Source organism: Clostridium sp. JN-9 (assembly GCF_004103695.1).
GTDB lineage: Bacteria > Bacillota > Clostridia > Clostridiales > Clostridiaceae > JN-9.
Window position 1 is genome coordinate 1,384,111 of record NZ_CP035280.1, and the last position, 57,671, is coordinate 1,441,781.

64 protein-coding genes (2 of these 64 only partly in view) are annotated in these 57,671 nt (G+C 32.6%); 59 read left to right on the plus strand and 5 right to left on the minus strand.

The genetic code is table 11. The features are described from left to right. The 3 genes from EQM05_RS06595 to galU form a co-directional block, all read right to left on the minus strand. Window positions 1-157, minus strand: partial view of a spore coat protein gene (locus EQM05_RS06595; protein ID WP_128749291.1) — the 5' portion only. Its footprint begins 104 nt before the window's first position; 157 of the gene's 261 nt are visible here — the first part of the coding sequence; its start codon is at window positions 155-157; its stop codon lies off the left edge, out of view. 27 nt (window positions 158-184) lie between these two features. Further along, complete coding sequence (locus EQM05_RS06600) at window positions 185-391, minus strand: hypothetical protein (protein ID WP_128749292.1); 207 nt, start codon at window positions 389-391, stop codon at window positions 185-187. 92 nt (window positions 392-483) lie between these two features. Continuing rightward, window positions 484-1,407 carry a UTP--glucose-1-phosphate uridylyltransferase GalU gene (gene galU, locus EQM05_RS06605; protein WP_128749293.1) on the minus strand — a complete coding sequence of 308 codons (924 nt, stop codon included), beginning with the start codon at window positions 1,405-1,407 and terminating at the stop codon, window positions 484-486. Window positions 1,408-1,648: 241 nt separating this feature from the next. Between galU and EQM05_RS06610 the strand changes: the two genes are divergently transcribed. From EQM05_RS06610 to EQM05_RS06770, 33 genes are all read left to right on the plus strand, one after another. Continuing rightward, the gene (locus EQM05_RS06610; protein WP_128749294.1) at window positions 1,649-2,536 is read left to right on the plus strand and encodes a flagellin; all 888 of its coding nucleotides are present in this window, start codon (window positions 1,649-1,651) and stop codon (window positions 2,534-2,536) included. Window positions 2,537-2,859: 323 nt separating this feature from the next. Then, window positions 2,860-3,261, plus strand: coding sequence for a flagellar basal body rod protein FlgB (flgB, locus tag EQM05_RS06615; protein ID WP_128749295.1), 402 nt, complete (start codon window positions 2,860-2,862; stop codon window positions 3,259-3,261). 21 nt (window positions 3,262-3,282) lie between these two features. After that, the gene (flgC, locus tag EQM05_RS06620; protein ID WP_128751054.1) at window positions 3,283-3,717 is read left to right on the plus strand and encodes a flagellar basal body rod protein FlgC; all 435 of its coding nucleotides are present in this window, start codon (window positions 3,283-3,285) and stop codon (window positions 3,715-3,717) included. Window positions 3,718-3,755: 38 nt separating this feature from the next. Then, entirely contained in the window at window positions 3,756-4,088 is a 333-nt protein-coding gene (gene fliE / locus EQM05_RS06625; protein ID WP_128751055.1) for a flagellar hook-basal body complex protein FliE, read from the plus strand. Window positions 4,089-4,102: 14 nt separating this feature from the next. After that, window positions 4,103-5,695, plus strand: a complete 1,593-nt coding sequence (gene fliF / locus EQM05_RS06630; protein WP_128749296.1) for a flagellar basal-body MS-ring/collar protein FliF — start codon at window positions 4,103-4,105, stop codon at window positions 5,693-5,695. A 5-nt stretch (window positions 5,696-5,700) separates the two neighbouring features. Further along, window positions 5,701-6,717, plus strand: coding sequence for a flagellar motor switch protein FliG (gene fliG, locus EQM05_RS06635; RefSeq protein ID WP_128749297.1), 1,017 nt, complete (start codon window positions 5,701-5,703; stop codon window positions 6,715-6,717). Further along, window positions 6,692-7,465 (plus strand): flagellar assembly protein FliH, encoded by a 774-nt coding sequence (locus EQM05_RS06640; protein ID WP_205694181.1) that lies wholly within the window; start codon window positions 6,692-6,694, stop codon window positions 7,463-7,465. The genes fliG and EQM05_RS06640 overlap by 26 nt, the downstream gene beginning before the upstream one ends. Window positions 7,466-7,469: 4 nt before the next feature. Next, a complete protein-coding gene (fliI, locus tag EQM05_RS06645) occupies window positions 7,470-8,780 on the plus strand; it encodes a flagellar protein export ATPase FliI (RefSeq protein WP_128749299.1) in 1,311 nt (436 codons plus the stop codon). 14 nt (window positions 8,781-8,794) lie between these two features. Next, on the plus strand, window positions 8,795-9,232 hold the full coding sequence (gene fliJ, locus EQM05_RS06650) for a flagellar export protein FliJ (RefSeq protein WP_128749300.1): 438 nt from the start codon (window positions 8,795-8,797) through the stop codon (window positions 9,230-9,232). A gap of 4 nt (window positions 9,233-9,236) precedes the next feature. Then, the gene (locus tag EQM05_RS06655) at window positions 9,237-10,742 is read left to right on the plus strand and encodes a flagellar hook-length control protein FliK (RefSeq protein WP_164917226.1); all 1,506 of its coding nucleotides are present in this window, start codon (window positions 9,237-9,239) and stop codon (window positions 10,740-10,742) included. Between the two features lie 15 nt (window positions 10,743-10,757). After that, on the plus strand, window positions 10,758-11,678 hold the full coding sequence (locus EQM05_RS06660) for a flagellar hook capping FlgD N-terminal domain-containing protein (protein ID WP_243108141.1): 921 nt from the start codon (window positions 10,758-10,760) through the stop codon (window positions 11,676-11,678). 11 nt (window positions 11,679-11,689) lie between these two features. Then, the gene (locus EQM05_RS06665) at window positions 11,690-12,082 is read left to right on the plus strand and encodes a TIGR02530 family flagellar biosynthesis protein (protein ID WP_128749302.1); all 393 of its coding nucleotides are present in this window, start codon (window positions 11,690-11,692) and stop codon (window positions 12,080-12,082) included. An 83-nt stretch (window positions 12,083-12,165) separates the two neighbouring features. Further along, window positions 12,166-13,185 carry a flagellar hook-basal body complex protein gene (locus EQM05_RS06670; RefSeq protein ID WP_128749303.1) on the plus strand — a complete coding sequence of 340 codons (1,020 nt, stop codon included), beginning with the start codon at window positions 12,166-12,168 and terminating at the stop codon, window positions 13,183-13,185. A gap of 746 nt (window positions 13,186-13,931) precedes the next feature. Continuing rightward, window positions 13,932-14,141: a flagellar FlbD family protein gene (locus EQM05_RS06680; RefSeq protein ID WP_128749304.1), complete on the plus strand. Its 210-nt coding sequence runs from the start codon at window positions 13,932-13,934 to the stop codon at window positions 14,139-14,141. Beyond that, window positions 14,138-14,947 carry a MotA/TolQ/ExbB proton channel family protein gene (locus tag EQM05_RS06685; protein WP_128749305.1) on the plus strand — a complete coding sequence of 270 codons (810 nt, stop codon included), beginning with the start codon at window positions 14,138-14,140 and terminating at the stop codon, window positions 14,945-14,947. The genes EQM05_RS06680 and EQM05_RS06685 overlap by 4 nt, the downstream gene beginning before the upstream one ends. Beyond that, window positions 14,940-15,695 (plus strand): OmpA family protein, encoded by a 756-nt coding sequence (locus tag EQM05_RS06690; RefSeq protein ID WP_128749306.1) that lies wholly within the window; start codon window positions 14,940-14,942, stop codon window positions 15,693-15,695. Before EQM05_RS06685 ends, EQM05_RS06690 begins: the two co-directional genes overlap by 8 nt. Next, on the plus strand, window positions 15,692-16,192 hold the full coding sequence (locus EQM05_RS06695) for a flagellar basal body-associated FliL family protein (protein WP_128749307.1): 501 nt from the start codon (window positions 15,692-15,694) through the stop codon (window positions 16,190-16,192). Before EQM05_RS06690 ends, EQM05_RS06695 begins: the two co-directional genes overlap by 4 nt. A 31-nt stretch (window positions 16,193-16,223) precedes the next feature. Next, the gene (fliO, locus tag EQM05_RS06700; protein WP_128749308.1) at window positions 16,224-16,598 is read left to right on the plus strand and encodes a flagellar biosynthetic protein FliO; all 375 of its coding nucleotides are present in this window, start codon (window positions 16,224-16,226) and stop codon (window positions 16,596-16,598) included. A 57-nt stretch (window positions 16,599-16,655) separates the two neighbouring features. Continuing rightward, window positions 16,656-17,393, plus strand: coding sequence for a flagellar type III secretion system pore protein FliP (gene fliP / locus EQM05_RS06705; protein WP_279222134.1), 738 nt, complete (start codon window positions 16,656-16,658; stop codon window positions 17,391-17,393). A gap of 9 nt (window positions 17,394-17,402) precedes the next feature. Next, window positions 17,403-17,672, plus strand: coding sequence for a flagellar biosynthesis protein FliQ (gene fliQ, locus EQM05_RS06710; protein ID WP_128749310.1), 270 nt, complete (start codon window positions 17,403-17,405; stop codon window positions 17,670-17,672). A gap of 32 nt (window positions 17,673-17,704) precedes the next feature. Beyond that, window positions 17,705-19,531: a fused FliR family export protein/FlhB family type III secretion system protein gene (locus tag EQM05_RS06715; protein ID WP_128749311.1), complete on the plus strand. Its 1,827-nt coding sequence runs from the start codon at window positions 17,705-17,707 to the stop codon at window positions 19,529-19,531. A gap of 36 nt (window positions 19,532-19,567) precedes the next feature. After that, complete coding sequence (flhA, locus tag EQM05_RS06720; RefSeq protein ID WP_128749312.1) at window positions 19,568-21,634, plus strand: flagellar biosynthesis protein FlhA; 2,067 nt, start codon at window positions 19,568-19,570, stop codon at window positions 21,632-21,634. Beyond that, window positions 21,634-22,785 (plus strand): flagellar biosynthesis protein FlhF, encoded by a 1,152-nt coding sequence (flhF, locus tag EQM05_RS06725; protein ID WP_128749313.1) that lies wholly within the window; start codon window positions 21,634-21,636, stop codon window positions 22,783-22,785. Before flhA ends, flhF begins: the two co-directional genes overlap by 1 nt. Beyond that, window positions 22,779-23,651 carry a MinD/ParA family protein gene (locus EQM05_RS06730; RefSeq protein ID WP_128749314.1) on the plus strand — a complete coding sequence of 291 codons (873 nt, stop codon included), beginning with the start codon at window positions 22,779-22,781 and terminating at the stop codon, window positions 23,649-23,651. Before flhF ends, EQM05_RS06730 begins: the two co-directional genes overlap by 7 nt. A gap of 19 nt (window positions 23,652-23,670) precedes the next feature. Beyond that, window positions 23,671-24,309, plus strand: coding sequence for a flagellar brake domain-containing protein (locus tag EQM05_RS06735; RefSeq protein ID WP_164917227.1), 639 nt, complete (start codon window positions 23,671-23,673; stop codon window positions 24,307-24,309). Between the two features lie 100 nt (window positions 24,310-24,409). Then, on the plus strand, window positions 24,410-25,147 hold the full coding sequence (locus tag EQM05_RS06740; protein ID WP_128749316.1) for a FliA/WhiG family RNA polymerase sigma factor: 738 nt from the start codon (window positions 24,410-24,412) through the stop codon (window positions 25,145-25,147). A 14-nt stretch (window positions 25,148-25,161) separates the two neighbouring features. Further along, window positions 25,162-25,626 carry a hypothetical protein gene (locus tag EQM05_RS06745; RefSeq protein ID WP_128749317.1) on the plus strand — a complete coding sequence of 155 codons (465 nt, stop codon included), beginning with the start codon at window positions 25,162-25,164 and terminating at the stop codon, window positions 25,624-25,626. A gap of 32 nt (window positions 25,627-25,658) precedes the next feature. Continuing rightward, window positions 25,659-25,826 (plus strand): hypothetical protein, encoded by a 168-nt coding sequence (locus EQM05_RS15725; protein ID WP_164917228.1) that lies wholly within the window; start codon window positions 25,659-25,661, stop codon window positions 25,824-25,826. After that, window positions 25,823-26,602, plus strand: a complete 780-nt coding sequence (locus tag EQM05_RS06750; RefSeq protein WP_128749318.1) for a flagellar hook-basal body complex protein — start codon at window positions 25,823-25,825, stop codon at window positions 26,600-26,602. The genes EQM05_RS15725 and EQM05_RS06750 overlap by 4 nt, the downstream gene beginning before the upstream one ends. 17 nt (window positions 26,603-26,619) lie before the next feature. After that, complete coding sequence (locus EQM05_RS06755) at window positions 26,620-27,420, plus strand: flagellar hook-basal body complex protein (RefSeq protein ID WP_128749319.1); 801 nt, start codon at window positions 26,620-26,622, stop codon at window positions 27,418-27,420. A 127-nt stretch (window positions 27,421-27,547) separates the two neighbouring features. Beyond that, window positions 27,548-27,877, plus strand: coding sequence for a hypothetical protein (locus EQM05_RS06760; protein WP_128749320.1), 330 nt, complete (start codon window positions 27,548-27,550; stop codon window positions 27,875-27,877). 299 nt (window positions 27,878-28,176) lie between these two features. Next, window positions 28,177-28,776 carry a hypothetical protein gene (locus tag EQM05_RS06765; RefSeq protein ID WP_164917229.1) on the plus strand — a complete coding sequence of 200 codons (600 nt, stop codon included), beginning with the start codon at window positions 28,177-28,179 and terminating at the stop codon, window positions 28,774-28,776. Between the two features lie 40 nt (window positions 28,777-28,816). Beyond that, window positions 28,817-29,626, plus strand: a complete 810-nt coding sequence (locus tag EQM05_RS06770; protein WP_128749322.1) for a CPBP family intramembrane glutamic endopeptidase — start codon at window positions 28,817-28,819, stop codon at window positions 29,624-29,626. A 142-nt stretch (window positions 29,627-29,768) separates the two neighbouring features. Here EQM05_RS06770 and EQM05_RS06775 read toward each other — a convergent pair whose 3' ends face one another. Beyond that, window positions 29,769-31,406: a putative manganese-dependent inorganic diphosphatase gene (locus EQM05_RS06775; RefSeq protein WP_128749323.1), complete on the minus strand. Its 1,638-nt coding sequence runs from the start codon at window positions 31,404-31,406 to the stop codon at window positions 29,769-29,771. A 240-nt stretch (window positions 31,407-31,646) separates the two neighbouring features. Between EQM05_RS06775 and EQM05_RS06780 the strand changes: the two genes are divergently transcribed. From EQM05_RS06780 to EQM05_RS06805, 6 genes are all read left to right on the plus strand, one after another. Further along, entirely contained in the window at window positions 31,647-34,187 is a 2,541-nt protein-coding gene (locus EQM05_RS06780) for a calcium-translocating P-type ATPase, SERCA-type (protein WP_128749324.1), read from the plus strand. A gap of 111 nt (window positions 34,188-34,298) precedes the next feature. Continuing rightward, window positions 34,299-35,306 (plus strand): Wadjet anti-phage system protein JetD domain-containing protein, encoded by a 1,008-nt coding sequence (locus EQM05_RS06785; RefSeq protein WP_128749325.1) that lies wholly within the window; start codon window positions 34,299-34,301, stop codon window positions 35,304-35,306. Between the two features lie 12 nt (window positions 35,307-35,318). Further along, window positions 35,319-36,944, plus strand: a complete 1,626-nt coding sequence (locus tag EQM05_RS06790; protein WP_128749326.1) for a hypothetical protein — start codon at window positions 35,319-35,321, stop codon at window positions 36,942-36,944. 38 nt (window positions 36,945-36,982) lie between these two features. Continuing rightward, window positions 36,983-37,651: a DUF6063 family protein gene (locus EQM05_RS06795; RefSeq protein WP_347560232.1), complete on the plus strand. Its 669-nt coding sequence runs from the start codon at window positions 36,983-36,985 to the stop codon at window positions 37,649-37,651. Then, window positions 37,644-42,029, plus strand: coding sequence for a hypothetical protein (locus EQM05_RS06800; protein WP_128749328.1), 4,386 nt, complete (start codon window positions 37,644-37,646; stop codon window positions 42,027-42,029). Before EQM05_RS06795 ends, EQM05_RS06800 begins: the two co-directional genes overlap by 8 nt. 25 nt (window positions 42,030-42,054) lie before the next feature. After that, window positions 42,055-42,768 carry a histidine phosphatase family protein gene (locus EQM05_RS06805; protein ID WP_128749329.1) on the plus strand — a complete coding sequence of 238 codons (714 nt, stop codon included), beginning with the start codon at window positions 42,055-42,057 and terminating at the stop codon, window positions 42,766-42,768. Window positions 42,769-42,803: 35 nt separating this feature from the next. Here the strand turns inward: EQM05_RS06805 and EQM05_RS06810 are convergent, their stop codons facing one another. Next, window positions 42,804-43,226, minus strand: coding sequence for a hypothetical protein (locus EQM05_RS06810; protein ID WP_128749330.1), 423 nt, complete (start codon window positions 43,224-43,226; stop codon window positions 42,804-42,806). 450 nt (window positions 43,227-43,676) lie between these two features. On the opposite strand from EQM05_RS06810, the gene EQM05_RS06815 reads away from it, so the two are divergent. The 20 genes from EQM05_RS06815 to deoC form a co-directional block, all read left to right on the plus strand. Further along, the gene (locus EQM05_RS06815) at window positions 43,677-45,536 is read left to right on the plus strand and encodes an IS1634 family transposase (protein ID WP_128748972.1); all 1,860 of its coding nucleotides are present in this window, start codon (window positions 43,677-43,679) and stop codon (window positions 45,534-45,536) included. Window positions 45,537-45,892: 356 nt separating this feature from the next. Further along, window positions 45,893-46,120 carry a HypC/HybG/HupF family hydrogenase formation chaperone gene (locus tag EQM05_RS06820; protein ID WP_128749331.1) on the plus strand — a complete coding sequence of 76 codons (228 nt, stop codon included), beginning with the start codon at window positions 45,893-45,895 and terminating at the stop codon, window positions 46,118-46,120. After that, entirely contained in the window at window positions 46,110-47,153 is a 1,044-nt protein-coding gene (gene hypD, locus EQM05_RS06825; RefSeq protein WP_128749332.1) for a hydrogenase formation protein HypD, read from the plus strand. Before EQM05_RS06820 ends, hypD begins: the two co-directional genes overlap by 11 nt. A 17-nt stretch (window positions 47,154-47,170) precedes the next feature. Further along, on the plus strand, window positions 47,171-48,172 hold the full coding sequence (gene hypE / locus EQM05_RS06830; protein WP_128749333.1) for a hydrogenase expression/formation protein HypE: 1,002 nt from the start codon (window positions 47,171-47,173) through the stop codon (window positions 48,170-48,172). Window positions 48,173-48,195: 23 nt separating this feature from the next. After that, window positions 48,196-48,618, plus strand: a complete 423-nt coding sequence (locus EQM05_RS06835; protein ID WP_128749334.1) for an NADH-quinone oxidoreductase subunit C — start codon at window positions 48,196-48,198, stop codon at window positions 48,616-48,618. 1 nt (window position 48,619) lies between these two features. Continuing rightward, window positions 48,620-49,702, plus strand: coding sequence for a nickel-dependent hydrogenase large subunit (locus EQM05_RS06840; protein ID WP_128749335.1), 1,083 nt, complete (start codon window positions 48,620-48,622; stop codon window positions 49,700-49,702). Continuing rightward, window positions 49,702-50,043 carry a hydrogenase maturation nickel metallochaperone HypA gene (gene hypA, locus EQM05_RS06845; protein ID WP_164917230.1) on the plus strand — a complete coding sequence of 114 codons (342 nt, stop codon included), beginning with the start codon at window positions 49,702-49,704 and terminating at the stop codon, window positions 50,041-50,043. The genes EQM05_RS06840 and hypA overlap by 1 nt, the downstream gene beginning before the upstream one ends. 1 nt (window position 50,044) lies before the next feature. After that, window positions 50,045-50,719 carry a hydrogenase nickel incorporation protein HypB gene (gene hypB / locus EQM05_RS06850; protein WP_128749337.1) on the plus strand — a complete coding sequence of 225 codons (675 nt, stop codon included), beginning with the start codon at window positions 50,045-50,047 and terminating at the stop codon, window positions 50,717-50,719. After that, entirely contained in the window at window positions 50,706-51,233 is a 528-nt protein-coding gene (locus EQM05_RS06855) for a Na+/H+ antiporter subunit E (RefSeq protein WP_128749338.1), read from the plus strand. The genes hypB and EQM05_RS06855 overlap by 14 nt, the downstream gene beginning before the upstream one ends. Further along, window positions 51,223-51,480, plus strand: a complete 258-nt coding sequence (locus EQM05_RS06860; protein ID WP_243108142.1) for a monovalent cation/H+ antiporter complex subunit F — start codon at window positions 51,223-51,225, stop codon at window positions 51,478-51,480. The genes EQM05_RS06855 and EQM05_RS06860 overlap by 11 nt, the downstream gene beginning before the upstream one ends. Then, window positions 51,477-51,821, plus strand: a complete 345-nt coding sequence (mnhG, locus tag EQM05_RS06865; RefSeq protein WP_128749340.1) for a monovalent cation/H(+) antiporter subunit G — start codon at window positions 51,477-51,479, stop codon at window positions 51,819-51,821. Before EQM05_RS06860 ends, mnhG begins: the two co-directional genes overlap by 4 nt. Beyond that, a complete protein-coding gene (locus EQM05_RS06870) occupies window positions 51,814-52,092 on the plus strand; it encodes a hydrogenase subunit MbhD domain-containing protein (protein WP_243108143.1) in 279 nt (92 codons plus the stop codon). Before mnhG ends, EQM05_RS06870 begins: the two co-directional genes overlap by 8 nt. A 1-nt stretch (window position 52,093) precedes the next feature. Continuing rightward, the gene (gene mbhE / locus EQM05_RS06875; protein ID WP_128749341.1) at window positions 52,094-52,378 is read left to right on the plus strand and encodes a hydrogen gas-evolving membrane-bound hydrogenase subunit E; all 285 of its coding nucleotides are present in this window, start codon (window positions 52,094-52,096) and stop codon (window positions 52,376-52,378) included. Continuing rightward, window positions 52,375-52,827 carry an MnhB domain-containing protein gene (locus tag EQM05_RS06880; protein ID WP_128749342.1) on the plus strand — a complete coding sequence of 151 codons (453 nt, stop codon included), beginning with the start codon at window positions 52,375-52,377 and terminating at the stop codon, window positions 52,825-52,827. The genes mbhE and EQM05_RS06880 overlap by 4 nt, the downstream gene beginning before the upstream one ends. 18 nt (window positions 52,828-52,845) lie before the next feature. Continuing rightward, a complete protein-coding gene (locus EQM05_RS06885; RefSeq protein ID WP_128749343.1) occupies window positions 52,846-53,190 on the plus strand; it encodes a sodium:proton antiporter in 345 nt (114 codons plus the stop codon). After that, window positions 53,187-55,121 (plus strand): proton-conducting transporter membrane subunit, encoded by a 1,935-nt coding sequence (locus EQM05_RS06890; RefSeq protein ID WP_128749344.1) that lies wholly within the window; start codon window positions 53,187-53,189, stop codon window positions 55,119-55,121. Before EQM05_RS06885 ends, EQM05_RS06890 begins: the two co-directional genes overlap by 4 nt. An 11-nt stretch (window positions 55,122-55,132) precedes the next feature. Then, complete coding sequence (locus tag EQM05_RS06895) at window positions 55,133-56,092, plus strand: complex I subunit 1 family protein (RefSeq protein ID WP_128749345.1); 960 nt, start codon at window positions 55,133-55,135, stop codon at window positions 56,090-56,092. Between the two features lie 34 nt (window positions 56,093-56,126). Next, on the plus strand, window positions 56,127-56,576 hold the full coding sequence (nuoB, locus tag EQM05_RS06900; RefSeq protein ID WP_128751058.1) for an NADH-quinone oxidoreductase subunit NuoB: 450 nt from the start codon (window positions 56,127-56,129) through the stop codon (window positions 56,574-56,576). Then, window positions 56,566-56,973: a 4Fe-4S dicluster domain-containing protein gene (locus tag EQM05_RS06905; protein WP_128749346.1), complete on the plus strand. Its 408-nt coding sequence runs from the start codon at window positions 56,566-56,568 to the stop codon at window positions 56,971-56,973. Before nuoB ends, EQM05_RS06905 begins: the two co-directional genes overlap by 11 nt. A gap of 86 nt (window positions 56,974-57,059) precedes the next feature. After that, a protein-coding gene (gene deoC, locus EQM05_RS06910) for a deoxyribose-phosphate aldolase (RefSeq protein WP_128749347.1) crosses the window boundary here: on the plus strand, window positions 57,060-57,671 show its 5' portion. The gene runs 51 nt beyond the window's last position; the window shows 612 of its 663 coding nt (coding positions 1-612); its start codon is at window positions 57,060-57,062; its stop codon lies beyond the right edge, outside the window.

The following is a 57,671-nucleotide window of genomic DNA, read 5'->3' on the forward strand; positions in this document are numbered from 1 at the left end:
CAAAAACTTTGTATTGTATATTTTGAGCATTTGTAAAATTAGTAACCAGTGTATTTCTTAAATTTACACAGGATGATTCTGTTATTCCAGTGCTGTAGGCTGATATTACCTGCTTTTCTGTAGCCAGTAAATCCTGCATTAACTCTTTTTCGTTCATAATAATACCTCCTCTTTTAATTAAATTTTATTCATGAGAATCCAAATATGATTTTAAACTGGAAAAGTTCTGTTTGTGAATCTGACAAGCTTCATTGCATAAATCCTTTAACTGCTGATCAGTGCATTTACCGGAACACTCACTATACTTTTTATTTAGCAGAGCTTCATAATTCATCTGATCCTTAATTACTTTTAAATTGCTGCTTTCTAACTGCTTATCTGATGTAGCCATAATTAAATACCTCCTCAAATTAGTAAAGTTTTTTGAAAAAAATTAGCTGCAAATATATTATTAGCTTAATATATAATAAATATTTATGAGGATTATTTATTTTTATTTTCTTTGCTGGCTGTGATTTCGTTACAAAGATTTATGTAAACTTCTTTGTTTTTTAGAGTTTGAAGATAATTCAAAAATGGAATCTTTAAATCATCCTTTTTAAGTGCAAATTCAATGTTGGCCTGTAAAAAACCAAGTTTATCGCCAACATCATAACGTCTGCCCTCAAAATTATATGCATACATAGCTTCATTTTTTATTAAAGTTTTTAAAGCATCAGTAAGCTGTATTTCACCGCCTTTTCCAGGTTGTGTATTCTCTAATATATTAAAAATCTGTGGAGTTATTATATATCTTCCTAAAATTGCAATATCTGATGGAGCCTCGTCTATTGAAGGCTTTTCTATTAAATCCTTAACTTTATATACTCTGTTTTCTATGTGCATACCTTTTACAATTCCATATTTATTTACGTCTTCATGGGGCACATTCTGTACTCCCAATATGGATGTTTTGTATTCCTCATAGCAGTCCATAAGCTGCTTTAAGCAGGGAACTTTGCTGTCTACAATATCATCACCAAGCATTACTGCAAAAGGCTCATTGCCCACAAATGTTTTAGCACAATATATTGCATGTCCAAGTCCTTTAGGTTCCTTCTGCCTGATATAATATATGTTTGCCATATTGGATATATCTTTAACAAGTTTTAATAAATCTTCTTTATGATGACTTTCTAATTCGTTCTCCAATTCTACGGATTTATCAAAATGATCTTCAATAGCTCTTTTATTTCTGCCTGTGATTATAAGAATTTCCTCTATACCAGAGGCAACTGCTTCTTCTATTATGTATTGAATTGTTGGTTTATCAACTATAGGGAGCATTTCCTTAGGCTGAGCTTTTGTTGCGGGAAGAAATCTTGTTCCTAATCCAGCTGCGGGAATTATTGCTTTTTTTACTTTCATATGATTACATCCTTTCCTTTTTTAATTATATAATTCTACGTTCCCCACTTAAATCCTTTTTTATTACAATACTTAAGTATTATATAAAAATCTTTTTATACTATAAAGTTATTAATTTAATTGCCGATAAAATATTTAATGAATATCAACTAATAGTGGTGTGTATTATCCATTTTTAATTAATATTCATCATTATGGTGTGTGTATCCGTAATGATTATGCTTTAAAGGTGGTTTTGAATTTGAGATTATGTCATAATTTAGCTTCTTTAAATATATATACAAGATATACAAAGACTTTAAAAGATCAGAACATTTCCCTGCAGAGAATATCCTCTGGAGTAAAACTTAATAGTGCAAAGGACGATCCCAACGCATTAGCTGCCAGCGAAAGATTAAATATGCAGATAAGAGGAATGCAGATGGCAGGAAGAAATGCTCAGGACAGTGCAAGCATGCTTCAGACTGCTGAAGGCGGACTGGATGGTATGACAAGTATGCTTCAAAGGGCAAGGGAATTGGTTGTCCAGGGAGCTAATGGAACAAATACTGATTTAGATAAAGGAATAATCAAGAATGAAATTAATAGTATGATAAAAGGTGTAACTGACCTGGCTAATTTTACGGAATTTAACGGCGTTAAAATACTTGCATCAGAAGATTCTGTTGATTTAAATAAGCCAGGTTATATAGATACTGTAATTGGAGCTAATTCAGGAGATACATTAAAAATACCTACATATAACCTAACTGCAGATAAAATAGGGGATCCATCAATATTAAAAGATTTGCAGCAAGTGGGAGATTTAATGAAGGGCACTGCTGATAAAGCTCCTCAGCCTGATAAAGCCCTTCAGACAATAGATTATGCTTTAGATGCTATTATAGCTGTAAGAAGCAAATATGGTGCTTTGGAAAACAGATTAACTGACAGTTATGATAATTTAAATGAAATGAGCGACAAAGTGACAGGAGCTGAAAGCTCCCTGGCAGATGCAGATATATCTGAAGAAATACTGAATTTTTCTAAAGACAGCATATTATCTCAAGCTGCAAATGCCCTTATGGCTCAGACAAACAAAATGCCTCAGGATATATTAAAAGTGCTTGAAAATTTAAGAATCAGATAAAATTAAAATTTGTAAAATACAGCAATATGCTGTATTTTTTTGCTTTAAAAAATAAAATGACTAAAAAAAGTAGTATTTTTTGTAGTACTAATATAGTAAATGTTGTATAATATAAGAATATTAACTATAACGCTAATTATTTAACAATTATTATCCATTTATCATTTATAATTCTTTTATATTTTGATTGAATTAAATTGAGTGCTTAAAGCTACCAATATAGCTAAGTTTAATATAAAGTAAAATTTAATTAAATTTTTTTTCCTCTAGGCAGGAATTTTGGAAAATATGTCTAATAATATATTAGTATGGGGGATGATGCTGTGGGAATAAGTAATGTGTCAAAAAATGAATATACATACAATATCTTGAAAAGGGGATTGGATGCAGCTTCTGAAAGAGGCACAGTTATTGGTAATAACATTGCCAATATAAATACAAAGGACTATAAAAGAAAATATGTAACATTTGAAGAAACTTTGAAAAACTCATCTGATAACCTTGAAATGAAAACCACTGATGAAAAGCATATGAAAATAAATGGTGATGCAGGGGACATTCAGGTTAAGCAGGATAACAGCAATCTTAAGGAAGATGGGAATAATGTTGATATAGATAATGAAATGGTAAATCTGGCAGCTAATAATTTAATGTATAATGCCATGATTTCTCAGATAAATAGCAGATTTTCCATGACAAAGGATGTAATTAATGGAGGAAAGTAATTTAAAGAAAGGATGAAAATAATGATTAATGCTTTTGACACCCTTAGAATAAGTGCGTCAGGATTGTCCGCAGAAAGGCTGAGGATGGACACAGTAGCATCTAATATAGCTAATGTGAACACTACCAGAGGAGAAAATGGACAGCCTTATAGAAGAAAAATAGCTGTTTTTCAGGAAAACCTTGCAAATGCAATGAACCCTGAAACATCAAAATATGATAATAAGATGATGGGAGTAAAGGCTGTTGGTATAGCAGAGGACCAATCTCCATTCAGGAGAGTATATGATCCATCAAATCCAGATGCTGGCAGGGATGGATATGTAAATATGCCAAATGTGAATATATTAAATGAAATGGCAGATATGATGGTGGCAACAAGATCTTATGAAGCTAATGTAAATGCAGTGAATTCAGAAAAAAGTATGTTTTCTAAAGCACTGGAGATAGGAAGATAGAAAGTAAATATCTATAGATAGGAGGAAAAGCAGTGAATATAAGTGCAAATCAGTTTATTCCGCAGGGCGGAATTTTTTCTGCAATAAATAATATTTCGGATCAATCTGTTACTGATAAAAATAGTACTTCAGATATTAAAAATGAAAGTACATCCAGTTTTTTTGATACATTAAAGGCAAAGCTAAATGAGGTAAATGATGCACAAGTGGCTGCAGAAGATAAAACAGCAGCATTTGTGTCAGGAGATGACACAAATATACACGACGTTATGATTGCAACTGAAGAAGCAAAAATGTCCCTGGATCTTGCTATTCAGGTAAGAAATAAATTAGTAGATGCATATCAAGAGATTAATAGAATGCAGTTATAGTAAGGAGAACTAAAATGAGCAAGCTATCAGCAAAGGTGAAGAACTTAATTGAAAAATTTAAAAGTAAAAGCAGTAAGTTTAAGATAGCTGTCAGTGCAGTTGCAGTACTAACTTTAGCTGGATTAATCGTTTTAGGGGTATCTTTAAGCAAGCCTAAATATGATGTTCTCTTTTCCAATATGGATCCAAAGGACTCCGGAGCAGTTATTCAAAGCTTAAAAGATAATAAGGTAAACTACAAAGTAAGCGGTAATTCTATTTTAGTACCAAAAGACCAGGTTGATTCACTGAGAATGCAGTTATTATCTTCTGTGCCTATGACAAATGGAAGCCAGGGATTTGAATTAATGGATAAAAGCCAGTTTGGACAAACAGATGCTCAAATGCAGATAAATTATCAAAGAGCTCTGCAGGGAGAACTGGAAAGAACCATTAAAGGATTTGATGCTGTAGAAAGCGCCAGAGTACATTTAGTAATGCCTCAGGATTCAGCATTTGTAAAGGATAATAAACCTGGGTCAGCATCTGTAACAGTTAAATTAAAACCTGGAAATAAACTTACAAGTGAACAGGTAAAAGCAATTATGGCTTTGGTATCGGGCAGTGTAAAAAATATTCCAATGGCAAATGTACAGGTTATTGATGATAATTTAACATTGCTTTCCAAGGATGTGGAGGTAGATTCTAAAAAAGATGAAGCAGCATCAGTGGAAAAACAGCAGGATTTAAAAGATGATTATGAAAAAAAGCTTGAAAAAAAGGTAACGGACATGCTTGAAGCCGTATATGGCAAAGATAAAGTAAAGGTAAAAATTAATGCAGACTTAAATTTTGATGCACAGCAGACAGATACAACTACATATGATCCGAAAACTGTAATAGTGAGCCAGCATACTGTTAAAGATTCCGGCAATGGAGGCAGTACAGCAAATACTGCAAGCCCAGTGGATAATAATATGGTTAACAATACAACCACTACTACAAATAATAATGGATCAGTAAATACCCATGATGAAACTACTACAAATTATGATGTTTCCAAGGTGGAAGACAAGACAATAAAAGCTCCAGGCCAGGTTAAAAGACTTACAACATCAGTTGTTCTGGATGGAAACCTGGATGCTCAGACAAAAAATGCAGTTAATAATCTGGTGGTTTCAGCTGTAGGATTTGATACCAACAGAGGGGATTCCATATCAGTTGAAGGACTTCCTTTCGATACAACATTAAAGGATAATGCTAAAAAGGATCTGGATGCAATGAATAAAGCAATTGATCAGGCAAATAAAATGAAGCTTTATACTGGAATTGGTGCGGGTATATTAGCATTAGCATTGATAATTGGCGGAATTGTATTATTCCTAAGAAAGAAGAAGAAAGAAACAGAAGCAGAGGAAGAGGAAGATTTGATTCAGCCTAAGGGCATTGATGCATTAATTGATGATAATACTAAGGAAGAGCCTAAGCAGCCGCAGTTTAAACCAATAGATTTTGAAGCTGATAATGAAAAGGTTCATGTGGAAAATGAAATAAGAAAATATGCTAAGGAAAAACCAGATCAGGTTGCAGAAGTTATTAAATCTTGGATAGCTGAAGATGAGAGGTGATAAATGTGGCTAAGGAAACGGAAAAACTTACTGGTGTGCAAAAGGCTGCAATTTTATTTATTACTTTAGGTCCTGAGGCTTCGGCTAATGTAATTAAAAAATTACCTGAAAATGAAATACAGAAAATTACCTATGAAATTGCAAATATTACATCAGTAAAGTCAGATGAGAAGGAAAGTATACTTCAGGAATTTATGCAGATGAATAAGGCAAAGGACTATATTATTGAAGGCGGGATGGAATATGCCAGGAATATTTTGTCTAAGGCTTTAGGAAGCCAGAGAGCCATGGAGATACTTGAAAAGGTATCAGAAGCAACTCAGCAGTTCAGGCCCTTTGCCATAGCAAGAAAGGCAGATGCTCATCAGCTTTTAAATATTATTCAGGATGAGCACCCACAGACAATAGCTCTTATATTGTGTTATCTTCAGCCAGACAAAGCTGCTCAGATAATGTCAGCCTTACCTGAGGAGGTTCAGACTGAGGTTGCGTATAGAATTGCCTCTATGAGCACAACCTCTCCTGTAGTTGTAAAGGAAATTGAAAAGGTACTGGACAGTAAACTTTCAACAGTAGTGAGATCTGACATGAAGGTAATAGGCGGAGTTCCAACTCTTGTAAATATCTTAAACCAGGTTGACAGAACCACAGAGAAAAATATTACAGAGGGATTGGAAAAGGAAGATGCAGATATGGCAGAAAAAATCAAAGAGTCCATGTTTGTATTCGAGGATATTATTACTCTTGACGATGTATCTATTCAAAGAGTACTTAGAGAAGTTGAAAATAAAGAACTGGCACTGGCACTTAAGGGCTGCAGTGAAGAAGTGGCAGATTGTATTTACAGGAATCAGTCCAAGAGAGCTGCTGCTGCATTAAAAGAAGATATGGAATTCTTAGGACCTGTAAGACTTATGGATGTAGAAAAGGCTCAGCAGAAAATCGTAGGAATTATAAGAAGATTAGACGAAGCAGGAGAGATTGTAATATCAAGAGGTGGAGAAGATGCAATCATCATCTAGTGTAATTAAGGACAGCAATGTACTTCATCATGGAGAAAGAAAAATAAATACAAAATATGAAGCTAAAAATGATAATTCCTATATTGAAAATCTGGATGAGGATGTTAAACAGTCCATGGATAGCTATGAAAGCATAGCTAAAGGTTTAATTGATAATGGAAGAAAAAAAGCAGATGTTGTTATACAAAATGCCTTTCAGCAGGCTGAGGAAATCAAAAAGGATGCATATCAGAAAGCATATTATGAAGGAAAAGAAAAAGGTTTTAATGAAGCATATGAGGAAGGCTATAAAAAAAATATAGAAAAAGCACGAATTCAGGCTGAAACTATAATTAATAAGGCCAAAGAAAACAGCAATAGTATGATTACCAGTGCAAAAGAAGAATATTTAAAATATATAAAGGACAAAGAACTTGAAATAAAAAATTTAATCATTACTGTTGTAGAAAGTGTTTTAAAGAGAGAAGCCAAGGATCCAAAAGCACTGGATGAAGCTGTTTTTCAGGCTTTAGGTGTAATAAAAAATACAAGTACCTATATAATTAAGACTAATTCTACTTATTATGAAAGTTTAAAAGATAAAATCCAGTTCTGGAAGGAACAGCTTCCCTTTAAGGGAGATATATTTGTTGTACTTGATAATACTATAAAGGAAGGTACTGCTGAAATACAAAGGGATAATGGGAAAATAACAGTAAGTATTGATTATTCCTTAGAGAAAGTAAAAGAGGCAATCTTTAACAGGTGATAATATGTTTTCTTTAGATTTTGAAAAAATGGCTGCTAGAATTAAAAGTACAAATTTTAATTATATTGAAGGCTCTGTTAAAAAAGTTATAGGATTAACCATTGAAGTTGAGGGTATTAAATCCTTTGTAGGGGAAGTATGCACCATATATAATGAAAAGGGCACTCCTATTTATTGTGAAGTTGTAGGCTTTAAAGAAAACAATGTAATACTTATGCCCCTTGGAGAATTAAGTGGTATCTCTCCAGGCTGCAGAGTTGTGCCAAGCGGCAGTCTTTTAAGTGTAAAATGCTCCGATGAATTATTTGGAAAGGTACTTGATGGACTTGGAAGACCTTTGGAAAGTGAAGAAGTAAAACATGGCACTATGTATCCCTTAGAAGCAGAGCCACCTAATCCTTTAAAAAGACGAAGAATTAAAAATGTAATTCCAACAGGTATAAGAGCAATTGATGGCTTTTTAACCTGCGGGGAAGGGCAGAGAATTGGCATATTTGCAGGAAGCGGCGTTGGTAAAAGTACAACTCTTGGCATGATTGCAAGATATGCAGAGGCAGATGTAAATGTAATAGCACTTATTGGAGAAAGAGGCAGAGAAGTTCTGGATTTCATTGAAAAGGACCTTGGGCCTGAAGGATTAAAGAAATCAATAATTGTATGTGCAACTTCTGATAAACCAGCATTAGTAAGGCTTAAAGGTGCATTTACAGCCACAGCTATAGCAGAATATTTCAGAGATCAAGGCAAAAAGGTAATTCTTATGATGGATTCAGTTACAAGATTTGCCATGGCTCAGAGAGAAGTAGGGCTGGCTATAGGAGAACCTCCTGCTACAAAGGGATATACTCCATCAGTTTTTGCAATGCTTCCTAAATTAATGGAAAGATCAGGTATGTCGGACAAAGGTTCCATAACAGCATTTTATACAGTACTTGTAGATGGTGATGACTTTAATGAACCAATAGCTGATGCTGTGAGAGGTATATTGGATGGACATATTGTGCTTTCCAGAGCATTGGCAGCTAAAAATCACTATCCTGCCATAGATGTTTTAAATTCCATAAGCAGACTTATGAATGAAGTAACAGATAGTGACCATAAAAAAGCAGCTGGATTATGCAGAGATCTGCTGTCAGCTTATAAAGATGCTGAGGACTTAATAAATATAGGTGCATATGTTAAGGGAAGCAACAAGAGAACTGATATGGCTATTAAATATATAAATTCCATTAATGCATATTTAAAGCAGGGAGTAAATGAAAGTACAAAGTTTGAAGATTCTGTTGAAATGTTAAAGGGCATATATGCAAATTAAAGGAGATTACTATTTTGGAACAATATAATTTCAGGCTTCAAAAACTTTTAGATATTAGAATAGATTCTGAAGAAAAAAGTAAAAATGAATTTAATTTAGCACAAATTGAAAAGCAAAAGGTAGAAGAAAAGCTTAATTCCCTAAAAGAAAATTATGATAAATATAAATCTTTAAACAGGAATGAAAGTGTTTTTTATCAAAAGATAAAGCACAATTATTTAAATGCTCTAAGTCACAATATTAAAGAAACTAACAGTGAAGTAGAGAAAAAGACCAAAGTAGTTGAAGAAAAAAGAGATAATCTTAAGAAGAAACAGGTTGAGAGAAAAACTGTAGAAACATTAAAGGAAAAAGGTAAAACAGCTTTCATTAAAGAGCTGAATTTAAAGGAACAAAAACAAAATGATGAATTTGCTCTTTATGGATATATAAGAAACCATGGAAGGAGGTGAAAAAATGGAGATAAGCGTAATAAGCAATGCAAATGCTGTCAAAAATCAATATCAGCAAGATACAAACACTGTTAATAACAGCAGCAGCAGCTTTAAAAATACACTAAATAAGTTGTTTTCATCAAATTCTTCTTCAAAAACAGAAAAGGCTGCAGAAAATAATCAAAAAAATTTAAAAACAGATAATTCAATTCAGGATAATAGCAGCATAAAGGTCATTTTATCCAAAAACAGCTCAGCTGATGACAAAATAAAGAATGCAATATTAGATGCAGCTAAGGCACTTGGATTTAGTGAATTAGATCTGGCTAAAATAAAGAAATTACTTGAAGACAACACAAACATTGTACAGTTACTTTTAATGTTTACCCAGAATACAAATGCAAATATTAACTTGGAACAGCTTTTAGGTAAAAGCGGCATGGAAGATGTTTTAAAAGAAGTTGATAATGTGCTGGGTTCAAAGCTGAGCAGTACTGATATGCCAAAATTAAAGGAAAAAATAAGTTCAGAATTATCCAATTTAAATTTAAATCAGCCTTTTAATACAGAAAGCACAAAACCTGATAATCCCATTGAGCCATTAATAAAAAAAGCTGTTAATGATTTAAATTTAAAAGTTTCAAATGATGATTTGAAAAATTTAAGCAGTAGAATTGAAAGCAGAATTGAAAACAATATAGTAAACATTATAAGTAAAAATGTAAATAACATTAGTACACTTAATGTTACATCCAGTGATAGCAGTAAAGACATTATTAAAAACTATTTAATTAAACTCTTGAACACTGCAGATACTAAAAATGAGAGTACAGAAGCTGTAGATGTAAACACAAATTTAATTCAGTTAAATGATAAAACTCAAAAGGAAAATGCTAATTTAATATTAAACTCCAGTGAAACAAAGCAGCAGAACACATCAGATAAAAGCAGCAAGGATGAAATCTTCTTAAGTAATTTAGCAGGTAATGACAGCAAAAGCAGCAGTACAAATTTTACAAGAGTTACTAATTTAATAAATCAGCTTACAAATACAAACTCAGTTAATGGCACTGAAACTACCCAAAATGCCAATCCTGTATTAAATGCAAATAATATTCAGGAGGACTTTATTCAAACTCTAAAGTTTATGAATACAAATGAACTGCAGCAGCTTACAGTTAAAGTAGTGCCTAAGGAACTTGGAGAAGTAGTAATAAATTTAACTCTTCAGGAAGGAAACTTTAAAGCCAATATAACAGCTGCCAATAAAGATGCTTATAATTTACTAAATGCAAATCTGCAGGATATAAATAGTAAGCTTCAAAATGAAAACATTAAAATACAAAATCTTACATTGAATGTTTACAATGAAGATACCACATTCTTTAAGGATGGATCACATAATCAGAAGCAGCATGAAAACAACCATAAAGGTTCACATGTGCAGAATATAAATATTGATGAAGATCAAGCTTCACTAAATAGTAATTTAATGGAAGAGAACAATAATGTAAATTTATTTGCTTAGAAAGGAGGAACAATAGTGGCAGATTCAAATACAATTTCAAATTTTAACAATATGGCTACAGTAAAATCCGTAGGACTTTCAAGTGCCACAGAAAATGGTACAAAAATAGTTAAGCAGAGTAATGGCATGGACAAGAATGCATTCTTAAAAATTTTAGTAGCAGAATTATCTAATCAGGATCCAACACAGGCAAAAGATTCTACTGAATATGTAGCTCAGCTGGCACAGTTTTCATCACTGGAGCAAATGGCAAATTTAAATACCACCATGAGCTTTAACGCAGCATCAAATATGGTAGGAAAAACTGTGGGCCTGGATATTGCAGCAAGCGATGGGAATCTATTAAGCGGGGTTGTTAAAAATGCAGTGAGATCAGGAGATAATATTAAGCTTACAGTAGAAACAAGAGATGGAGAGACCCAGGTTGCCTTAAGCGATGTTTTAGGTGTGCAGAATACAAACAATACCGATATTGGAAGTGCAGTAAATCTAATAGGAAAAAATATAAGAATTTATAGTAATGATGGTACTAATACCATTTACAATGGATCAGTAAAATCAGTGTCAAATTATGATGATGGAATAGCTTTAAAGATAGCTGTAAATAATACAGAAATTGATACACCATTAACTATAGTTTCAGGTAAATCTGATAAAAATGATCCTTCTGCCAAAGGCACATATACCGGAACTTCTGATAAATCAATGCAGATAAGATATAATAACAAAAGAAACAGCTATGAATATAAATATGCTGACAGTACTGACTGGAACAGTGTTAGTGGTAACAGCTTCACAGCAGATGGAATAAATTATTCATTACCGAGATTAAGCCCAATGGAAGATTGTTTATGGGGTATAAATTTGAAAGTTCCTTCAAAAACCCAGGAAACAAAGGAACTACCATTATCCAATGTAGTTGAAGTTTTAGGTTAAGAGAACTAGTTATGGGATTCAGAGTAATTAATGGAAAGATATATCCTGTAAATCAAATAAGTGACTTAACTCCAAAGGGTAATGAAAAAAACAATACAAGTAAAATAAGCTTTCAGGATACTTTAAATAAAGCACAAAAAAAGGACAATAAACAGTTTGTCATATCGAATCATGCTGCAGAAAGGCTTAAAAACAGAAACATAAGCTTTAACGAAGCAGATATGAACAAAATAAACGAGGGTATTAACAAAGCTAATGAAAAGGGTGCTAATGATTGTCTTATATTATATAAGGATGTAGCCTTAGTCACATCCATAAAAAACAGGACCATCATTACAGCAGTAGACAGTAAATCCTCAAAGGATAATGTATTTACAAATATTGATAGTGTAGTTTTATTATAGGCTGGACCTCTATGAGGAAGCCTTACCTGCGGATTGATAGAAGCAGGCTTACATTAAACAATAAAATAACGGAGGTTAAAAATATGTTAAGATCAATGTCATCAGCCATAACAGGCTTAACTTTAAATCAAACAGCATTGGATGTTATAGGAAATAATATAGCAAACATGGGCACAACAGGTTATAAAGCACAAACATTAACATTTTCAGACAGCTTAAGTCAAAGCATGAGAGACCCCAATGCACCCAGCCCAACATATGGAGGAAGCAACGGCATCCAAATAGGTCTAGGTGCTGGTATAGCAGGAGTTAACACTCTTCTAACTCAAGGAAACTTTCAGCCTACATCAAGAAACCTAGACAATGCCATTGATGGAGATGGATACTTTATAGTAGGGGAAGGTCCAACAATGTTTGCGCCTGGAGATGGAATTACAGTGGATGCAAATCATAAATTTACTGATAACGGTAATCCAAGTCATGAAGATATTCAATATACCAGAGATGGATCATTTAATTTAGATCAGGATGGCAATTTAGTTACAGCTTCTGGCCTGAGAGTTCTAGGCTATTCTATGTTAGACAAAAAGGCTGGAGCAGCGTCCAGTATTTCAAACAATGGAACAATAAATTTTGTTAATGCCAATTCGTCTGCAGGAATTAAAGCAGTTTCTGGTACCCTCAGAACATTAAGAATTCCTCAGGTAATACAAGAAAATGGAAAAGATGAAAAAGTTAAGAATTTTTCAATTGATAAATCAGGAGTAATAATGGCTGTTCTAGATGATGGTAATACATCCGCTGTTGGGCAGATTGCTATGGCATCTTTTGCAAATCCTGCAGGACTTGTAAAGCTTGGCAATAATGTTGTACAATCTTCACCAGATTCAGGAGCACCAATTATAAGAAGTGGATATAAAGATGATAACGATAATTCTAAAGGCTTTGGCAGTATTCAAAATGGTGTCCTGGAAATGTCCAATGTGGATATAGCAGAGCAGTTTACAAAGATGATAGAAGCTACAAGGTCATTTCAGGCAAATGGCAAAATGATTACCACTGGAGACGAGATTCTACAAGACTTAGTAAATTTAAAGAGGTAACTCTTTAAATTTACAAATAACAAAGATTAAAGAACAAAGAACTTAATCTAAATAACAAAGATTAAAGAACAAAGAACTTAATCTAAATAACAAAGAATAAAGAACAAAGAATAAATAATGTAGTTTTTCTTACAGAAAAACTTAAAATCAAATTTGGTTGAATGAATCATGAGTTTTAAGAATCAAATATGATTTCAATTATAGTTTGATATGTGGCTTTAAAAAGGGATTTGAAAAATCCTAAGCCGGCAGGCTGCCAACAAGTATAAAAATGTAAACTAACAAATATCGGCAATAAAAAATAAATTTAAAGAATAAAGAACTTAATTTAAAGAGCAAAGAACTAAATCTAAATAACAAAGAATAAAGAACAAAGAACAAAGAATAAATAATGTAGTTTTTCTTTACAGAAAAACTTAAAACTCAATTGATTGAGTGAATCATGAGTTTTAATAACAAAGATGATTGCAATTATAGTGTGCTAGGTGATTCCAAAAAGGGATTTGAAAAATCCCAAGCCGTCAGGCTGCCCACTATTATATAAACGCAAACTAATAAATATCGATAACAAAAAATAAATTATAAGTTTTGCCCCTAAAGGCAAAACATCCATAACTCTTAACTCTTAACTTTTAACTTTTATCTCTTACCTCTTACCTCTTAGTTCTTAGTTCTTAGCTCTTAGTTCTTACTTCTTAGTTTAATTTATTCTTTAATCTTTAAATTAAAAAAGGGAGGGCTGTTAATTGATAAGGCTAACGGGACTAAATCATAAAGAATTTATATTAAACGCTGATCATATTGAAAAACTGGAGGAGGTTCCTGAAAGTTTAATAACCCTTACTAATGGTAAGAAGTATTTAGTAGAGGACACTATAGATGAAATATTATCTAAAGTATACATATATAAGAAGAAGATTTTTACTTTTGGTTATGTGGAGGACAAAAGGCAATGAAAAATAGGGACTTATTAACGGGGATAGGTATTTTTGCAGGTTTTATGACTATTATTTTAGGAATCTTAGGAGGAGGCACCCTGAGAATGTTTTGGGATCTGCCTTCTGTGATTATCACTATTGGAGGATCATTCTGCTCTTTACTTGTTAATTATTCATTTAGAGACATAAAAAAATTATTTAAGGTTGTTGTTCAGTCTTTCAAAGAGGTTCAGCTGGACAGCATTGAGATAATAAATCAATTTATTGAAATATCTAAAAAGGCAAGAAGAGAAGGACTTTTATCATTAGAAGATAAAATTTCAGAAATAGATGATGATTTCTTTAAAAAGGGACTCCAAATGGTGGTAGATGGACTGGAACCTGAAACTATAAGTGATATATTGGAGCTTGAAATTTCCGAAATGGAAAGAAGACATAAACTTGGTTCAGATATGCTGAGGGCATGGGGAGGTTATGCACCGGCTTTTGGTATGATAGGAACACTTATAGGTTTAATTCAGATGCTGGCTAATTTAACTGATTCAAGTAAAATAGCATCAGGCATGGCTGTAGCATTAATAACCACATTTTATGGAGCAGTTTTAGCCAATGTACTGCTGAATCCTATGGCACAAAATTTAGTTATAAAAAGCGAAAATGAGGCCGAGGTCAGGGATATGATGATTGAAGGCATTCTTTCAATTCAGTCCGGAGTAAATCCAAGAATACTGGAGGATAAATTGATCTGTTATTTATCAAAGGAAGATAGAATAAAATACAGCCAGGCTAAAACAGTTTCAAGCGGGGTGGCAGAAAATGTCTAGAAGAAAAAGGAAAAAGAAGGAGGATACAGGTCTTACCGGGAATGAGTGGCTTGCTACTTTTTCTGATACTATGACCTTACTCTTAACTTTTTTCATATTATTATATTCATTTTCTAATTTAGATGCACAAAAGTTTAAAAAGATGGCCTCTGCTTTTCAAAGTGTGCTAACCGGAAGTGCCGGGAATACTGTTATGGATTTTAATATGAAAGATGGTAATGTACCTCTTGCAGGTGAAACAGATAAACTTGATTCATACAACGGTAACGATTCACAGGAACTATATAATAATGTTAAAAGTTTTATAGATAAAAATGATCTTAAGGATACAGTAGAAATTAAAAAAGATTCAAGAGGAGTCATTATACAGTTAAGAGACAGTGTATTATTTGAAACCGGTAAGGCAGATATTAAGAAAAATTCACTGCCTATACTGGAGAAGCTAAGTAAATTAATTGCTTCAGTACCAAACAACAGCATTGTAGTTGAAGGGCATACGGATAATGTACCAATCAGTAATTATAAATATGAAACAAATTGGGAGTTGTCTACTGCAAGAGCCTCTTCTGTATTAAGATATTTTGTAGAAACTAAAAAAATGGCACCAGCAAGATTTACCGCTGCCGGATATGGAGAATATAAGCCTATAGCACCAAATGATACAGATGAAAACAGGGCAAAAAATAGAAGGGTGAATATCGTGGTAGTGGCAAATGAAACGAAAACCAAGGAGGCAACAAAAAAATGAGCGAAGAAAAAAAAGAAAAAAAAAGCGGAGGTATTAAAGTTATTCTCATAGTGATTCTTATAATTATTGCTGTAGGAGGAGGAGCTTTTGCAGGTTATTATTTCTATTCAAAATCAAATAGCAGTAAGCCCAAGGCAAATACACTTCCAGTACAACCTGCTGCAAATACTGCAAATGTGGCAACTTCAGTGGTATCACAAAGAACATACAGTGCAGATGATTTTCTTGTGAATCTGGCAGATGAGGATGGAAAAAAATATCTTAAGGTTAAGGTTTATTTAGGATATGAAAATAAGAAAATGGATAAAGAACTGGATGCAAAAAAGCCAATAATAAGAGACACCATAAATAGTGTTTTAAGAGTTAAAAAGTCCACAGACTTTACTGCTAAGGGAACAGAGGATATGAAGAGGGAAATACTTCAAAAATTAAATCCTATATTTACAAATGGACAGCTTGACAACATTTATTTCTACGATATTGTGGTGCAATACTAAAAATCACAGCATTTAAGAAGGGAATTGGATAATGGAATTTTGGAGCATGCTTTTAAAGATACTTGTTTTTTTACCCTTTATTATACTGCTGATTTATCTTTCCATAAAATTTGGGGGAAGTAAACTGCAGCATATACAAAATGGAAAATATATTAAGATATTAGAAAGAGTTCCTATTGCAAAGGACAGCAATCTTATAGTTGTAAAAATAGGAGATTCAGGTTATGTGCTTTCTGCCACAGCAAACAAAGTGGAAATTTTAAAAACTATTCCAAAGGAAGATCTGGACAAGCTACAGCAGAATAATTCTATACCACAGTTCAGTTCCTTTAAGGAATTTTGTGAAAACACAGGCCTTAATAAGTGGTCATTATCCAATTTAATTAAGAAGCGTAAACAACAGTAGATATATAGAAAAGGAAGAAATATAAATATGAAAAAAGGCAAGATATTAATATTCTTTATGGCTTTTGCTGCAGTAATGCTTTTTTCTTTTAAAGTAGTTCACGCAGCTCCTGCAGCAATGCCTATACCTAAAATAAATATATCAACAGATACACCAAACTCTCCAGCAGAATATGTGGACAACATAAAACTCTTACTAATGCTGACAGTGCTTACATTACTTCCATCTTTTCTAATAATGATGACAAGCTTTGTGAGAATTGTAGTGGTTTTTGGATTTTTAAGGTCTTCACTTGGAACTCAGCAGTCACCGCCAAATCAGGTTCTCATTGGACTTGCACTGTTTTTAACATTTTTTATTATGGCTCCTGTGGGGAAAGAAATCAATACAAAAGCAGTTCAGCCATATTTACAAAATAAAATTACACAGTCCCAGGCTATAGAAGAAGGGGCAAAACCATTAAGAAAATTTATGCTTAAGCAGACAAGGACGAAGGATTTAAAGCTTTTCATGGACGAGGCCAAGCTTGGCAGTGATATTACAAAGGATAATGTACCTTTATATGTAGTAGTTCCAGCATTTGCTATAAGTGAACTTAAAACTGCTTTTCAAATAGGCTTTTTATTATTTATCCCATTTATGATAATAGATTTAGTAGTTTCCAGTGTGCTTATGTCAATGGGAATGTTTATGCTTCCTCCGACTTTAATTTCTCTTCCATTTAAATTATTGCTTTTTGTTATGGTAGATGGATGGTACTTACTGGTAAAGTCATTAATTTTAAGTTTTTCGTGAGGTATATAAATGAGTGAAAATTTAGTTATAGGAATTTTAAAAGATGCAATACAAACTGGATTAATGGTGGCAGGACCAATTTTAGCTGTGTCAATTGTAGTTGGATTGATTATAAGTATTTTTCAGGCCACAACTCAGATTCAGGAGCAGACTTTAACATTTGTGCCAAAGCTTATTGCAATAGCTTTAGTAGGAATAATTACAGGACCATGGATGCTGCATGAGGTAGTTAACTTTACAGAAAGAATTTTTGCACTTATCGCTAATATAACTCAATAACAAATACGCTGGTAATTAGGAGGGACATTGACTTGATTAATGTGGCATATTTTACTGCACTTATTTTCGTTTTTATAAGACTAACTGCTTTTTTTGTAACAGTTCCTGTTTTTTTCCCAAAGGGAACTCCAATTGCTGTTAAAACAGCTGTAGTTTTAGTTTTATCATATGCATTAATGCCAGGAGTATATACCAGCAATGTACCAGCTATAAATTCCATGGGACTATTTGTTACTTTTGCAATTAATGAAGTTATTACAGGGCTCACATTAGGCTTTATAACAAATTTATGTTTTAATTTTATAAGATTTGCAGGAAGCTTAATTGATCTTCAGATTGGATTTGGAATGATAACTATGTATGATCCAAACTCCAACAGTAATACAACACTTATGGAGCATTTAATGTACTGGATAGGTATTATCATATTTCTAACTATCGATGGTCATCATATGCTTATAAGACAGCTTATAGACAGCTTTAATTATGTACATATAGGAGGCTTTGTTTTATATCAGGATTCCATAAGGGAAATAGTAAAGGCATTTGCAGAATTTTTTGCAATAGGGATAAAAATAGCAATACCTATTGTACTTATTATACTTTTAACAGATTTAACTCTTGGATTGGTAGCCAGAGCAGTGCCTCAGTTAAATGTAATGATTTTAGGACTGCCAATAAAAATTGTAGTAGGACTAGCTGTATTTTCACTGGCTCTGCCTTTAATTATTAATTTAATAGTTAAATCCTTTACGTCTATGCCTGATGTATTTAAAAATTTTTATAAGACAATGCCTGTACTTCTCATATTTGCCACAGAGGGTAAAACAGAAGAGGCAACTCCGAGAAAAAAGAGTGATGCCAGAAAAAAAGCTCAGGTGGCTAAAAGTAAGGAAGTTGGTTTAGCCATGACACTGCTGGCTTCTACACTGGCTATTTCAATTTTAGGAGAATACTCCATTACTAGTCTTAAGGATACATTAACTGCATTTTTAGGAAACTATCTAAATACCACATTAGACTATGGCAGTGTTCTTAAAATAACATTACTTTCTATTTACAGAATAGCAGTTGTATTTCTTCCTATAGTGCTTCCAATAATGTTTATGGGCATTCTTGCAAACTTTGTGCAGACTGGCGTATTGTTCTCCAAAGATCCTATAAAGCCTGATTTTAAAAAGCTGAATCCAATTAATGGCTTTAAAAGAATGTTTTCTATAAGGAGCTTTGTGGAATTATTTAAAGATCTGGCAATGGTAGTTATAGTAGGCTATGTGGGATATACTTTCATAAGGGATAATTATGTAAATATCCTTACCATCAGTAATATGACTCCTGCAGGTATACTTAAGGAATTAGGAAAATTAATTGTAAGTATATTTACAAAGATAACCATAATAATGATGGCAATAGCTTTGGCAGATTATATTTTTCAAAGGTTTCAGTATAATAAGGATATGAAAATGACAAAACAGGAAGTTAAAGAGGAATATAAACAGGATGAAGGAGACCCTGAGATAAAAGGCAGAAGAAGACAGATTGCAAGACAGCTTGCCATGGGCAGAATGATGTCTCAGGTTCCTAAGGCTACAGTAGTTGTAACAAATCCAACTCATATTTCCATAGCTTTAAAATATGAAGAGGGAATGAGTGCCCCAAAGGTTGTAGCAAAGGGAGCAGATTACATAGCTTTAAAAATTAAGGAAAAGGCAAAAGAATTTGACATACCAATTGTAGAAAACAAGCCGCTGGCAAGAATGATTTTTGAAAAGGTTGAGCTGGATGATGAAATACCAGTGGATATGTATGAAGCAGTGGCAGAGATTTTAGCCGTAGTATATAAAATCAAAAAAAAGTAATGCATACGGTGTATATAGCAGAGAGGAGCAGTAAGCTTGGAAACCAGTAAACCTAAATTTAATATAAAAAATAATGTAGATGTAATAATGGCTTTTGTAGTTTTAGCTGTTGTATTCATGATAATAATTCCATTGCCAGCTAAACTTCTGGACGTGCTTATAGCATTAAATATAACAATTTCTGTGGTAATTATCCTTCTCACTATGTTTACCACAGAAGTACTTCAGTTTTCAGTATTTCCAACACTTTTATTAATTACCACATTGTTCAGGCTTGCCCTTAACATTTCCTCAACAAGACTGATACTTTTAGACGGGTATGCAGGGGAAGTTATTAATTCCTTTGGCAGCTTTGTTGTAGGAGGAAGTTATATTGTTGGTATTATTATATTTTTAATTATAATTATTATACAGTTTGTGGTTATTACTAATGGTGCAGGAAGAGTTGCAGAGGTTTCTGCAAGATTTACACTGGATGCTATGCCAGGTAAGCAGATGAGTATTGATGCTGATTTAAATGCAGGTCTTATTGATGAAATTCAGGCCAGGGAAAAAAGAAAAAAGCTTCAGGAGGAAGCTGACTTCTTTGGAGCTATGGATGGTGCTTCAAAGTTTGTAAAAGGCGATGCTATAGCTGGATTAATTATTACAGTAATTAATATTTTGGGAGGTATTATTATTGGAGTTGTTGTTCAGGGAAAAGACATAGCCACTGCAGCACAGACATATACCACATTAACTATTGGTGATGGTTTGGTAAGCCAGATACCTGCTCTGCTTATATCCACAGCTTCAGGTATACTTGTTACACGTTCAGGCAGTGGTGAAAACTTTGGAACTCTGGCAGCAAAACAGTTAACTTCTTTTCCAAAGGTTATTGCAATTGCTTCTGCTGCATTACTTTTTCTGGCAATTATACCGGGACTTCCACATACGGCATTCCTTATTTTAGCACTGGCAGCTGGGATTCTTGCCTATTCGCTGTATAAAGACGAGAAATCTAAAATTGTTCAAAATGAGGAACATGAGCAGGCTGCTATTACTGAAATTGAAAATAAAGAGCCTGAAAATGTAATGAATCTTATAAATGTTGAACCTATGGAGGTTGAAATAGGTTATGGATTAATACCCCTTGCTGATGAAGCTTCAGGAGGTGATCTGCTTCAGAGAATTACCTCTGTACGAAGACAAAGTGCCATTGAAATGGGTATTGTGGTTCAGCCTATAAGAATAAGGGATAACCTTCAGCTGAAGACTAATGAATATGTAATTAAAATAAGAGGAACTGTAGTGGCTAAGGGAGAACTTATGCCAAATATGCTTCTTTGCATGGATCCTACCAATGGCGATTATGAAATACAGGGAATAAAGGGAGTTGAGCCTGCCTTTGGACTTCCTGCTACATGGATTAACAAGGATCAGAGAGAAGATGCAGAAATCAAGGGATTAACAGTGGTGGATCCTACAACAGTAATGGTTACACATTTAACTGAAACCATTAAGAATCATGCTTATGAATTGCTTGGAAGACAGGAAACAAAGCTTATTATTGATTCAGTAAAGGAAAAATACAGTGCTGTAGTAGATGAGCTTATTCCTGATCTTATGACTATAGGTGAAATTCAAAAGGTACTTCAGAATTTATTAAGAGAAAGAGTCCCTATAAAGGATATGGTTACAATTCTGGAGTCACTTGCAGATAATTCAAGGATGACAAAGGATATAGAAATCCTTACAGAGTATGTGAGACTGGCACTTGGAAGAAGTATCACAAATCCATTTATTGATGAAAATGGTGCTATAAGTGTTGTAACTCTGGCTCCTAATATAGAAGAAATAATTGCAAAGAATATTCAAAAATCCATGCAGGGTTCATTCCCAGCAGTAGACCCTGATACTACAGAAAAAATATTAAATTCTCTAAAATCTACTATAGACAGTGTATATTTTTACGAAGACCAGCCTGTGGTACTGGTTTCTCCTAAAATAAGACCTGCATTTAGACGACTTATAGAAATGGTATTTCCAGGGGTTACAGTGCTTTCCCTAAATGAAATTCCAAATGATGTAGAAATAAGAACTGAGGGGGTTGTTACTATCTAATGATTATTAAGAAATACTTGGCTAAAGATATGAATGAAGCATTAAATAAAATACGCCAGGAATTAGGTAAAGAGGCTGTAATTGTTAGTCAGAGAAAGATTAAGCCCCCTGGCATGTTTGGAATATTCTCAAAAAAAGTAGTAGAAGTTACTGCTGCTGTGGACAAGATTAAAAGAAATGACAGCTATAAATATGAAAAACAGGATGTTTCTGAAAGCGTTGAGGCTCTTAAAAGATTAATAGGCAGCCAAAGATTTCAGGAGAAAAAAAATTTAGATGTTAAACCAGAAGTGGAAAAACCTGAAAGTGATATTCAGAATAATATCATTAAAGAAATGTCTGAAATGAAGCAGATGTTAAGCAATCTCACAGCTGTAAGCAATAATAAAGTAAGGCAGCAAAGCAGAGTTGAAAAAGTGCTTCTGGAAAATGACGTAAGAGATAATATTGTACAAGAAATAGTTAGTGAAATAAATGGCATGAAAGATGAAAGAGATGAATTTGAAAAGGCAAGGGAGGTACTGAGTAATTTTATTCAGGTTAATACTCCGAAAATTGCGGGCCCTGTGGTTTTAGTAGGTCCCACCGGTGTTGGAAAGACAACCACTATAGCAAAACTTGCAGGAAAATTAGCTCTCATTGAAAAGAAAAAAGTAGGTCTCATTACTATAGATACATATAGGATAGGTGCTGTGGAACAGTTAAAAACATATGCTGAGATAATGAATATTCCTTTTAAAGTTGTTATGACTATAAAGGAAATGGAATCTGCTGTAGAGGATATGAAGGGCTGCGATGTAATATTAATTGACACCACAGGCAGAAGCAGTAAAAATGTAATGCAGATTTCAGAGCTGAGGGCTTATATTGAAAAGATAAATAGTAATAATATTCATCTTGTTATAAGCTGCACTACCAAAGCTAAGGACATTGCCGATATAGTGAAGGGATATGGAATTTTAAATTATGAAAATGTAATAATCACAAAAATGGATGAAACATCTACCTATGGATCTATTCTAAATATTGTAAGCAGTGCAAAAAAACCAATAAGCTTTATTACTACTGGACAAAGTGTTCCCGACGATATTAAGACCTTGAGCAGTACTGAATTGACTAAACTCATATTAGGGGAGGACAGTATATGTTAGATCAGGCGCAAAGATTAAGACAGTTAGCAGCAGGAAGTGCAGCAGACAATGTGCATAAAGGCTGCAGCACACCTAAGATTATTACTGTTACTTCAGGCAAAGGCGGAGTTGGGAAAAGCAATTTTGTTGTGAATACAGCTATTACATTGTCGAAAATGGGCTATAAAGTCATGATATTTGATGCAGATATGGGCATGGGTAATGATGACATATTAATGGGTTTTTTGCCGAAATATAACGTTTATGATATAATATACAACAATAAAACCATAAGTGATGTAATAATTAATGGGCCCTTTGGTGTAAAACTTCTTCCTGGAGGTACTGGGCTTAATAAAATTGAGGAACTCACAGAGGATCAGAGAGATGGATTTATAAACAGCTTAACCTCTTTGAATAATCTGGATTACATATTTATGGATACAGGTGCAGGAATAAACAGAAGTGTGCTTGGTTTTATAGCATGCTGTGAAGAGCTTATAATTATTACAACTCCAGAACCAACATCATTAACTGATGCTTATAGCCTTTTAAAGGCAGTAGCCCATTTTAAGCTTAAAAATGCAGCTAAAGTTGTAGTTAACAGAGTTTTAGATAATAGTGAAGGATTAAGGACATTTGATAAATTTCACAATGCCTGCTGGAACTTTTTAAAGCTTAATTTAGAGTATTTAGGAAGTATTTCCGATGACAGGAAACTTGTTATGGCAGTGAGAGAGCAAAAACCATTTGTAATTTCACATCCTTATAGTGATGCAGCAAAGGATATAAAAATCATTGCAGATAAATTAATTGGAATTGAAAAAAGTGGGAACAGTTTTGGGGTACAAGGTTTATTTAAAAAGCTTTTTAGTATTTTTTCCTAGTAAATGAGGAGTGAGTAATTTGACCAGTAAAGCTGAGCTTAAGTTGAACAGCAAAATAGATGTAATTTATAAAGAGGAAGTTTATGTTAGCAATGTACAGGATATTGATTCTGAGAATATAGCTATAAGCATTCCGGTAAAGGAAGGAATGTATCTGCCACTGAGTTTAGGTGAAAGAGTTTCAGTTATTTTTTATGCAGATGGTGATGCTTATAAATTTAAAACTATAGTCACAGGTAGAAAGAGAGACAATATATATGTGATTTTACTAAAGTATCCATCAAATATTGTCAAAATTCAGAGAAGAAATTATGTAAGAATAGAAACCCTAATTGATGTAAACTGTACTTTAGCTGATGATACTAAAAAAACAGATATTTTTGATGCTGTAGTTACAGATATAAGCGGAGGAGGATTAAAAATTGTTACCAAAAAACATTTAAGAATGGGCAGTAATTTGATAATAAATCTTCCAATTAAAGAAGAAAATTTAGTTTTAAAGGGTAGAGTTGTGAGACATGAATTGAATGTGGACAAGAAACATGTGTGTGGAATTGCATTTAAGGATATGTTAAATGAAAATAGAGAAAAAATAATAAGGTATATTTTTGAACTTATGAGAGAGCAGAGAAAGAAAAACACTGATAAATTAGAATAAATAGATTTCAAAGTAAATCAGCTATGCAGCTTCTCAAAAAACTACAGAAGTTTTAAACTTTCCACTGGAGAAGCTTTTAACTGAAAAAGGAGGGGCAATTATGGTTTTGGCGGGAGATGAAATTAGAAATACAAGTATAAAAAGTGAAATTGTAAAAAAGTACATACCACTTGTTAAATATATAGCTTCAAGGGTTATTATAGGTAAAAATAAATACATTGACTATGAGGATCTGGTTGGATATGGAATGGTTGGTCTCATGGATGCTATAAATAAATTTGATGAAACAAAAGGTATGAAATTCTCCAGCTATGCCTCTATAAGAATAAAGGGAGCTATGATTGATGAAATCAGAAAGAACAGCCCTATATCTAAGGGAGCAATTGATAAGCTTAACAGATATAATGAAGCAATAGAATGTCTTCAAAAGGAACTAAACAGAGAGCCAAGCAATAAGGAAATAAGCCAGAGGCTTGGTATCTCACTTGCAGATATGAGTGAAGTTGAAAATTATATTAATTATATATCTATAGTTTCACTGGAAGATCTTATTTTTTCCGAAGACGATGATATGCCTCTTATGAGTACTGTTGTGGATGAAAAAAGTCCAAGCCCCGAAAAGAATCTGGAAAAGAAGGAACAATTAGAGTATCTTACTAAAGCTATAGAATTATTAAATGAAAAAGACAGAACAGTTTTAAGTTTATATTATTTTGAAGAGCTGACTTTAAAGGAAATAGGAAAAGTGCTTTCTGTATCTGAATCAAGGGTATGTCAGCTTCACAGCAGAGCTTTAGTGCATTTAAGAAAATCAATGCAGAAATTAAAATACATATAATATGGGAGAAAAAAATGTGGATTGCTTTATTGATTATAGGAGTATTGCTTATTGCTTTTAATATTAAAGCCATAAATAAAGAAAAAAGTTCATTTTCCGGCAAACTTAAGCTGAAAGAGCAGGATTTAGATGAAGTCATGGTGGAAATAGGTCAGATTAGGCAGGAATTTGCAGAAACTTTATTAACAGTACAGCAAAGTGTGGAGGAAATTAAAACAAGGGTAGAAGATTTGGAAAATAAGCAGTATAATGGAGAAAATGTAACAACTCATCCAAAGGATCCTTCAGATCATGCTGAAATTAAGGCACATGGTGATACTGATGCTTCGGAAATCAACAGTGATTTGAAAGAAAATAATGTAAAGATAAATGAAGTTGAGGCTTTGCTTAAAGAAAATGTTTCAATAGAAGAAATATCAAAACGTCTTGGCATAGGAAAGGGGGAAGTACTATTAATAAAGGATTTATATCTAAAATAACTTATATTAAAGATTTACTTAGTGATAGAAAATTGCTTTTAGGTATTGGAATTGGAATATTAATAGGAACTTTCTTCATGATGGGAGCAAAAGTAAATTATACTTTAAGCAAAAGTCAGATTGAAGAAAAAGCAGCAGCACTTGGAATGAAATATCCTGATGAAATTAAGGTAATTAATGAAAAGGGAGTGAGCAAATGATAAGAGGGCTTTACACAGCTATTTCAGGAATGATAACTCAGGAAGCTAAACAGGATATTATTACAAATAATCTGGCTAATGCAAATACAGTTGGATTTAAGCAGGATAATCTGGCAGCAAAACAGTTTGATGATGTATTAATATCTAATTATGACAAAATTTCCGGCGGTAAAAATGTAAAGAATTACATTGGAACATTAAGTATGGGCAGCGGCATAGACGAGGTTAAAACTGATTTCACTCAGGGTATGATTGAAAGTACTGACAAGCCAACAGATTTTGCCATAGATGGACGTGGATTTTTTGAAGTATCAAGAAATGATGGCATAGCTGCTAATACATATTACTCCAGGGATGGCCACTTTCATGTAAATACAGCAGGTTATCTTGTAAATGACAGTGGAGATAATGTGCTTGGAACTAATGTGATAACAGGTGGCACTGAACCCATATATGTTGGGAATGGTAAAATTACTGTAGATGCTGCAGGAAATATGAAGGTAGATAATCAGCTTAAATATAGATTTAATTTTGCAGATGTAAATAACCCCAATGATTTAACTAAGGTTGGAGACAATTTATATTCAGCAAGGAATGTAACACAAATAAATGCTGCGGTAAAGCAGAATGCCCTTGAAAAGTCAAATGTTAATGTAATAAGTACAATGGTAGATATGATGAATGTAATGAGGACCTTTGAAACTAACCAGAAAGTTGTCCAGGCTATGGATGATACTCTTGGAAAAGCTGTGAATGAAGTTGGTTCTATAAGATAAAATTTGGAGGTTAAAAAATGCTGAGAATATTTTATAATAGCAGAAGTGCAATGATGGCACAGCAGGATAAATTAGACAGTATTTCAAACAATATTGCCAATGTAAATACTGATGGATATAAAAGAGAAGATGTAAGCTTCAAGGATTTAGTATATGAAACACTGGATAGAAAGGGTTATCCAATTACCAATAAACCAGCAGAACAAAAGCAGACCATAAATGGTACCGGTGTAAGAACAGGACAATGGATCAGGGACACAAAACAGGGAAATTTAAATTCAACAGGTTTAAATACTGACTTTGCCATTGTTGGACCTGGATATTTTTCTGTAACTACAATAAATGGCGGCACTGCATATGAAAGAAATGGATCTTTTGATATAGATGCTTCAGGTACTCTTGTTGATAAACAAGGAAACAGAATCAATTTAAACCTAACCCCGGCAGGCAGAGCTCAGCTTAATAATGCAGGTGGATTTTCAAAAGATAATTTTAATGTTAATGCTGATGGAGTTATATACTTAAAAGGAAAAAACAGTACAACCGTTCCTATTGGTAAAATAGATATTTACAATGCAGTTGGAGATAATGCATTTATATCTGTTGGTGATAATCTTTATACATCAGCTCCAGGTGTTCAGACATTTGTCCAAGGTGACACTAAAGTTAAACAAGGTTATTTAGAAGGATCAAATGTTGATATTGCAAAAGAAATGACAGATATGATAGTAACTCAGAGAGCATTTGAACTTGGCTCAAGAGGACTTAAGACTGCAGATGACATGTGGGGGCTTGTTAATAGTATAAGAGGAAGATAGAGCTACGCTAAAGGTTAAATTCAGTTCTTTATCCTTTAATCTTTTTTATTTAAGTGAAGGCTTTTTGTAAACTATTTTGATTTTTATTCATATAATAGGATAGAGCAAAATTTATAGGGGGATTTATATGAATAGACGATATTTCGATGATTATATGGATATGAGAAATATGAATACCTGTTATGCATGTCCATTTATGGGTATGAGTCAAGGGATGTATCCTTGTGAAATGATGAATATGACAGCTCCTGCACCACCATGTACCATGGAAAATATAATGCAGATGAATCAGCCTCAAAATATGTATAATATGATGCAGCAGTATGCTCCAATGTGCCCAAATCAAATGATGCAGCAGGGTCCTATTGGCAGTCAGGATGGAAGCATACCGTATAATCTTATTAATCCATATGAATTAAGGATAAAGACAGTAAACATAGAAGATGTAACGGATTAACATATGTGCACTCTTTTAAATTTATAAAAAGTTAAATGCCTTTTGAGCAAATAAAAGCTTGAAAGGCATTTTATTTTTATTTTTTGCATATTTATATAAACATATAGATATAATTGGAGGGAGTTAATCATGGGGTAGGCTATGTTTTTGGCACATTATTTAGTATTTTTCTCTGGAAAGTGGACAGACAGTATATATATTATAAAATAAATAATTTCTTAAAAAATAAGATTTTCATTAAAAACGTTTTTATGCAGATATTTTATATATTAGTTATAGTGATGCTATTGCTAATTAATGTGAAAAATAATGAAATTACTAACTTTATCACAGCTTTCATAGTTATAGACATAAGCAATACTGAAAGGAAAAATTTAAAAAAAAGGGAAAAAATAAAGTTTTATGATTCAATTGCAACTATCTCTAATTCCATAGTTAATGGATTTGTTGGCCCATTATTTTATATTTTACTGCTGGGAAATGTTTATGGTATTATCTACACCATTATATTCAATGTAAGTCTTGATGAAGAGTTTCTCTTGTTTAAATGGATAAACATTATATTATCTATTGTACCATCCGTTATTGTTCAAATAGTTTTGTATTTAGTATATGTATTCAGAAATAAAAAATCAGTAATGGATTTTAGAGGAGATTATTTAGTTAATTTAATATTAAGACCTTTACTGAATGTGGACATTATTGCTGCATATGTTGAATCTGTAAACTTTTATTATTGTATGTCACAGGATGATTCAAATTATGTAAAAAGCTATGGGGAATATAACAATAAAATTAATGAGAAGTGCATAAAGGATTATTTAGGAATTGCATATACAATTTGCATAATAACTTTCATTGTATTTTTTATCCTAAAAGTTATTATGCAGGGCAAATAATATATCTATTTTTTTGATGTTATAAAGGGGGGGAACTTATATGAATAACATATCTGTAACGAAAATAGAAAACAAAGTAAAATTCAAGTTTATGGCAATGTTATGTATTGTAATTCTTTTTGTGTTAAGGATACCATTTCTAGGATTCTTAACATTAATACTAGGTGTAGAGCACTCAGCAGTATTATATCCTATCTTTGAAATTGGGACATATTTTTTTACAGCATTGTTTATATGGACAGAAAGGGATAGGCTCAAAGAATACCATATGGATACAATTTCTGTTTTTATTTTTACTCTTGGCCCGCTATGGTATAAATACAGTGATTTTAAAATCAGAATTCCAATGATGATAATTGGATTAATTCTTTTAGCAGCTCTTATTGCTTCTAAGCACAAATTCTCCAGGGTAACCATGAAAAATATAAGGTGGATAATCATAGGCATGGCAGCAGGTGCAGTTACTGCAGTAATATCTTCGTTCTTTTTATCAAAGCAGGTAAATAACACAGGGATGAAGGCTACATTTTCTCTTGCTTTAATATCAATTTTAACTCAGCTTACAAATGCAGCAATTTTAGAGGAACCATTCTTTAGGGGGATTTTATGGGGTGCTTTAAAAAAACTAAGATGGAAGGATGGATGGATTTATATAACACAGGCTTTACTTTTCTGGATCGGGCATATTTATTATATTAATACTTATCCTTATTCCTTCTGGATAGTTGTGCCATTAGCATCGCTAGTGCTTGGTATCTTAGCATGGCGATCAAGATCCATAGCCACCAGCATGGCTGCCCATGGAATGATAAATGGATTAGGGCAGATATTAACTTTTTACAAGCTATAAATATGCTTCGCATAAAGATTAAAGATTAAAGATTAAATAAGGTTGTTTTGCCAAAGGCAAAACTAAAAATTAAAGCTTTTCGGCATAGCCGAAAAGCTTCATTCTTTGTTCTTTAATCTTTGTTCTTTAGCAATTAAAAATGTTAATTTTTAATTGCTGAATTAAGTGGTGGTATAACCTGTTTCTTTCTTGAAAGAACTCCAGGTACATAAACACTGTTATTTGTAAGCTGAATATTGAAAGCTTTTGAAACAAGATCTTTTCTTTCTCCTGCTGTCAGCATTTCTGATCCGCCTTTTATTATATCAGTAAGCATTAAAATAAGTAGATCATAGTTTTCCTTTTGGGATTTTTCTTCCATGAGCTTCAGCATTCCCTCTCTCATTGGCTCAAATCCTTCTATATCCATTGTATTAACCTGTGCCACACCAACTTTTAACTGTTCCAGGGCAAAGGTCTTAAAATCTGTATTAAAGATATCTTCCAGGCTTCTGCCCTTTAATGAAGTACCTTCTTTAAACATTTCTTTAGCAAAAGCTTCAACATCGATATTTGCAATGTTTGCCAGCCTTTTTACTATCATTTTATCCGTATTTGTTGATGTTGGTGATTTAAACAGCAGTGTATCTGATATTATTGCTGCACACAGTAAACCAGCAATTTTCTTTGAAGGTCTCAGGCCATGCTCAAAGAATATGGAACCAACTATTGTAGCTGTACATCCAACAGGTTCATTTCTAAAATAAATTGGTTTTCCTGTCTGAATATCTGCTATTCTATGATGGTCAAGTATTTCTATTATATCAGCATCCTCTAATCCATTAACGGACTGAGATCTTTCATTATGATCCACAAGTATTACTTTTTTCTTATTTTGTGATATTAAATGATATCTTGATATTCTTCCAACTACCTTGTTGTGTTCATCAACTACAGGATAGCTTCTAAATCTTGTCTGAAGCATTACATTTCTCACATCATCAACAAAATCATCAGTTCTAAAGCTTATTAAATTATCGTGAGTCATAACATAACTTATTGGAACACTTTGTGGAATAAGCCTTGTTACTGTAAAAGTATCATAGGGAGTTGTGATTATTGAACACTTAACTTTGGCTGCTTCTTTAATTATTTCCTCATCTACAGGATGTTCCCCTGTTACAATCATTAGAGATGCCTTTTTTTGTAAGATTAATTTCTGAGAATCTTTTCTGTCACCGCAGATTACAATATCACCCTCTTCAATAATCTCCTTGGCATTATCAGGTGTCATTGCAGCAACTACAATTTTACCCTTTAGTTTAGGATTATCATCAGCTGAATAGATTAACTTTCCAGCCAGGGTATCCAGAATATTGTCTAAAGTTGTATGGCTTTTAGTAATGATATTATTATCCCAAATATCCATATAGCATGATGTAATATTGGATAAAGAAGCTAGTCCAATCAATTTGTCACCATCATCAGTAACGGGCAGAGATTTTACATTGTTCTCCTTCATAATTGACCATGCCATCTTTAATGAAATTTCAGGGCTTATAGGTGCAACTTTATCAATATTTAAATCAATTATCTGAGATTTTACTGTTTCAATTAATTCAGGAACAGGCACATCAAAATATTTTAAAATAAATTGAGTTTCCCTGCTGAGTTCTCCTAATCTTATTGGAATTGCCTGGACATCACCTGTTCTGTTTTTAAATTCTGCATATGATATTGCGGAACAAATAGAATCTGTATCAGGATTTTTATGTCCGCTTATATATACTACGTCCTTCATTTGTTATTTCCTCCTTGATATATTATACCGATTTATATTACATTTAAAATTTGTGTTATACAATTAATGACTTAATAAAATTATATTATATATTTTACCACAAAATTATTTAAAATCACCTTTTTTCTTAATATTTAATTTTTGTAACATAAGAAAGTGGTACAACCTCATATACATAAATAGAGTGAAAGAATTTTAGCAGTTAACTCATTATTTTTTTACTTTAGGAGGTTATTATATATGTTAAATGAAAAAGAAGTGGACTTAGGATTAAGTACCATTGAAGCAGAAAGAAGATTAAAGAAATATGGAGCCAATATATTAGAGAGAAAAGCCCATATTTCAAAGATAAAAATACTTATGTCTCAATTTAATGATTTTATAATATGGGTGCTGCTGGGAGCAACCATAATGTCCAGTATGATGGGGGAAAAGGCAGATGCAATTACGATAATTATTATTGTAATTATGAATGCCATACTTGGATTCTTCCAGGAATTTAAAACTGAAAGGTCACTAGAGGCTTTAAAACAGCTCACAGCTCCAACTGCAAAGGTTATGAGAGATGGAACAGTTAAAGTTATAAATGCAGAAAATATTGTAATAGGAGATATTATTTTATTAGAAAGCGGTGATAGAATTCCAGCGGATTGTATTTTAGTGGAAGACAGCAGTTTTATGGTAGATGAATCTCTTTTAACAGGAGAGTCCGTTGGTGTTTTGAAAAGCAGCAGTGATAAAAAAAATGAAATATATATGGGCACCACTGTTTTAACAGGGAAGGCAAAAGGTAAGGTATTTCAGACTGGAATGAAAACAGAAATGGGCAAAATAGCTGGTATGCTTCAGCACATTGAAACAGAAAAATCTCCATTAAAACAAAAGCTTACAGCTCTTGGGAAAGTACTTGTAATAATTTGTATAGCAATTTGTGCAATTGTTACTTTAACAGGCATAGCAAGAGGAGAAAATACCTATGATATGTTTCTTGTGGGAGTAAGTCTTGCTGTAGCAGCTATTCCGGAAGGCCTTCCAGCTATTGTAACTGTGGCACTGGCACTGGGAGTTTCAAGAATGCTGAAAAGAAATGCCCTTGTGAGAAAACTTCCTGCTGTTGAGACTTTGGGGTGCACATCTGTTATATGCAGTGATAAGACGGGAACATTAACAGAAAATAATATGACTGTAAAGGCTTTATATTTTAATAATTCTATATATAATACTGAGGATGGCAAAGTGCCCGAAAACATAATACTAAAAAAGATTTTTACATTTTGTAATGACTTTAACATAGATTACAAGGAAAATAATATAAATAAGGCTGTTTTAGGTGACCCTACTGAGACAGCTTTGGTAAAGGGATTTTTTAAAAACAGCAGTGATTTAAAAAAGTTTATATCTAATAGTAAAAGAATTTATGACATACCATTTAATTCAGACAGAAAATTAATGTCAGTAATAGTCAGGGATGAAACTGGTGACAAGGCTTATATTAAAGGTGCTCCTGAAAGAGTTCTTGAAAGATGTAAATATATTTTAATTAACGGCAGAAAAGAAATATTAACATCATATCATAAAAAAAATATAACATCTGCAATTGAAAACATGTCCTTTAAAGCATTAAGGCTTATTGCAGGTGCATATAAGGATAGTGTAATAGTAAAAAACAGTTCAGTTGAGAAAGATCTTATTTTTGTAGGAATAGCAGGTATAATTGATCCACCAAGAAAAGAGGTAAAGGATGCTGTACTAAAGTGCAGAATGGCAGGAATAAGGCCTGTAATGATTACAGGGGATCATAAAAATACAGCTTATGCCATTGGTAAGGAACTTGATATATGCAGAAATCAGGATGAAGTAATTACTGGAGAGGAAATAGACAAACTCAGTGATAAGGAATTTGCAAAAATTATTGATAAAGTAAATATATTTGCAAGAGTAAGTCCAAACCACAAGCTGAGAATAGTAAAGGCATTTAAAAACAAAAAAAATATTGTTGCCATGACTGGTGATGGTGTTAATGATGCACCAGCAGTTAAGGAAGCAGACATAGGAATATCCATGGGAATTTCAGGCACAGATGTTACTAAAGAAGCATCAGCCATGATATTACTGGATGATAATTTTGCAACTATAGTAGCTGCTGTAGAAGAGGGAAGAGTAATTTATGACAATATAAGAAAGTTTATAAGATATCTTTTGTCCTGTAATTTAGGAGAGGTTCTTACCATGTTTCTTTCTTCTCTTTTTTACATGAATACTCCATTGCTTCCAATACAGATCTTATTTATTAATTTAGCTACAGATGGGCTTCCTGCAATAGCTTTAGGAGTGGACCCTGCAGATGTGGATGTAATGGTTGGAAAGCCAAGACCTAAAGATGAAAGCATATTTGCAAGGGGTCTCAGTGAAAAGATATTAATAAGAGGTGTATTAATAGGAGTATGTACTATATTCAGCTTTATGTCAGGGCAGTACTTTGGAATGGATTTAAGATCATGCAGGACACTTGCATTGTGTACACTGGTCATGTCACAGCTTATTCATGTTTTCGAATGCAGATCAGAAAAACATTCTATTTTTGAAATTAAATTTTATACTAACTTGTATTTAGTTGGTGCAGTTATGGCTTCCATAGCAATGCTTTTATGTATAATTTATATTCCTTTTTTGCAGATAGTATTTCATACAGTACCTCTTTCACTTTCACAGTGGGCTATAGTAATATTCTTTTCAGGTACCATATCTCTTATCAATAGTGTGTATTTATATTTTAAATAACAATAAATATTCACCGGCTGTGCCGGTGTATCTTTTTTTATGTATAATTTCACTTTTAGTTTGTCATATATATGGTAAAATATTATATATGGCATTAATTTGAGGTGAAACATGAAAGATTTAAGTAGTTTTAGTAAAAAAATAATAGAATTAGATGAAATAGAAGGAATATACAAGCCTGAAACATATGACAGCTTATGTAAGGTGGTATCTGATTTATTAAAAGAAGATAGTATTTCACCTGTAAAAAGCAGCGGAGGAAATGGGAAAAAACCTACCTTGTATAAAAAATACAGGATATTGGAAAAGCATAGGGATAATAGTAAGCTTTATGATGAAATAAATTATAAACTTTCAAGTAAATTAGATATTGAATATTATAAAAACCATATAGATAAATATAAAGAACATAGGGAATATATTATTAAATTAAGTGATTTTATTACAAACAATAATCATTTATTAAGTGTACCTGTTTCCATGAATGAAAGATCCTTTCAGATATGGGGAAGAGAAAAGTTTTTACAAAAGGAAGGCGGAAAAACCATTGTTAAAAATCTGGGGTTACGTTTAGAAGATTTAAATTATTATGATACCTCTGAACCTTTGGCATATTATTCAAAATGCAGAGAAATACCTCAGAACATTTTAATAATAGAAAACAAAGATACTTACTACACCATGAGAAGACATTTAATAGGGGGTGGAGAAACTATTTTAGGAGAAAATATTGGTACCTTAATATATGGCGGTGGAAAAAATATTAATAAAGCTTTAAATGATTATAAAATATCAGTTGAAGATTATGTTTCAGATATAAGAAATAAAATATTATACTTTGGTGATTTGGATTATGAAGGAATAATTATATATGAAGGACTATATAAACTATTCAGCAAAGAATACAATATGGTGCCTTTTATAACAGGATATAAGAAAATGATTCATAAGGCAGATGCTGAATCAATTTGTTTACCAAAGACAAAAGAAGGCCAGAATAAAAATATAAGTGATATATTTTTAAGAGAATTTCATAAAGAATACAGGGCTGAAATAGAAAAAATATTAACATCTGGTTTGTATATACCACAGGAGATAATAAATATCACAGATTTATAGTTGGAGGATAACATGGATTTAAGCTTTTTAGATGTGCAGCATATTAGAATGAAAAAAATTGGCGCTTATGCTTTGCTTTTTAGAAACAGCATTGCCAAGGGAACCTGGAAAAAGTATGGCTTTGAAGAAGGCTATGAACAGGATAATTTAATATTTTCAGTATTACTTTATATAATGGAACAGTCATTAAAGGAAGAAATATGTACTATTGACCATATAGCTGCTTTTATTGATGAAGTTAACAATATTCATTTTAAAAAAGCCATTACATATGAACAGTGCAAGGATTTAAGCGAATTCATTGTTAATACAATTTTATGTGATGAAGGCAAAGCAATGTATTTTAAAGCGTACAACTTTAAAGAAGGACAGTATAATGACATAAACATAAGCTTTATCAAAAATAAAATGGAATATATTGAAGGAGTGAGAAGGGTATCATATTCTTTAACAGATGATGGTTATTCACTTCTTTTGTCTACTTTGGAAATAGAGGAAAATTTAAAGATAACTATTCATGAAATTGTATTTAAAATGCATTTGGAAAAGGCATCTTATGATAAAGCTGTAGATGATATAAAAAATATATTTAACATGCTTAGAAGAAGAGTTCAAAGTATGGAAGATGCCATAAGAAAAATCAAGGAGAATCCTCTTGCTTATACAACTGAAGACTACAGATCCATGATGGAGGGAAATCTAGAAATTTTAAATAATACCAAGAAAAAGTTTATTATTCACAGAAAGATGGTAAATGAAAAAATAAATGAGTTTATTGAACATGATATACATATTAAGGAATTAAATAGGGAAGAAGAGGAAAATTTGAATAATTTAAAAATAATAGAGAAATATCTAAGCAGAACTATTGATGAGGATCAAAGAGTGCTAAAGAAACATTTTGATCTTAAAGAGGTTTATGGAAAGGAACTTGAAAACATATCTAAAATGTCTCTTATTGAAAGATTCAATTTCAGAACTGAGGTATATGATAAGATACTTGATGATCCTAATAAGTTAGATAATATCTATATATTCTTAAAGCCTCTTTTTAAAATGCAGCCAAAGAAGTATTACAACATAAACAAAGCCTTAGAATATCAGAAGCCTGTTAAAAAAAGTGAAACAGAAGAGGACGAGGTAATACCTTTTGATGAAAATCAGCTTGTAGAAGCTGAAAACAGGAAAAGAGCAGAAAAACTTGAAAAGTATAAAGGTGTTGTAGAAATACTTTTAGAGCTTTCTATGGAAAGAGGAAAAATTTCTCTTAAAGAAATCAATTCATTAATAAAAAACAGTGAAACATTAATGAATACATTGATACCAACTGTTGAGATATTCAGAGAAGTTATTATTGAAATGTTAAAAAACAGGACTATAGATATAGGTGAAATAAGAGAAGAAAGAAAAAACTCCGTTGAATCAGGAGAAATAGAATTTCAGCTTAACAAAACTATTTTAGAAATAATTGATGCAAATCCTGATTTTAATAGAATAGAAAAGATAAAAGTGGAAAAAATCTTAGGCAGTGAAGATGTTAAACTGGAAGGATTGCGAAATGAAATTGGAGATGTAAAAAACTTTATTTGTTCTGATATTTCCATTGAAGTTATAAAATCAGTAAGGGGGAGATTATAACGGCATATACTACTGAAGAAATCAAAATAAGCAATAAAATATTTTATTATCTTCTAAAGCATGGAGAGCTGAAGGAAGATACTGAAGAGCTGTATAAAAGTTATTCGGAAAATGAAAATGTAACTGAGCTGGTTAAAGGGCTTGGTGGGGCATCTGAATGCTATGTTAATAAGTATGGGGGAGTAGTGTACCTTATACCTAAGGAAGATAATGATTTTATTGGATATTCAAAAGGTGAACTTAAAAAGGCACTTTGTAAATCCGGTGCAAATGATAAGGATTATTATTTATCCCAGTTTGTAATATTAACCCTTCTGGTGGAATTTTATAATTCTCAAAGTGTTTCCAGTAAATCCAGGGAATATATTAAAGTTGGTGAATTTTTAAATATAATTACTGACAGATTAAAGGATGGCATTGAAAGATCAGCAAATAATGCGGAAGGCGGAATTGCCTTTGAAAATATACTGGAGAGATTTGAAGCTTTAAAAAGCAGCGATACTAAAAGCACATCAAAGACAACAAAGGAGGGCTTTATAAATACAATTTTAGATTTCTTAGATAGTCAGGGACTGATTTATTATATCAAAAGCGATGACATGATTAAAACCACTAAAAAGCTGGATAATTTTATGGATTGGAATCTTTTAAACAAAAATAATTACAATAGGGTGCTGAAAGCTTTAGGAGAAGATGTAAATGAGTAAGATAAACAAAATAAGGTTTGTTAATTTAAATTACAATTATAATACTATGAAGATAGATGATGAAAAATTTTTTTTAGATGGCGAAAATACCATGTTTAATTTAAGAAATGGAGGAGGTAAATCTGTACTTGTGCAGATGATTATGGCCCCATTTGTTAATAGAAGGTACAGAAACATAAAAGACAGAACCTTTGAAAGCTATTTTACCACATCAACACCCACACATATATTAATTGAATGGAAACTGGATGATGGAGCAGGCTATGTGTTAACAGGCATGATGGTTAGAAAAAAGGATTCTTCCTCTGATTATGATTCTAAAGAAAAACTGGATATCATAAATTTTATTTATGAATATAGAGAGCAGAATGAATACGATATTAACAGCATACCTTTAATTGAAAAAAAGGATGACATGAAGACAATAAAAAGTTTTGCCAATTGCAGAAAATTATTTGAAGACTTAAAAAAGAATAAGGATTTAAAATTTAATTATTATGATATGAATAATCCTGTAACCACTAAAAATTATTTTAATAAGCTGTTAGAATATGATATTAATTATAGAGAATGGGAAACCATAATTAAACAGATAAATATTAAAGAGTCAGGCTTATCGGATCTCTTTACCAAGGCTAAAGATAGTAACGGCTTAGTAAAGGAATGGTTCCTGCCGGCTATAGAAAATAAGCTTAAAGTAGAAGAAGACAGGATTGTTAATTACAGGCAGCTTTTAGATAAATATATTAAACAGTATAAACAAAACAAGGCTAATATAGACAAGAAATCAAAGCTGGAACTTTTTATTGAATTATCAAAGGATCTGGATTCACACTGTGATGATTTTATAGCTGTTATAAATAAAAAAGAAGAAATTAAAAATTATATAGCAAATGTTATTGCTTTCTTAAAAGAAAAATCTAAAGATAAAGAAAATGAAGAAGAAGACCTTGAGAAATTAATTAAAGAACTTAATGATAAAATTGTTGAGCTGGAGTATGAAAGAGAGTCCATAAAAATTTATAATAAGCAGGATGAAATAGATAGCCTTGATTTTGATATAAACAGGCAGAAGAAGTTTATTTGTGATAGTGACATTAGAAAAAATAATATTATAAAAAAGCAGAATATTTTAGAGTGTGCTAAGCTTCACAGGCAGTATCAGAATACTTCAAGGGAACTGCAGGAGCAGGAGAAGAAGCTTGAAATTTTAAATAAAAAGAATCAGGACAATGCACCACGCATAAATAACCTGGGTTTTACCATAAGAGAAGTTCTGGAAAATAAACTTAAGTCTTTAAAGGAAGAAAAGCTGAATAAAATTCAAAATGTAAAAAATTTATCACATGAAAAAGATGATATTAATAATAAATTAAAGGCTGACAGGAATGAGATAAGCAACCTGAAAGAGAAAAAGGGAAGCCTTCAAAGCGAAATTAAACATTTTGATTTTCTTGAAAAAAGATATAATACAAAATACAGCTCTAATTTATTTAGAAATATTGAAGGATATTTTGAGGAGAATAAATTGTTAAGCACAGATAAGGACATAAGTGATGAAGGCCTTTCTTTAGCCAAAGAAAGAAAAACCACAGAAGAAAATATTATTGCCTGCAAAGAAAAATTAAAAACCATGGAAAGTGAAAAACAAAGGAACTTTGTAAAAATATCTAATGTTAAAAATAAGTTGGAAAACAAAACTTCTGAATTTGAGAAAGCTGAAAATGAAATTGAGAAAAGAAAAGAAATAATTAAGTTTATTGATTTTGAAGAAGATAAAGTTTTAGACAATGAAAATATAGTTACAGCTTTTGACATGAAAATAGACCTTTTAAAAGATGATGAATTAAGGCTTAAAAAGCTTTCAGATAACATAAATAATGAAATAATGAAGCTCAAAACAGGCAGGGTATTAGAACTTCCTAAGGATATGGAAGAAAAACTAAGAAAAAAAGATATAAATATAACTTACGGTATGGAATGGCTTAAGAAGAATGACTATACTCCTGAAGAGAACCAAAATATTGTGGAGCATAATCCATTCATTCCCTATTCATTAATAATGGATGATAAAGAAATTGAGCTGTTACAAAAAGAAGGTTTGGATATATTTACATCTTCACCTATATCAATAATCAATAGAAAAGATCTGGAGATGAAATTTGAACATATAAATGGAGATATTGTGGATTTAAGAGGCATAAGCTTTTTAATTTCTTTTAATAATAAACTGTTGAATGAAAGTGAACTACAAAAACTCATACAGGCTAAGGAAAAAGAATTACAATCTGTACAAAGTGATATAAATAGGAGAACTGAAAATATTGCTTTTTATGAAGAAAAAAGAAATTTAATAAAATATTCCGATTTAACCCTTGAAATATATGAAGGGCTAAAAAAGGAAATCAGTTCATTAAAAAATGAAGAATGTGCTTTAAGACAAGCTGAAATGGACTTAGGGAATAATATACTGAGTCTTAAAGAAGAAATGGATAATTATGTTGAAAAAGCAAAGAAGCTGGAGAAAGCAATTGAAAAAAATACAGATAAAGCAGAAAACTTTAAGGATTTTTTAAAAGCATATGATGAGTATAAAAAGAATAAAACTTATTTAGAGAGGGTTTTGGAAAACATCAGTGTAATACAGCTTGAAATAGAAAACTCAGAAAACAGAAATGCTGATCTGGAAAAGGAAATATCTCAGTGCAATAGTGTAATTAATGATTACAAGTCTGAAGAAAACAGAACTTTTAATCAGCTTTCAGGATTTAATATTTATAAGCATGGAACTTTAATACAAAAGGACACAGAGGATTTAATATCTGAATTTAATGCCTTAACGAAGGATATTACAAGTTCAGAAAAAGAACTAAAGGATAAAATAAGTTACCTTAACCAAATGTTTAAAGATGTTGATGATGAGCTTAATTTAAAAGCTAAAAAGTATGAACTTAAAGAAGCAGAATATACAAATGAAACTTATACTGTTCAAAAGGATCTTGAGTTAAAAGATGAACTCATTAGGGAAAATCTAAACTATAATGCGTTAATGGAGCATTATAATAACCTTGATAAAGATGTAACTGTTGCTGAAAAAGAACTTCAAAATCTAAATAAGGCGCTATTAGCTAAATTTAATAAAGAAACTCCAAAGGATAAAAGTGTATTAGTAGATAAAGACTTTAAACTTGAAATAGAAAAAATAAAAATGCACATTGCAGACACAGATGATAAAAAGAAAGAAACTTCTAAGGCAAAAGCTAAAATTGAAAATAATTTAACCAGCTTAAATGAGTTTAATGATTTAAGTATTACAGAAAAGGCAGATGTAAAAATTGATTTAAATGAACTTGATAGTGCTGTTGGAAAACTAAAAAGAGATTTAAACAGCATAAAGGAAGACGAAGCATTTAGAGAAAAAAATCTTACAAATTTAGTTGTAAGTATTGAAATAAAAGATGAATTTAAACATGAAAGTTTATTTAAAGAGCCCATTCAAACGCTACAGGGCTTATTAAGCAAGCCTATGGAATTTAAAAATCAGTTAAATATAGTTGTAAGCTCATATAAACTTCTTATAGAAAAATTAATGGCAGACATTGATCTTATTGAAAGGGAAGAAGGTAAAATATTAGAAAGCATATTAGAATATATAAAGGATGTTCATGAAAATATTGAAAAAATAGATGATAATTCTTCCATAACTATTGGAAATAAAAGATTAAAAATGCTTAATATAAATGTATCAGACTGGGAAGAAAATAAGGAGCTTTATAAGATAAGATTAAAGGATTATATTGAAAACATAAGGGCTAAATGCATAAAAGCTCTGGAACAAAATGAGGATATAGAAGATATCATAAGTAATAACATCAATATAAATAAATTATATGATGAAGTTGTGGGCATTGGCACAATAAATATTAAATTATATAAAATAGAAGAGGATAAGCAAAGACAGATTACCTGGGACGAAGTTTCAAAGAATTCAGGAGGAGAGGGATTTCTTTCAGCTTTTGTAATATTATCAAGCTTATTATCTTACATGAGAAAAGATGAAAGTGATGTGTTTAGCAGAAAAGAAAGCGGAAAGGTGCTTATTATGGATAATCCTTTTGCTCAAACAAGCTCTGCACATCTCTTAAAACCATTAATAGATATTGCTAAAAAAAGTAACACTCAGCTTATATGCTTTACGGGACTTGGGGGAGATTCCATATACAATAGATTTGATAATATTTATGTATTAAACCTTATCCCATCTAAGCTTAAAAGTGGTGTTAAATATTTGATCAGTGAACATACAAAGGGTGAAGAGGAAAAAGAGGTAATGGTAGCATCAAGGTTTAAAATAGAGGAACAAATCAAGTTGTTTTAAATTATTAATAATGGAGGATGGAAGCATGGGTACAGAAAAAAGGGGTAAAATTATTTTATTTTTAATGAGACATGGGCAGACTGTATTAAATAAAGCTGAAATAACTCAGGGATGGTGCGATGGAAATCTTACAGAAGAGGGAGCTAAAGCAGCTTTAAATGCAGGAATAGGCCTTAGTGATGTAAAGTTCAAAGCAGTATACAGCAGCGATTTAGGAAGAGCAGTGAAAACAGCAGAAACTGTTATAAAAGAAAATAAAAATGGCAGCAGCTTAAATCTTAAAAAGCTTAAAGGATTAAGAGAATTAAATTTTGGAAAATATGAAGGACAAATGGAAAAGATACTGATAAAGGACATGCTTCATTATATGAATGTAAGCTCCTTTAGGGAAGCTATGGAAAAATATGATTTTCAGAAGGAATTCTGCAATTGCTGTGCTGCCTTGGACGAAACAAATAAAGCAGAGGATTATGATACAGTAATTAAAAGAGTTATGGATACTTTAAAGGAGATATGCCTTAAGAATTTAGATGATTTTAATGAAAATGTGCTTGTTGTAGCTCATGGAGGAATAATAAGACTTATAATTGATCATTTAGATAAAAGCTTTAATGTAGAAAGTATAGATAATTTAAGCATTTCTAAGATTATATATGAAAATGGAAGCTTTAGGGTAGAATCTGTAAATGATAATAGTTACTATAAAAAAGGACAGGCACTGAAGAAAGAAACTATATAAAAAACCGCTGGCAGTTCATATTGCCAGCAGTTTTTTTATCTCATTCTTTGAATTTTTTGTGTTCTTTGAATTTTTGCAGCTTTTCCTTCTACAGGAACAAGATCTTTCTTTGTGGATAGATTTCTAATATTTATGATGGTAGTAGATTCAGTGCTTTGCTTGCCTTTTTTGCTTTTCTTGCCCTTAAGTCCCTGTACTATTAACAAATTACCCTGGGATAACTGCATGAATTCAGGCTTTTTAAACCATCTGTTTCTCTTATAAACACATTTGACCACGCCTTTGCTTCTGTCAGGTCTAACCAGTAAAGTGGCAGTTAATTTATGGAATATCCATAGGATAGTTTTTTCTTCAATTTTCACAGAGACCACATTACCTTGTATTTGAGTTAATCTGTCTCCATATTTTTTTAAATAAGATTGTGTGTAGTACTGCGTTAGCTTTTCTTTAAAACTCATATTAATAACTCCTCTTCATATATATAATTTGTTTTTGATTACCATATTCAATAATTCCAGTAAAAGATAATTATATATATTATATCATATATTTTTTTGTTTTAAAACAATCATGACAAAACCAATTGGTTTGTTAGTATTATAACTATATTTTTAGCAATATGAATAAAAAAAATGTAGATAATTGTAGATTATTTTTTTGGTACAGAGTACCTAATATTATTACAATAGCTCTTACTTAATATTGAAGATTGTGGTATTATAGTATTTGTATGGATTTAGCATTATCATACGGGTTTTCAACACTTACTCCAATACATAATGAACTTATAGAATCAGAAAATGCTTTAAATACAAGGCTTTCCTGATTTTTTTCTTGTCAAATTTTGCGTTTTATATGTTGTATGGTGTTGTATTATATGTTATAATAGAAGTGAGGTGTGATATTATATGAAATTGAATTACGATAAAAAATCTAAAGATCCTACTTACTTCATTCAGATGGGAATCAGAAATGGTAAGAAGACCACTACAAAAAATGTAAAACGAATTGGAAAATATTCTGAGCTGCTAGCAATTACCACTGATCCTCTTGAATATGCAAAAAAGCAGGTTGAGGAATTCAATAAAGAATATAAGGAAGGGAAAATCGACATAAACTTAAAGGTTGACTTTAGCGAAAAGCTTTCACCTACAAAAAATATCGCATCCAAATCCGCGCTACTTAATGTCGGTTATTTTATTCTGCAACATATATATCACGACCTCAAACTTTCAGATTTTTTTCATGATATCAACAGTAATTCAAAGATTACCTTTGATTGTAATACAATCAACCGTTTCCTTACCTTTGCAAGGATTTTAGAACCAACATCAAAACTAGGGACATTTGACAAACTTGATTCCTATTACGAAAAACCATACTTTGAATACCAGCATATTTTACGCTTCATGGATTTGTTAGAGGATAACTACGACGAATATTTGGAACATTTATTCATTAATAGTAATAACATCATAAAAAGAAACACTTCCATATGTTATTTCGACTGTACAAATTATTATTTTGAATCAGAAGATGAGGACGATGAATACGTAGATGAAGCCACTGGCGAGATTCTCAAAGGTCTTCGCAGATACGGCCTTTCAAAAGAACACCGTCCCAATCCAATTGTGCAGATGGGCCTATTTATGGACGGAGATGGAATCCCTATATCAATGTGCATTAACTCTGGTTCTGACAATGAGCAGAAATGTGCAGTTCCACTGGAACAGAAAATCACAAAAATGTTTAAAAATAAACAATTCATTTACTGTGCTGATGCAGGACTTGGCTCATTTAATATAAGAAAATTTAACTCCATGGGTGGAAGAGCCTTTATTGTAACCCAGTCTGTAAAAAAACTTTCAGACAAACTAAAGGAAGCTGTTTTTAATGATTTTGATTATCGTCGGATTTCTGATGATTCTCCTATTACTATCAGTTTTATGAAGGGATTCGATAGATTTGATAAAAAGAATTTACCCATTTATAACGATACTGTTTACAAAATCATAGATGCAGACAGCGCCATGGATGTTGGCCTATATGAAAAGAGAACATATAAAAACGGTAAGTCCAGAATTGTAAAATCAAAAGCATTTCTAAAGCAAAAAATCATAATTACATTTTCAAGAAAAATGATGGAATATCAAAGGCATATCAGAAATGCGCAGATTGAACGGGCTAAGAACTTACTCAACAATCAAAATATAGATAATATAAAAAAGGGACCTCATGATGTTACACGTTTCATCAAAAGGACATCAAAAGGTAATAATGGTGAAAAAGCCTCTGATCACTATGAAATTGATCAATCTATCATTGATAGAGAAGAAAAATATGATGGGTATTACGCAGTTGCCACAAATTTGGATGATGATGCTAAATCAATACTTACTATAAATTCAAACCGTTATAAAATCGAGGATTGTTTTCGGATACTAAAAAGCAATTTTAATGCAAGACCAGTTTATCACAGAAATCGCAACAGGATTATTGCACACTTCATGATTTGTTATACGTCTTTACTAATTTATCGTTTGCTTGAAAACAAGCTAGACCTGCAAGGAACACATTTTACAGCAGATGATATTCTTGAAACGCTACGTAATATGAATGTCATGAATACACAGGATGCTTTTTATACAGCAACATATACAGGAAGCCAAGTATGTACAGCGTTAAATGGCCTATTTAATTTAGGCTTAGATAAAAAATATTATCTTCCTAAAGAACTGAATAAGAAAATAAAAAAATTTCTAAGTTGATGTTTTCATACAACATTTTTAAAATAAGAAAAGAGAAGGAAAGCCTCTATTTACTGGGGTTCCTTCTCTAAATTTTTATTTAAGTGTTGAAAATGAGATATTATATCATATATTTTTTTGTTTTAAAACAATCATGACAAAACCAATTGGTTTGTTAGTATTATAACTATATTTTTAGCAATATGAATAAAAAAAATGTAGATAATTGTAGATTATTTTTTTGGTACAGAGTACCTAATATTATTACAATAGCTCTTACTTAATATTGAAGATTGTGGTATTATAGTATTTGTATGGATTTAGCATTATCATACAATAATATGTTGTTAATATAACAGCTCACAGGAGGGATTATCATGTGCCTTGGTGTACCATTAAAAGTAATAAAAATTCATGGAAAAGAAGCTGTTGGTGAAATAAATAACATAACTAAGAAAATAAGGATAGACTTTGTTCCCAATGTGCAAATTGGCGATTTTGTAATGGTCCATGCAGGATTTGCCCTGGATGTAATGGAAAAGGAAGATGCAAATGAAACCATTGATATTCTAAATCAGGTTATGGAGAAAGAAAATGAACTATGATTTAAAAACTATTAATGAATATACAAATAAAATAAACATTATGGAAGTCTGTGGAACACATACTGTGGCCATCAGTAAATTTGGATTTAGAAGTGCATTCAATAAAAATATAAATCTAATATCAGGGCCGGGATGCCCGGTGTGTGTAACACCTCAATACTATATAGATTATATTTATGATTTATCCCTTAATAAGGAAATCATAATATGTACCTATGGAGACATGATAAGAGTACCTGGGCGAACACCAGACAGGACATTGGAAGGCGCCAGAGCACTTGGAGCAAATGTTAAGATGGTTTACTCCATTATGGATTCCCTTAATGTTGCAGTGGAAAATCCTGATAAAAAAATAGTATTTCTTGCAGTAGGATTTGAAACTACCACTGCTCACACAGCTGTAGCTATAAAAGAAGCTGAAGCAGGAAATATTAAAAACTTTTATGTACTTTCCATGCATAAACTTGTGGAACCTGTAATGCGTACTCTGCTTGAAAACAAGGAATTGCAGATACATGGATTTTTATGTCCCGGTCATGTTGCAGCTATTTTGGGACAGGATGGATTTATGTTTCTTAATGAATACAAATCCATTGGGGTTATTGCAGGGTTTGAAGCACAGGACATTATTAATGCTGTAGGAACCATAATTGATATGAAGAAAAACGGTGAAACCGGAGTTAAAAACTGCTACAGCAGATTAGTATCCAAAGAAGGAAATAAAGTTGCATTAAATTTAATAAATGAAGTTTTCCATGCTGAAACAGATTACTGGAGGGGAATTGGTCCTATAAAAGACAGCAGCTTAAAGCTAAAGGATAAATATAAAAAATACGATATTGAGCAGATTTACCCCGTAGACAGAAGTCATGTAAATAATAGTACAGGCTGCCAGTGCGGTGAAGTATTAATAGGCAAAATAAAGCCTAATCAATGCAGATTGTTTAAAAAAGTATGCAGCCCTGAAAATCCTGTAGGACCATGTATGGTTTCTTCTGAGGGAAGCTGCGGTGCATATTATAAATATTTTTAGTTTAGGAGACATCGACTATGGAAGATATAATTTCACTTTCTTATGGTAATGGCGGTACAAAAACAGATAGTCTTATAAAAAAATATCTGCTTCCCAATTTTGGTAATAATCTTTTAAATGTTTTAGGAGATGGAGCACTATTAAATACTTCAAATGAAATTGCCTTTTCTACAGACAGTTTTGTAATATATCCATTGTTTTTCCCCGGCGGTGATATTGGAAAATTAAGCGTATGCGGTACAGTTAATGATCTTCTTATGTGCGGCAGTATTCCAAAATATTTAAGCTTATCATTTATTATTGAAGAAGGTTTTTTAATAAATGATTTTGAAAAAATAGTAAAGTCTGTTGCTTTAACTGTAGAAAAAGCAGGTGTTCAGATTGTCACTGGTGACACTAAAGTAGTTGATAAAGGACATGGACATGGTATTTATATAAATACCTCTGGAATTGGGGAAAGAATAAAGGGTATAAATCTTGGAAAACACAGGATCAATCCAGGAGATAAGGTAATAGTCACAGGAAACTGCGGGGATCACGGCATTTCCGTTTTATGTGCAAGAGAAAAACTGTTTGAGGGAAATTTAAAATCAGATTGTAATCCTTTAAATAATGTTATATATGAAATATTAAAATTCGGCGATAAAGTTAAAATCTTAAGGGATCCAACCAGGGGAGGTGTGGCAACAACTTTAAATGAATTTGCTGAAGATACTGAAATATGCATTGAGTTAGATGAAAACAAGATACCTGTAGACAAAAGTATAGGATCTGCCTGTGATCTTTTGGGATTAGATCCTCTTTACAGTGCTAATGAGGGTAAAGCAATAGCTATAGTAAGTGCTGAAGTATGTGATAATGTTATAGATAATTTAAAGAAAATAGATATTTCAAAAGATGCCGCCGTAATAGGTGAAGTTACCAGCTTTATGCCTGGGAAGGTAATTTTAAATACTCCTTATGGAGGAAGAAAAATATTAAACAAATTAAGTTATGACATGCTGCCAAGAATCTGCTGATAGGAATATAGGAGGAGGATATTATGCATAAAGGAGAGATTAAAGAGATAAAAAGGGAAGAACTTTTACCATTAGCTGAAAAACTCTTTAATGAGAAAAGAAGACTTGTAATTATGAATGGCTATGTGGATAAGCAGGGCAATAACGTTGTTGTTTATAATTTCGATATTGATGGTAATATAGTAACTTACCTTTGCAGGGGATATGACTGCCTTCCATCCCTGACTTCAATATACAAGGGGGCAGTTCAATGGTGTGAAGAAGAAATATGCGAAATGATGCCAATTGAATTTACAGGATTAAATAAAAGCGGAAGATTGTTCCTGCCAGATGATTTTGATGGAACAGGCCAGATTTTAGTAACTCCCCTTTCTGATTTAAAGAAGGATAATATTTCAGAAGACAATAAAAGTTATATAAATAAAGAATATAAGGGGGAAAATTAATATGAGTTATGTTGTACCAATTGGACCATATCATCCCTCTCTGGAGGAACCAGTTCATGTTAAGCTCTATACAGAAGGTGAATACATTTCCAAAGCAGATGTGTTTATAGGATATAATCACAGGGGTATTGAAAAACTCACAACGGAAAGAAACTTTATTCAGACAATTACATTAGTAGAGAGAACATGCGGGATCTGTTCCCATACACATGCTATGTCATATTGCATGGCACTTGAAAATATAGCATCTATGGAGGTGCCTAAAAGAGGATCTTATATAAGGGTAATTACTTCAGAGCTTGAAAGGCTTCATTCTCACTTTTTATGGTTAGGACTTGCATCCCATATAATTGGATTTGATTCAGCATTTATGTACTCGTTTACCGCAAGGGAAAAGGTCATGGAAATGCTGGAATTAATAAGTGGTAACAGAGTTAATTATGCCATGAATATAGTTGGAGGAGCAAGAAGAGATATATCTAAGGAAACTCTGAAGCAGCTGTTAAAAAACATTAAAGAGATGAAAGAACCATATAAAAAGCTTTTGGATATATTCTTGCAGGACAAGACCATAGCAATGAGAACCAAAGGAGTAGGAAAGCTTACCTATGAAGATGCCTTTACCTATGGAGCTGTTGGCCCTCATGGAAGAGCATCAGGAATGAAAATTGATGCAAGAAAGAATGACCCATACTGCTGTTATGAAGATTTTGACTTTAATATGGTGGTACAGGAAGGCGGAGATGTTTTTTCAAGAGCTGTGGTAAGGCTCTTAGAAATAGAGGAAAGCTGCAAAATAATAACTCAGGCTGTAAATAATATGCCGGACACTCCTATAAATTTAGGTATTAAAATGCCAAGGATACCTGAGGGAGAATTTATTATAAGGACAGAAGCTCCAAGAGGAGAAGTGACATATTATGTAGTTACTGATGATAAACAGCACAATCTCAGAGTAAGCATTCATGTGCCAACCTTTAAAAATGCAGCTACTGTTCCGGTTATGATGAAAGGAAATACAGTGGCAGATGCAGGATTAATAATTGCCAGTATTGATCCATGCTTCTCCTGTCTGGACAGATAATGCACGAGCTTTCTGTTACTCAGAATATAATAGGTATTTCCTGCGATGAGATGAAAAAGCATCCCGGAGTAAAGGTTTTAGAAATAAGGATTGCAGTAGGAGAGCTTACAGGACTTATTCCACAGTGCATTCAGTATTATTTTGATATAGCAAGCAGGGGAACTCTGGTTGAAGGCGCAAAGCTTAAAATAAAGAAAATTCCCCTTTCTATAAAGTGTAATGAATGCGGGAAGGAAAGTATTGTGAAGGTTGGACAATTTGTATGCCCAAACTGCGGCAGTGATAATTTTAAATTAAATACTGGAAAAGAATTTTATATTGAAAGCTTGGAGGTAGAGTAATTTGGAAATTAAGGTGGTAAGGCAGATATTAGAATGGAATGAAAACTGCCATGATGAAATCCATTCTTTGCTTAATGATAAAAATGTATTAATGATTAATGTAATGGGATCACCAGGGGGCGGCAAAACCACACTTATTATGAGGCTGGTTGAAAGTCTTAAAAGCAAATATAACATAGGAGTTATTGAAGGTGACATTGCAGGTGTAATAGATGCAGAAAAAATAGCAGCTATGGGCATTCATGTTGTTCAGTTAAATACAGAGGGGGCATGCCATATTGAAGCTATGTCCATAAAAAACATACTGCCTCAATTTGATTTAGATAAAATTGATATTTTAATTGTTGAAAATATTGGAAACCTTGTTTGCCCTGCAGAATTTGATATAGGAGAGGATCTTAAGATAGCACTTTTAAGTGTGCCTGAGGGCGATGATAAAGTTGAAAAGTATCCACTTATGTTTACAAGGAGCAATGCTCTTGTAATAAATAAGTATGATATGAAGGCATATTTTAATTTTGATGAAAACAGGGTAATAAAACATGCTAAAGCTTTTAATAAGGATTTAGAGATATTTCCTATAAACAGCATAAATGGTGATGGATTTAATGATTTTTTAAACTTTATTGAAAAACATATTAAGAATGGAAGTGTGAAGTGTAATGAGCAGATTTAAAAACTTCCTTGGTACATTTATTTTATGTTATGTATGCTGGATGCTGTTTACAATACCAAGCACCTTTGACAATGAGGAATTATTAATGGGAGCATTGGTATCAATAATTATAGCACTGTTTTGTACTCCGTTTTTTTCTAAAGTTAACGGACTCTGGCTGTTTATACCTAAGCATTTAATTGCACTTATAGAATTCATACCAGTTTATACAGTAGAATTATTTAAGGCTAACTGGGATGTAGCAAAAAGAGCCCTGTCACCTAAAATAAAAGTAAATCCTGGAATAGTGAAAATACAAACAGATATTAAAAGCGATTATGGCCTTTCACTTTTAAGTAACTGCATAACACTGACTCCAGGTACTATAACCATGGATATTGCAGAGGAAGAAGGCAGGAATTACATGTACATTCACTGGATTGATGTTTCTACACAGGACATTAATAAAGCATCAGATGCAATTGCAGGGGCCTTTGAACCCTGGGTAAGGAGGATTTTTGAAGATGAGCGTTGATTTTGTTGTGGTTTCTTTAATACTTTCCATTTTAGCTATAATTTTAATTTACAGAGTTGTAAAAGGCCCTTCAATGATCGACAGAGTTGTTGCATCAGACTCTATAGATATAATCATTGGATTAGTTATGGTTCTATTTGGATGTTATGAAGGCAGGGCATTGTATGTGGATCTGGGATTGATACTGGCTCTTCTGGGATTCGTAGGAACTATACTGATTTCAAAGTATTTGGAGGGGAAATTATGATACTTAGGATAATAATAGATTGCTTTTTTGCTCTAGGTATTTTCTTTATGATAGCCGGGGTAGCAGGAATGCTGAGAATGCCTGATACATTCTGCAGGCTTCAGTCTTCCACAAACATTGTGACCATGGGCAGTCTGCCAATACTTACAGGAACTGCAATATACGGATTTAGTATTGGTAATACTGGTATTGGAGTTAAATCCATAATAATAGCAGTGTTTATTTTAATTACTAATCCTGCTGCATCTCATGCTATGACAGTGGCTGCCTACAGAAGTGATGCTAAAATGCACCCACATAGTGTATGCGACCATCTGAGGAGGGATAAGCTCCATGAGTAATATATTTACAATATCATTTTTAAATTCAGTAATAATCATTGGAATGGTTATTGCAGCTGTATGTGTAGTTGTTATTGACGATGTACTTCCATGTATTATTGCTGCATCTGTTGTAGGAACATTTATGGCTTTGGAATTTCTCCTTCTGAGAGCTCCTGATGTAGCAATTGCAGAAGGTGCCGTTGGAGCAGTACTTACTCCTGTAATATTTATAATAGCCCTTGCAAAGGTAAACAAAACTAAGGCTAAGGAAAATAAGGGGGAAAAATAATATGAAAAAGTTCATTACTTATTTTTCATTAACGGTAATACTTATTTTTAGTGTTTATGTTTCTTTTAAGATGGCAGCCCTTCCATCCACCTATAATGGGGTGGCAGATTTAATGGTAAAGGACACCATGGGAAAAACAGGAGCTGTAAATTCAGTTACGGCTATAGTATTTGACTTCAGAGGGTACGATACCCTTGGTGAGTCTTTTGTGCTGTTTACAGCAGTAACAGGTTCTGCAGCTATTCTTAGAAGACATAAAAAGATAAAGGCAGGTAATATAAAATGAAAACTTTCAAAGATGGAGACAAAGATCCAATTATAACCTGTTGTGCTAATATAGCTCTTCCAGTTTCTTTAATGCTTGGGGCATATATAATTCTTCATGGACATTTAAGTCCTGGCGGAGGGTTTCAGGGCGGAGTAATCATTGCAGGAGCAGTAGCTATTTTATATTTAGCTTATGGATCAAAAGGTGTGAAAAATGCTCTTAACATTGGAAGGATAAAAAGGGCAGAGGACCTTGGAGCTCTTGGATTTGTGCTGCTGGCTACTTTAGGGATTATTTATGGATACAATTTTTTTAGAAATGTAATTTATAATCACGGAACTTTAGGTAAACTTTATAGTTCGGGAACTATTTTCTGGATGAATTTCGCCGTAGGATACAAGGTTCTGGCGGGAGTTGGATTTTTAATTATTGTAATGCTGAGTAGTTTAAAGGAAGACAATGATTAATAAATATGAGGTGATAGCGTGTTACTTAATTATATAGGTTCATTTTTACTTATAATATTTGGTTTATATATAATAGTTGTGAAAAAGAATTTAATTAAAATAGTTATTGGTATGTCATTAATGGACAGCGGTATTAATCTGCTGTTAATATCAATTGGATTTAGAACAGGCGGCACAGCACCAATATTTCTAAGTGATCTTAAAAAAGGTGCTTTTTTCGTAGATCCTGTTCCACAGGCTCTGACACTGACTTCTATAGTAATAGGTGCCTGTGTTTCGGCACTGGCACTTTCTCTTGTGATAAAAATAAAGGAGCATTATGGCTCTATAGATGCTGATAAAGTTAGGAGGTTAAACGGATGACAGGTTATGTTAGTAATCTCCCTATAATTGCTATAATTGTTCCATTTATATCGGCTTTTCTGGTGGGGTTATTAGGAGATAAGGCTAAATTCACTAAAATACAGAGGGCAATAGCTGTACTTGCTGCTTTAGTATCTTTTACAGCCATATTAATGCTTATTAAACCCGTTTTTTTTGACCATAAAATAGTAACTTACTGGATGGGCAACTGGGCCCCTGAAAAGCAGTGGGCAATTGGAATCGGCCTTGAAGTGGATTCACTGAGCTTATTTGTAGCTCTTATTATATCTGCTGCATGTGTCTTATCCAGCATTTATTCAATAAGATACATGGAAGAGGATACTGGATTAGATAAATATTATGTATTGTTTCTGCTTTTAACTGGAAGCATGATTGGCTTTGTGCTTACAGGAGATATATTTAATATGTATGTAATGCTGGAGATTATGACTTTTTCTGCTATAAGTCTTACAGCATTTAGAAATAATCTCCCCAAGGCTGTGGAAGCAGGATTTAAATATATAGTAACTGGATCCATAGGATCATCTTTTATTTTGCTTGGCACTATACTGATTTATGCCCAGGTACATACTTTAAACTTAGCACAAATTGCAGCCTCTCTTCATAATAACTATACACCGGTTACAATTTTTGCACTGGCTCTATTATTAACAGGATATGCAGTAAAGGCATTTCTGGTACCCTGCCATACATGGCCTCCTGATGCTCATATGTCAGCACCTTCATCAATTTCCATGCTTTTATCAGGTATCATGAGCAAAACAGGAGTTTATGCAATTATAAGAATTTTATTTATGCTGTATCAAAGTGCTGGAAACTACAAAATTGAATTTTTAATAATAACCTGGGGTACCATTACAATGCTTGTTGGAGTTTCAATGGCACTGCTTCAGACTGATTTTAAGAGACTTCTGGCATTTCATTCAGTTTCACAAATTGGATATATAATTACTGCCATAGGAGTAGGACTTGCAGCAGATAAATCTGTGGCTGTTCTTGGAACTATGGGAGGGTTATACCATATGTTTAACCATGCTACATTTAAAAGCTTATTATTTTTATGTGCAGGAGCTGTCTTATATACCACAGGGACTACTGATTTAACTAAACTAGGCGGTCTTGCAAAAAAGATGCCTTTTACTGCTGCAGTATTTTTAATTGGGGCACTTTCTATAAGCGGTATTCCTCCATTTAACGGCTTTGTATCAAAATGGCTTATATATCAGGCTACCTATGAAGCAGGCTATGCTCCGGTAACTATAATAGCACTATTGGTATCGGTTATGACGCTGGCTTCTTTTGTAAAGGTTGCACAGTCAGTATTTTTCGGACAGATGCCTAAGGAGATGGATAATGTTAAAGAGATCCCAATGCTTATGAGAATACCTATGGGAATCTTAGCATTGATATGTATAATTTCCGGAATTGCACCTGGAGCTGTTTCAAATTATATTATTGAACCTGCAGCATATGCAGTTTATAACATAGGTGATTATATTGATGTTATGTTTACAAAAGGTTATGCAGCTAAAATGTTTAATAAGGTGATCCCGGTTCCAAAGATGGATTATGCACTGGCAGGCTACTGGAAACCTGAAGCATGGCTGGCACTGTTCTTTGTTATACTAATAGGATTCATATTTGCTGCATCATTAAATTTAAAATCCACCAGAATAAATATGGTGGAATCAGGTAACGAGCATGATGACAGATACTCCTCCTTTACTGGTGGAGAAAAAGATGAATTTAATCAGATTGGCGCTCATGATTTGTTTTGGGGATTTAAGCATGAATTAAGGGGTTACTTTGGATTTATGCATAATATTCACAGCGGTGTAGTTAACGATTATGCTCTATGGGTGGTTGCAACTTTAGCATTCTTGTCAATTTACCTGTTTGCTGTGTTATAGGGGTGGTTTAAATGAAAATAGTTGAAACTTTGTTTTACATTTTAATATTTCCGGGACTTCTCTTTAGCATAAGCTTTGGATTAATCTTATCCGGCATTGACAGAAAAGTGGTTGCAAAAATGCAAAGAAGAATAGGACCTCCTTTACTGCAGCCAGTATATGATTTTATAAAGCTAACTGCTAAGGAGAGTATTATACCTAAAAATGCTGCTAAAAATGCATTTTTATGGGCTCCCATTATAGGACTGATTAGTGTAATTTCAATTCCATTATTTATTCCTATGTTCGGGTATACATTTATTCCTGCAGCTGCTGATATGATAGTAATAATTTATCTTCTCACCATTCCAGCACTTGCTTTAATAATTGGAGGGTCTTCATCAGGATCTCCTTTTGCTGGTATTGGAATTTCAAGGGAAATGGTTACAATGCTGTCCTATGAGCTTCCATTAGTTATTATACTTCTTGCTATTGGAGCCAAAGTTGGATTTGCAAGCGGCGGAAATGTAACATTTTCACTAAGTAAAATATATGAATATCAGTCTGCATCAGGTCCATTAATAACTAAAGTTGCAATGATACCTGCTGCCATAGCCTTTTTATTGATAATACCAGCTGAGGTTGGAAGTGTACCATTTGATGTGGCAGAAGCTGAAACAGAAATATGTGAAGGACCTCTTGTAGAATACAGCGGCTTTAATCTGGCTTTATATAAGCTGACTCAGTCAGTAAAAATGCTGGTTATGTCAAGCTTGTTTATAGCACTATTTCTTGGAGGAAGGGGTTTTGGAAACTTCTTTGCTAATATACTGCTGTTAATTTTACTTGCAATTTTAGTTGTAGTTATATCTATATCTTTTTCAAAAGCTATTTTTGCAAGAATAAAAATAGAACAAACTTTAAAATTTTTCTGGACTATTCCAACTGGTCTTTCTTTATTAAGCTTAATAATGGCCTATGCAAGATTTTAAATAATAATTATAATTGAAAAAGAAGGTGAATATATTGGTTGAAAAGTTAATTGATATAAGCAGGGAAAAATCTCCATGGATATATCATTTAAATACAGGCTCCTGTAATGGCTGTGACATAGAGTTAGTAGCTTTATTTGGACCAAAATATGATGTGGAAAGGTTTGGATTAAAGCTTACAGGAACACCAAGACATGCAGATATTGTTGTGGTAACGGGCCCTGTAACATCACAATCAAGAGATAGAATGCTGAGAGTATTATCACAGGTTTCAGACCCTAAAGTGATAGTTTCACTTGGATCATGCCCAATTTCATGTAATGTATTTAAGGGAAGTTATTCAATTGATGGCCCTTTAGATAAATGGACAAAAGTTGACGTTTCAGTAGGCGGATGTCCACCTAAGCCGGAAGCTATGATAGATGGAATTTTACAAGCTGTGAAAATTTTAAAAGAGAAAAGGGGTAATATAATTGGAGAATAAGGTGCCTTTTTTTACAGAAGCAATAAAAAATTTTTTTAAATCGCCAGTAACCAATAAATATCCTGATGTGCCAGTAGTGGCTCCAAAAAACTACAGGGGTAAGATAAAATATGATCCTGACCTTTGTGTTGGGTGCGGAATGTGCATCAGAGTATGCTCACCAGGAGCCATTACTAAAACCGTTGAAAAGGAAGATGATGGGCAGAAGATTACCATGACTTTTAATTTGGGATCATGCACCTATTGTGGATTTTGTGCGGATTTCTGCGCAAAAAAGGCAATAAAATTAACTCAGGATTATCATCTTGTAATAACTGATAAAAAGGATTTAATTGAATCAGGATCATTTATTAAAAAGCTGCCGCCTAAACCAGCAGCAAAAGCAGTTTCAAAATAAGCTGCTCACTGATATTTACTTTGTTTTTTCTATAGTATAAAATTACAGATGTAACAAAGAATTCATTAATTTTCGGAGGTAGTGTAATGAAAAAGGAACAATTAGCAAAGTACATTGATCATACAATATTAAAGGCAGATGCAACTACTGAAAAAGTAGAACAGATATGCAAAGAAGCACTGGAAAATAATTTTGCATCAGTTTGCATTAATTCATGTAATGTACCTATGGCAGCAAAACTTTTAAAGAATAGTTCAGTAAAGGTTTGTACTGTAATAGGATTCCCTTTAGGAGCAGTATCAACTGCTGTAAAAGCATTTGAAACTGAAGATGCCATTAAAAACGGCGCCCATGAAGTAGATATGGTTATAAATGTGGGAAGACTAAAGGATAAGAATTATGAATATGTTAAGCAGGACATTAAAGCCGTAGTTAATGCTGCATCAGGCAAAGCCTTAACAAAAGTAATAATTGAAACATGTCTTCTAACAGACGAGGAAAAAGTTACGGCATGTAAATTAGCCAAAGAGGCAGGAGCAGATTTTGTAAAAACATCCACTGGGTTCTCAACTGGCGGAGCTACTGCAAAAGACATCAAATTAATGAGAGAAACCGTAGGAAATGACATGGGAGTTAAAGCTTCAGGCGGAATACACAGCTATGGGGATGCTATGGCTATGATTGAAAATGGAGCTTCA

Excerpts from the sequence above, each read along its gene's own strand:
- EQM05_RS06805 (WP_128749329.1), top strand. The coding sequence starts at position 42,055 with ATGGGTACAGAAAAAAGGGGTAAAATTATTTTATTTTTAATGAGACAT.
- EQM05_RS06810 (WP_128749330.1), bottom strand. The coding sequence starts at position 43,226 with ATGAGTTTTAAAGAAAAGCTAACGCAGTACTACACACAATCTTATTTA.
- EQM05_RS06600 (WP_128749292.1), bottom strand. The coding sequence starts at position 391 with ATGGCTACATCAGATAAGCAGTTAGAAAGCAGCAATTTAAAAGTAATT.
- galU (WP_128749293.1), bottom strand. The coding sequence starts at position 1,407 with ATGAAAGTAAAAAAAGCAATAATTCCCGCAGCTGGATTAGGAACAAGA.
- EQM05_RS06770 (WP_128749322.1), top strand. The coding sequence starts at position 28,817 with ATGAATAACATATCTGTAACGAAAATAGAAAACAAAGTAAAATTCAAG.
- EQM05_RS06750 (WP_128749318.1), top strand. The coding sequence starts at position 25,823 with ATGATAAGAGGGCTTTACACAGCTATTTCAGGAATGATAACTCAGGAA.
- EQM05_RS06655 (WP_164917226.1), top strand. The coding sequence starts at position 9,237 with ATGGAGATAAGCGTAATAAGCAATGCAAATGCTGTCAAAAATCAATAT.
- EQM05_RS06815 (WP_128748972.1), top strand. The coding sequence starts at position 43,677 with ATGAAATTGAATTACGATAAAAAATCTAAAGATCCTACTTACTTCATT.
- hypD (WP_128749332.1), top strand. The coding sequence starts at position 46,110 with ATGAACTATGATTTAAAAACTATTAATGAATATACAAATAAAATAAAC.
- EQM05_RS06775 (WP_128749323.1), bottom strand. The coding sequence starts at position 31,406 with ATGAAGGACGTAGTATATATAAGCGGACATAAAAATCCTGATACAGAT.
- flgC (WP_128751054.1), top strand. The coding sequence starts at position 3,283 with ATGATTAATGCTTTTGACACCCTTAGAATAAGTGCGTCAGGATTGTCC.
- EQM05_RS06665 (WP_128749302.1), top strand. The coding sequence starts at position 11,690 with ATGGGATTCAGAGTAATTAATGGAAAGATATATCCTGTAAATCAAATA.
- EQM05_RS06760 (WP_128749320.1), top strand. The coding sequence starts at position 27,548 with ATGAATAGACGATATTTCGATGATTATATGGATATGAGAAATATGAAT.
- EQM05_RS06755 (WP_128749319.1), top strand. The coding sequence starts at position 26,620 with ATGCTGAGAATATTTTATAATAGCAGAAGTGCAATGATGGCACAGCAG.
- EQM05_RS06790 (WP_128749326.1), top strand. The coding sequence starts at position 35,319 with ATGGATTTAAGCTTTTTAGATGTGCAGCATATTAGAATGAAAAAAATT.
- EQM05_RS06895 (WP_128749345.1), top strand. The coding sequence starts at position 55,133 with ATGAAAATAGTTGAAACTTTGTTTTACATTTTAATATTTCCGGGACTT.
- EQM05_RS06730 (WP_128749314.1), top strand. The coding sequence starts at position 22,779 with ATGTTAGATCAGGCGCAAAGATTAAGACAGTTAGCAGCAGGAAGTGCA.
- EQM05_RS06855 (WP_128749338.1), top strand. The coding sequence starts at position 50,706 with ATGAGCAGATTTAAAAACTTCCTTGGTACATTTATTTTATGTTATGTA.
- EQM05_RS06745 (WP_128749317.1), top strand. The coding sequence starts at position 25,162 with ATGTGGATTGCTTTATTGATTATAGGAGTATTGCTTATTGCTTTTAAT.
- EQM05_RS06670 (WP_128749303.1), top strand. The coding sequence starts at position 12,166 with ATGTTAAGATCAATGTCATCAGCCATAACAGGCTTAACTTTAAATCAA.
- fliI (WP_128749299.1), top strand. The coding sequence starts at position 7,470 with ATGTTTTCTTTAGATTTTGAAAAAATGGCTGCTAGAATTAAAAGTACA.
- EQM05_RS06785 (WP_128749325.1), top strand. The coding sequence starts at position 34,299 with ATGAAAGATTTAAGTAGTTTTAGTAAAAAAATAATAGAATTAGATGAA.
- EQM05_RS06820 (WP_128749331.1), top strand. The coding sequence starts at position 45,893 with ATGTGCCTTGGTGTACCATTAAAAGTAATAAAAATTCATGGAAAAGAA.
- EQM05_RS06880 (WP_128749342.1), top strand. The coding sequence starts at position 52,375 with ATGAAAACTTTCAAAGATGGAGACAAAGATCCAATTATAACCTGTTGT.
- fliO (WP_128749308.1), top strand. The coding sequence starts at position 16,224 with ATGGAATTTTGGAGCATGCTTTTAAAGATACTTGTTTTTTTACCCTTT.
- mnhG (WP_128749340.1), top strand. The coding sequence starts at position 51,477 with ATGATACTTAGGATAATAATAGATTGCTTTTTTGCTCTAGGTATTTTC.
- flhF (WP_128749313.1), top strand. The coding sequence starts at position 21,634 with ATGATTATTAAGAAATACTTGGCTAAAGATATGAATGAAGCATTAAAT.
- EQM05_RS06695 (WP_128749307.1), top strand. The coding sequence starts at position 15,692 with ATGAGCGAAGAAAAAAAAGAAAAAAAAAGCGGAGGTATTAAAGTTATT.
- hypE (WP_128749333.1), top strand. The coding sequence starts at position 47,171 with ATGGAAGATATAATTTCACTTTCTTATGGTAATGGCGGTACAAAAACA.
- EQM05_RS06800 (WP_128749328.1), top strand. The coding sequence starts at position 37,644 with ATGAGTAAGATAAACAAAATAAGGTTTGTTAATTTAAATTACAATTAT.
- EQM05_RS06685 (WP_128749305.1), top strand. The coding sequence starts at position 14,138 with ATGAAAAATAGGGACTTATTAACGGGGATAGGTATTTTTGCAGGTTTT.
- EQM05_RS06740 (WP_128749316.1), top strand. The coding sequence starts at position 24,410 with ATGGTTTTGGCGGGAGATGAAATTAGAAATACAAGTATAAAAAGTGAA.
- EQM05_RS06870 (WP_243108143.1), top strand. The coding sequence starts at position 51,814 with ATGAGTAATATATTTACAATATCATTTTTAAATTCAGTAATAATCATT.
- EQM05_RS06840 (WP_128749335.1), top strand. The coding sequence starts at position 48,620 with ATGAGTTATGTTGTACCAATTGGACCATATCATCCCTCTCTGGAGGAA.
- fliP (WP_279222134.1), top strand. The coding sequence starts at position 16,656 with ATGGCTTTTGCTGCAGTAATGCTTTTTTCTTTTAAAGTAGTTCACGCA.
- fliQ (WP_128749310.1), top strand. The coding sequence starts at position 17,403 with ATGAGTGAAAATTTAGTTATAGGAATTTTAAAAGATGCAATACAAACT.
- EQM05_RS06835 (WP_128749334.1), top strand. The coding sequence starts at position 48,196 with ATGCATAAAGGAGAGATTAAAGAGATAAAAAGGGAAGAACTTTTACCA.
- mbhE (WP_128749341.1), top strand. The coding sequence starts at position 52,094 with ATGAAAAAGTTCATTACTTATTTTTCATTAACGGTAATACTTATTTTT.
- hypA (WP_164917230.1), top strand. The coding sequence starts at position 49,702 with ATGCACGAGCTTTCTGTTACTCAGAATATAATAGGTATTTCCTGCGAT.
- EQM05_RS06860 (WP_243108142.1), top strand. The coding sequence starts at position 51,223 with ATGAGCGTTGATTTTGTTGTGGTTTCTTTAATACTTTCCATTTTAGCT.
- EQM05_RS06690 (WP_128749306.1), top strand. The coding sequence starts at position 14,940 with ATGTCTAGAAGAAAAAGGAAAAAGAAGGAGGATACAGGTCTTACCGGG.
- fliF (WP_128749296.1), top strand. The coding sequence starts at position 4,103 with ATGAGCAAGCTATCAGCAAAGGTGAAGAACTTAATTGAAAAATTTAAA.
- EQM05_RS06780 (WP_128749324.1), top strand. The coding sequence starts at position 31,647 with ATGTTAAATGAAAAAGAAGTGGACTTAGGATTAAGTACCATTGAAGCA.
- EQM05_RS06890 (WP_128749344.1), top strand. The coding sequence starts at position 53,187 with ATGACAGGTTATGTTAGTAATCTCCCTATAATTGCTATAATTGTTCCA.